48 protein-coding genes and 3 pseudogenes (1 of these 51 running past the window's edge) are annotated in these 57,671 nt (G+C 56.4%); 20 read left to right on the top strand and 31 right to left on the bottom strand.

Going from position 1 to position 57,671, the window contains the following annotated elements; all coding sequences use genetic code 11:
- Both J9892_RS19815 and J9892_RS19810 read right to left on the bottom strand, forming a co-directional pair.
- Nucleotides 1-1,245, bottom strand: partial view of an efflux RND transporter permease subunit gene (locus tag J9892_RS19815; protein ID WP_063941754.1) — the start only. 1,824 nt of this gene lie to the left of the window's left edge; 1,245 of the gene's 3,069 nt are visible here — the first part of the coding sequence; its start codon is at nucleotides 1,243-1,245; the stop codon falls past the left edge of the window.
- On the bottom strand, nucleotides 1,246-2,340 hold the full coding sequence (locus tag J9892_RS19810; RefSeq protein ID WP_063941755.1) for an efflux RND transporter periplasmic adaptor subunit: 1,095 nt from the start codon (nucleotides 2,338-2,340) through the stop codon (nucleotides 1,246-1,248).
- A gap of 373 nt (nucleotides 2,341-2,713) precedes the next feature.
- Between J9892_RS19810 and J9892_RS19805 the strand changes: the two genes are divergently transcribed.
- Nucleotides 2,714-3,649: a ShlB/FhaC/HecB family hemolysin secretion/activation protein gene (locus J9892_RS19805; protein WP_210538755.1), complete on the top strand. Its 936-nt coding sequence runs from the start codon at nucleotides 2,714-2,716 to the stop codon at nucleotides 3,647-3,649.
- A 13-nt stretch (nucleotides 3,650-3,662) separates the two neighbouring features.
- Here J9892_RS19805 and J9892_RS24795 read toward each other — a convergent pair whose 3' ends face one another.
- The 4 genes and pseudogenes from J9892_RS24795 to J9892_RS19790 all read right to left on the bottom strand — a co-directional run bounded on the left by J9892_RS24795 (nucleotide 3,663) and on the right by J9892_RS19790 (nucleotide 6,026).
- Nucleotides 3,663-4,103 carry a Tn7-like element transposition protein TnsE gene (locus tag J9892_RS24795; RefSeq protein ID WP_235697212.1) on the bottom strand — a complete coding sequence of 147 codons (441 nt, stop codon included), beginning with the start codon at nucleotides 4,101-4,103 and terminating at the stop codon, nucleotides 3,663-3,665.
- Between the two features lie 137 nt (nucleotides 4,104-4,240).
- Nucleotides 4,241-4,540, bottom strand: a complete 300-nt coding sequence (locus tag J9892_RS24790) for a hypothetical protein (protein WP_223925204.1) — start codon at nucleotides 4,538-4,540, stop codon at nucleotides 4,241-4,243.
- A gap of 98 nt (nucleotides 4,541-4,638) precedes the next feature.
- Nucleotides 4,639-4,956 (bottom strand): annotated as a pseudogene (locus J9892_RS19795) (helix-turn-helix domain-containing protein); the annotation flags it as partial.
- Between the two features lie 431 nt (nucleotides 4,957-5,387).
- Nucleotides 5,388-6,026 (bottom strand): SOS response-associated peptidase family protein, encoded by a 639-nt coding sequence (locus J9892_RS19790; protein ID WP_182310727.1) that lies wholly within the window; start codon nucleotides 6,024-6,026, stop codon nucleotides 5,388-5,390.
- Between the two features lie 164 nt (nucleotides 6,027-6,190).
- Between J9892_RS19790 and umuD the strand changes: the two genes are divergently transcribed.
- Together umuD and umuC are read left to right on the top strand one after the other, a co-directional pair.
- Nucleotides 6,191-6,610: a translesion error-prone DNA polymerase V autoproteolytic subunit gene (gene umuD / locus J9892_RS19785; protein ID WP_182310726.1), complete on the top strand. Its 420-nt coding sequence runs from the start codon at nucleotides 6,191-6,193 to the stop codon at nucleotides 6,608-6,610.
- A gap of 3 nt (nucleotides 6,611-6,613) precedes the next feature.
- Complete coding sequence (umuC, locus tag J9892_RS19780) at nucleotides 6,614-7,891, top strand: translesion error-prone DNA polymerase V subunit UmuC (protein WP_182310725.1); 1,278 nt, start codon at nucleotides 6,614-6,616, stop codon at nucleotides 7,889-7,891.
- 71 nt (nucleotides 7,892-7,962) lie between these two features.
- Here the strand turns inward: umuC and J9892_RS19775 are convergent, their stop codons facing one another.
- Together J9892_RS19775 and J9892_RS19770 are read right to left on the bottom strand one after the other, a co-directional pair.
- Nucleotides 7,963-10,194 (bottom strand): P-loop NTPase fold protein, encoded by a 2,232-nt coding sequence (locus J9892_RS19775; protein WP_182310724.1) that lies wholly within the window; start codon nucleotides 10,192-10,194, stop codon nucleotides 7,963-7,965.
- A 59-nt stretch (nucleotides 10,195-10,253) separates the two neighbouring features.
- Nucleotides 10,254-10,505: a plasmid stabilization protein gene (locus tag J9892_RS19770; protein WP_139424463.1), complete on the bottom strand. Its 252-nt coding sequence runs from the start codon at nucleotides 10,503-10,505 to the stop codon at nucleotides 10,254-10,256.
- A gap of 272 nt (nucleotides 10,506-10,777) precedes the next feature.
- Between J9892_RS19770 and J9892_RS19765 the strand changes: the two genes are divergently transcribed.
- A complete protein-coding gene (locus J9892_RS19765; protein ID WP_182310723.1) occupies nucleotides 10,778-11,236 on the top strand; it encodes an antitoxin Xre/MbcA/ParS toxin-binding domain-containing protein in 459 nt (152 codons plus the stop codon).
- A gap of 79 nt (nucleotides 11,237-11,315) precedes the next feature.
- Nucleotides 11,316-11,666, top strand: a complete 351-nt coding sequence (locus J9892_RS19760; RefSeq protein ID WP_182310722.1) for a hypothetical protein — start codon at nucleotides 11,316-11,318, stop codon at nucleotides 11,664-11,666.
- 192 nt (nucleotides 11,667-11,858) lie between these two features.
- Here J9892_RS19760 and J9892_RS19755 read toward each other — a convergent pair whose 3' ends face one another.
- From J9892_RS19755 to J9892_RS19735, 6 genes and pseudogenes are all read right to left on the bottom strand, one after another.
- Complete coding sequence (locus tag J9892_RS19755) at nucleotides 11,859-12,146, bottom strand: hypothetical protein (RefSeq protein ID WP_182310721.1); 288 nt, start codon at nucleotides 12,144-12,146, stop codon at nucleotides 11,859-11,861.
- Nucleotides 12,147-12,299: 153 nt separating this feature from the next.
- Nucleotides 12,300-12,473 (bottom strand): annotated as a pseudogene (locus J9892_RS24785) (IS5/IS1182 family transposase); the annotation flags it as partial.
- A gap of 64 nt (nucleotides 12,474-12,537) precedes the next feature.
- Entirely contained in the window at nucleotides 12,538-13,302 is a 765-nt protein-coding gene (gene qatD / locus J9892_RS19750; RefSeq protein ID WP_182310720.1) for a Qat anti-phage system TatD family nuclease QatD, read from the bottom strand.
- Nucleotides 13,302-14,567 (bottom strand): Qat anti-phage system QueC-like protein QatC, encoded by a 1,266-nt coding sequence (qatC, locus tag J9892_RS19745; protein ID WP_182310719.1) that lies wholly within the window; start codon nucleotides 14,565-14,567, stop codon nucleotides 13,302-13,304. Before qatC ends, qatD begins: the two co-directional genes overlap by 1 nt.
- Nucleotides 14,564-15,406 carry a hypothetical protein gene (locus tag J9892_RS19740; RefSeq protein WP_182310718.1) on the bottom strand — a complete coding sequence of 281 codons (843 nt, stop codon included), beginning with the start codon at nucleotides 15,404-15,406 and terminating at the stop codon, nucleotides 14,564-14,566. Before J9892_RS19740 ends, qatC begins: the two co-directional genes overlap by 4 nt.
- Entirely contained in the window at nucleotides 15,406-17,313 is a 1,908-nt protein-coding gene (locus tag J9892_RS19735; protein WP_182310717.1) for a P-loop NTPase fold protein, read from the bottom strand. Before J9892_RS19735 ends, J9892_RS19740 begins: the two co-directional genes overlap by 1 nt.
- A gap of 408 nt (nucleotides 17,314-17,721) precedes the next feature.
- Between J9892_RS19735 and J9892_RS19730 the strand changes: the two are divergent.
- Nucleotides 17,722-17,973, top strand: a pseudogene (locus J9892_RS19730) (IS3 family transposase); the annotation flags it as partial.
- Between the two features lie 142 nt (nucleotides 17,974-18,115).
- Here J9892_RS19730 and J9892_RS19725 read toward each other — a convergent pair.
- A complete protein-coding gene (locus J9892_RS19725; RefSeq protein WP_182310716.1) occupies nucleotides 18,116-21,427 on the bottom strand; it encodes a P-loop NTPase fold protein in 3,312 nt (1,103 codons plus the stop codon).
- Nucleotides 21,428-22,078: 651 nt separating this feature from the next.
- On the opposite strand from J9892_RS19725, the gene J9892_RS19720 reads away from it, so the two are divergent.
- Nucleotides 22,079-24,058 carry a Lon protease family protein gene (locus J9892_RS19720; protein ID WP_102948504.1) on the top strand — a complete coding sequence of 660 codons (1,980 nt, stop codon included), beginning with the start codon at nucleotides 22,079-22,081 and terminating at the stop codon, nucleotides 24,056-24,058.
- 78 nt (nucleotides 24,059-24,136) lie between these two features.
- Nucleotides 24,137-24,697: a 3-hydroxyacyl-[acyl-carrier-protein] dehydratase FabA gene (gene fabA / locus J9892_RS19715; RefSeq protein ID WP_010674758.1), complete on the top strand. Its 561-nt coding sequence runs from the start codon at nucleotides 24,137-24,139 to the stop codon at nucleotides 24,695-24,697.
- Between the two features lie 80 nt (nucleotides 24,698-24,777).
- On the opposite strand, the gene rmf is transcribed toward fabA, so the two are convergent.
- From rmf to J9892_RS19645, 14 genes are all read right to left on the bottom strand, one after another.
- Nucleotides 24,778-24,954, bottom strand: coding sequence for a ribosome modulation factor (gene rmf, locus J9892_RS19710; RefSeq protein ID WP_010674759.1), 177 nt, complete (start codon nucleotides 24,952-24,954; stop codon nucleotides 24,778-24,780).
- Nucleotides 24,955-25,114: 160 nt separating this feature from the next.
- Complete coding sequence (locus tag J9892_RS19705; protein WP_210538754.1) at nucleotides 25,115-26,764, bottom strand: DUF3466 family protein; 1,650 nt, start codon at nucleotides 26,762-26,764, stop codon at nucleotides 25,115-25,117.
- 8 nt (nucleotides 26,765-26,772) lie between these two features.
- On the bottom strand, nucleotides 26,773-28,683 hold the full coding sequence (locus J9892_RS19700; protein ID WP_029314544.1) for an ABC transporter ATP-binding protein: 1,911 nt from the start codon (nucleotides 28,681-28,683) through the stop codon (nucleotides 26,773-26,775).
- A gap of 72 nt (nucleotides 28,684-28,755) precedes the next feature.
- Entirely contained in the window at nucleotides 28,756-28,983 is a 228-nt protein-coding gene (locus tag J9892_RS19695; RefSeq protein WP_102948506.1) for a glutaredoxin family protein, read from the bottom strand.
- Nucleotides 28,983-31,154, bottom strand: a complete 2,172-nt coding sequence (gene rlmKL / locus J9892_RS19690; protein WP_052814621.1) for a bifunctional 23S rRNA (guanine(2069)-N(7))-methyltransferase RlmK/23S rRNA (guanine(2445)-N(2))-methyltransferase RlmL — start codon at nucleotides 31,152-31,154, stop codon at nucleotides 28,983-28,985. Before rlmKL ends, J9892_RS19695 begins: the two co-directional genes overlap by 1 nt.
- A 308-nt stretch (nucleotides 31,155-31,462) precedes the next feature.
- A complete protein-coding gene (locus J9892_RS19685) occupies nucleotides 31,463-31,999 on the bottom strand; it encodes a cell division protein ZapC (protein ID WP_041211431.1) in 537 nt (178 codons plus the stop codon).
- A gap of 85 nt (nucleotides 32,000-32,084) precedes the next feature.
- Nucleotides 32,085-33,095: a quinone-dependent dihydroorotate dehydrogenase gene (pyrD, locus tag J9892_RS19680; protein ID WP_039040791.1), complete on the bottom strand. Its 1,011-nt coding sequence runs from the start codon at nucleotides 33,093-33,095 to the stop codon at nucleotides 32,085-32,087.
- Between the two features lie 47 nt (nucleotides 33,096-33,142).
- A complete protein-coding gene (locus tag J9892_RS19675) occupies nucleotides 33,143-38,005 on the bottom strand; it encodes an NAD-glutamate dehydrogenase (protein WP_210538753.1) in 4,863 nt (1,620 codons plus the stop codon).
- 274 nt (nucleotides 38,006-38,279) lie between these two features.
- A complete protein-coding gene (locus J9892_RS19670) occupies nucleotides 38,280-38,501 on the bottom strand; it encodes a DUF2835 family protein (protein WP_010674767.1) in 222 nt (73 codons plus the stop codon).
- Nucleotides 38,502-38,568: 67 nt separating this feature from the next.
- Nucleotides 38,569-41,193, bottom strand: coding sequence for an aminopeptidase N (pepN, locus tag J9892_RS19665; protein ID WP_052814625.1), 2,625 nt, complete (start codon nucleotides 41,191-41,193; stop codon nucleotides 38,569-38,571).
- 129 nt (nucleotides 41,194-41,322) lie between these two features.
- The gene (prc, locus tag J9892_RS19660) at nucleotides 41,323-43,338 is read right to left on the bottom strand and encodes a carboxy terminal-processing peptidase (RefSeq protein WP_210538752.1); all 2,016 of its coding nucleotides are present in this window, start codon (nucleotides 43,336-43,338) and stop codon (nucleotides 41,323-41,325) included.
- A gap of 8 nt (nucleotides 43,339-43,346) precedes the next feature.
- A complete protein-coding gene (gene proQ / locus J9892_RS19655; protein ID WP_010674770.1) occupies nucleotides 43,347-43,991 on the bottom strand; it encodes an RNA chaperone ProQ in 645 nt (214 codons plus the stop codon).
- A 101-nt stretch (nucleotides 43,992-44,092) separates the two neighbouring features.
- A complete protein-coding gene (locus J9892_RS19650) occupies nucleotides 44,093-44,551 on the bottom strand; it encodes a GAF domain-containing protein (RefSeq protein ID WP_010674771.1) in 459 nt (152 codons plus the stop codon).
- A 108-nt stretch (nucleotides 44,552-44,659) separates the two neighbouring features.
- Nucleotides 44,660-45,118 (bottom strand): hypothetical protein, encoded by a 459-nt coding sequence (locus J9892_RS19645; RefSeq protein ID WP_010674772.1) that lies wholly within the window; start codon nucleotides 45,116-45,118, stop codon nucleotides 44,660-44,662.
- 41 nt (nucleotides 45,119-45,159) lie between these two features.
- Between J9892_RS19645 and J9892_RS19640 the strand changes: the two genes are divergently transcribed.
- The 12 genes from J9892_RS19640 (at nucleotide 45,160) to ttcA (ending at nucleotide 55,564) form a co-directional block, all read left to right on the top strand.
- Nucleotides 45,160-45,423 (top strand): hypothetical protein, encoded by a 264-nt coding sequence (locus tag J9892_RS19640; protein WP_125117269.1) that lies wholly within the window; start codon nucleotides 45,160-45,162, stop codon nucleotides 45,421-45,423.
- Entirely contained in the window at nucleotides 45,398-46,822 is a 1,425-nt protein-coding gene (gene ccoN / locus J9892_RS19635) for a cytochrome-c oxidase, cbb3-type subunit I (RefSeq protein ID WP_010674773.1), read from the top strand. The genes J9892_RS19640 and ccoN overlap by 26 nt, the downstream gene beginning before the upstream one ends.
- An 18-nt stretch (nucleotides 46,823-46,840) precedes the next feature.
- Nucleotides 46,841-47,455, top strand: coding sequence for a cytochrome-c oxidase, cbb3-type subunit II (ccoO, locus tag J9892_RS19630; protein WP_010674774.1), 615 nt, complete (start codon nucleotides 46,841-46,843; stop codon nucleotides 47,453-47,455).
- Between the two features lie 11 nt (nucleotides 47,456-47,466).
- Nucleotides 47,467-47,646, top strand: a complete 180-nt coding sequence (locus tag J9892_RS19625; protein WP_010674775.1) for a CcoQ/FixQ family Cbb3-type cytochrome c oxidase assembly chaperone — start codon at nucleotides 47,467-47,469, stop codon at nucleotides 47,644-47,646.
- Entirely contained in the window at nucleotides 47,646-48,635 is a 990-nt protein-coding gene (ccoP, locus tag J9892_RS19620) for a cytochrome-c oxidase, cbb3-type subunit III (RefSeq protein WP_210538751.1), read from the top strand. Before J9892_RS19625 ends, ccoP begins: the two co-directional genes overlap by 1 nt.
- 113 nt (nucleotides 48,636-48,748) lie before the next feature.
- Complete coding sequence (locus J9892_RS19615) at nucleotides 48,749-49,237, top strand: FixH family protein (protein WP_010674777.1); 489 nt, start codon at nucleotides 48,749-48,751, stop codon at nucleotides 49,235-49,237.
- A gap of 88 nt (nucleotides 49,238-49,325) precedes the next feature.
- A complete protein-coding gene (locus tag J9892_RS19610) occupies nucleotides 49,326-51,722 on the top strand; it encodes a heavy metal translocating P-type ATPase (protein ID WP_210538750.1) in 2,397 nt (798 codons plus the stop codon).
- Nucleotides 51,723-51,804: 82 nt separating this feature from the next.
- A complete protein-coding gene (gene ccoS, locus J9892_RS19605) occupies nucleotides 51,805-52,011 on the top strand; it encodes a cbb3-type cytochrome oxidase assembly protein CcoS (RefSeq protein WP_041211434.1) in 207 nt (68 codons plus the stop codon).
- Complete coding sequence (locus tag J9892_RS19600) at nucleotides 51,995-52,681, top strand: sulfite exporter TauE/SafE family protein (RefSeq protein ID WP_010674780.1); 687 nt, start codon at nucleotides 51,995-51,997, stop codon at nucleotides 52,679-52,681. The genes ccoS and J9892_RS19600 overlap by 17 nt, the downstream gene beginning before the upstream one ends.
- Before the next feature lie 68 nt (nucleotides 52,682-52,749).
- Nucleotides 52,750-53,505 (top strand): FNR family transcription factor, encoded by a 756-nt coding sequence (locus tag J9892_RS19595; RefSeq protein ID WP_010674781.1) that lies wholly within the window; start codon nucleotides 52,750-52,752, stop codon nucleotides 53,503-53,505.
- Nucleotides 53,506-53,640: 135 nt separating this feature from the next.
- Nucleotides 53,641-54,588 carry a universal stress protein UspE gene (uspE, locus tag J9892_RS19590; RefSeq protein WP_161470531.1) on the top strand — a complete coding sequence of 316 codons (948 nt, stop codon included), beginning with the start codon at nucleotides 53,641-53,643 and terminating at the stop codon, nucleotides 54,586-54,588.
- Nucleotides 54,589-54,655: 67 nt separating this feature from the next.
- The gene (gene ttcA, locus J9892_RS19585) at nucleotides 54,656-55,564 is read left to right on the top strand and encodes a tRNA 2-thiocytidine(32) synthetase TtcA (protein ID WP_010674783.1); all 909 of its coding nucleotides are present in this window, start codon (nucleotides 54,656-54,658) and stop codon (nucleotides 55,562-55,564) included.
- Between the two features lie 71 nt (nucleotides 55,565-55,635).
- Here the strand turns inward: ttcA and J9892_RS19580 are convergent, their stop codons facing one another.
- Entirely contained in the window at nucleotides 55,636-56,298 is a 663-nt protein-coding gene (locus tag J9892_RS19580; RefSeq protein ID WP_041211435.1) for a DUF2987 domain-containing protein, read from the bottom strand.
- Nucleotides 56,299-56,358: 60 nt separating this feature from the next.
- Nucleotides 56,359-57,114: a hypothetical protein gene (locus J9892_RS19575; protein ID WP_161470532.1), complete on the bottom strand. Its 756-nt coding sequence runs from the start codon at nucleotides 57,112-57,114 to the stop codon at nucleotides 56,359-56,361.
- Between the last annotated feature and the right edge of the window lie 557 nt (nucleotides 57,115-57,671).

Below are 57,671 nucleotides of genomic sequence, written 5' to 3'. Positions count from 1 at the left end.
GCGGCCGACCAGAATGCCTTCGACAATGACAATGGCGTTGTCCACCAGCATGCCCAGGGCGATCACCAGGGCGCCAAGGGAGATGCGCTGCAGTTCGATGCCCAGCAGGCGCATAAAGATAAAGCTGCCCAGCACCGTCAGGGCCAGGATCAGGCCGATCAGCAGGCCGCTGCGCAGGCCCATAAAGATCAGCAGCACGACGATCACGATGGCCACCGAGGCGACGAAGTTGATCACGAAACCCTGCACCGAGGCCTGCACTTCGGCGGCCTGATCGTAGAACACCTGCAGCTGCATACCGGCGGGGCGCTGGTTGTCCAGCTCGGCCAGACGTGCATTGATCGCCGCGCCCACGTCCACCACGTTGACCTTGGGTGCGAAGGACACGCCCAGGGTCAGGGCCGGCTGGCCGTTCATGCGGTAGAGGTTGCCCGGGGTTTCGCTGAAGCCACGGCTGACCTGGGCGATATCGCCCAAGGTGATCTGCTGCGGGCTGCCCGGATCACTGATGACCAGGCGTTCAAGTTCGCGTACGTCCTGCAGTTCTCCCGTGGGGTGCAGGCGGATCGATTCGCTGCCGGCGAGAATACGCCCGGCGTTGGACACCACGTTCTGCTGGCTGAGCACCTGAGCCAGACGCTGCGGGGCGATGCCCAGGCTGCTCATCTTGCTGCGCGAGATTTCCACCTGCACCTGTTCCTGGCGCACGCCGGCCAGGCTGACCTTGCCCACCCCCGGCAGCAGCACCAGCTCACGGCGCAGGTAGTCGGCGAAATCGCGCAGTTCCTGGGCGCTGTAGCCCTCGCCGGTGAGCAGCAGGAAGAAGCCGAATACATCGCTGAAATCATCCCGCACCTGCGGCGGGTTGACCCCCGGTGGCAGGTTGGGCTGCAAGTCGTTGATCTTGCGCCGCAGTTCATCCCAGATCTGCGGGATCTGCTCGGCCTTGTATTGGCTGTGCAGTTCCAGGCTGATCTGCGACAGCCCGGCACTGGAGATGGAGGTGACCTTCTTGATCGAGGGCAGCTGCTGGATGGCGTTCTCCAGCGGGTAGCTGACCTCTTCTTCCACCTGCTGCGGCGAGGCGCCGGGGTAGCTGGTGATGACCATGGCGTTTTTCAGGGTGAAGGAGGGGTCTTCCAGACGGCCGATGCCGAGAAAAGCCAGTAGCCCACCGATGCCCAGCACCAGGGTGACCAGCCAGCTGGTAACGCGGCGCTGGATAAAGTAGCCGGCGATATCCATTTACAGCCCTCGCTCGCGTACCCAGGGCCTTACCGCCTGGCCTTCCTCCAGCTCGGCGCCACCCACGGCAACGATCTGCTCGCCGGGTTCGATGCCGCTGAGTACTTCGATGCTGTTGCGGCTCAGCTGGCCCACCTCGACCTGGCGGGCCGTCAGACGTAGCACGCCGTCCTGCTCGCGAGCCACCCACACCTGCTTGACCTCGGGGCCGCTGTCGTCCGGACTGAACACCGCCTCCACCGGCACCAGCAGGCGGCTACCCAGGTCACGGCTGACCTGGGCCAAGTCAACCTTGACCGTGGCACTCATCCCCGGTAACAGGTTGAGACCCTCGGGACGCGGCATGGACAGGGTCACCTGATAGGTCAGGGTCTTGGGATCAGGCTGGGTGCTGTGCTCCTTATAGACCGCCTCGAATTCGCGGCCGGGCAGGCTGTCGAGAATCACGCTGGGGTGATAGTCGCGGTTCTCTTCACGGCTGCGCAGGTTGATCAGCAGGTTTTCCGGCATCTGAAACAGCACATCCAGCTGATTGCCGCTCTGCAGGGTGACCACGGGCTGCTTGGCCTGCACCACCTGGAAGTTGTCCACATGGGTGCTGGCCACCACTGCATCGAAGGGCGCGAGAATGCTGGTGTATTCCAGCTCCTGACGGGCCAGGCTGAGCGCTGCGCTGGCCGAATCCAGGGTGGCCTTGCGCTGGTCATACTCAGCGCGGGAGATCATCTGCCGCTCCAGCAACTGGGCAATACGCTTGAACTGGGCGTTGGCCAGGTCATAGCTGGCCTGGCGATCACGCAGGCGTAGGCGCTGGTCGGCGTCATCCAGGCTGGCAATCAGCTGACCGCGTTTCACCGGCTGTCCCTGCAGCACGTTGAGGGTCTTCAGCTGGCCGCCGATACGGAACGACAGCTCGGCCTCCTCGGTGGCCTTCAGGCGCGCGGGGAATTCGCGCAGGCGCGCCCCGGCCGGGTCTTCCACGGTAAAGAGTTTGACCAGGCGCGGGGCCTGTTCTTGGGGGGCTGGTGCCTGGTCGCAGGCACTCAGCAACAGGGCGGCCGGCAGGCACAGAAAAAGCAGGGGACGAAGGTTCAAGGCGGCTATCCCTAATCTGGCGAGATCAATAAAAAGGCAGCCCGTTACGGGCCTGTGGCCGAGAGTTTAGGCGTTAATTGCGGCTTGCGCCATGTAGCTGGCAGCCGCGCCTGGCGATGAAATGCCATTGGCCCTGAACCCTGGCTTAACAGAAGGGAAGCAGTGTTATCCGAGTCATTCTGCTTTGGGGGCCTGTATTTGATGGGCTTGTACGTCCTTTACCTCAGAACCTTTTTGTAGACTTTCTTGGAACAGGTGTTTTTGTCTGGGTGGCGATATGCCCCGATGTGATCTGCTTTGCAGTGGCAAAATGACAGCTGCGCAATAATAAGCACGCTGGCTTTTCCATTATTTGTGCTCACAGGGATGCGACATGTTGGTACCCTCCTGCCGTAGGACGTTGCCGTCGTGCACGCTCGGTCATTGCGGCAAACCTTGGCAACGCCGGGTTGCTAGCCTTTTCAAGTCTATTATCTTTAGCCCCCCAACCTGCCGACAGCAGGTCTGGCCGTTTGCTGCTCTGGCCGTGATGTTCAGCACTGCCCTATCGGCGGTCGAGCCATTGCCAGGGCAAGAACTACTCCGCCAGCAGGAGCGCGAGCGCATCCAGCGTGAGCGTCTCGAACCGTCACCGGATGTACGCTTTGAGCTGCCGCAAGCGCTGTCTGATAGCGACCATCTGCCTGAGCAGGAAGTACCCTGCTTCATCATTCACCAGATTCAGTTGCTTGGTGAGAACGCTTCAGACTTCCAGTGGGCATTGCACGCCGCCAATCCGGAGGCTGATCCCGCGCTGGGCCGCTGCCTTGGGGCTGCCGGTATCAACCTGAGCATGAAGCGTATCCAGAATGCCATTGTCGCCCGTGGTTATGTCACCACCCGCATATTGGCTGAGCCCCAGGATCTGAATGCCGGGACGCTGCGCCTAACACTGGTACCGGGGCGCATCCGCAACATCCGTTTCGCTGAGGACAGCAGTAGCCGAGCCACGCTCTGGAACGCGATGCCGGCCAACCCGGGTGATCTGCTCAACCTGCGTGATATCGAGCAGGCCCTGGAGAACTTCAAGCGTGTCCCTACTTCCGAGGCCGATATTCAGATCGTTCCTGCTGAGGGTGATCACGCCCAGCCTGGCGAAAGCGATGTGCTGATCCACTGGAAGCAGAAGCTGCCACTGCGCTTGAGCCTTTCCCTGGACGATTCCGGCAGTGAGTCGACTGGCAAGTACCAAGGCAATGTGGCGTTGTCGCTCGACCACCTGCTGACCCTTAATGATGACTCAAACGTAGACAGTCATCGTATTGGCTGATGTTTCTATACCGTTAGATTGATGCCATCCAACTATGAAACCTTGCTGCCCAATGCTCTATCGACCCCTCAGGCAACTTGCCCTTATCCATCGATTTGGTCTGCGGATGAGGGATGCCAGAATAGCCATCCTTACCACACAGCTCCTTCAGCCGCTTGCTTGGCCAATGCAGTGATTTCTGGGTTAGCTCTTCTTCCAATAATCTAAGCTGCTCCTGCCACCCCTGCTGAGATGTCAGCCTCAATAATTGGGTTGATAGGGAGCAGATCCCATCTGAGGTATCCACTTCAAGGATATGAAAAATCCGGTTCTGCGACTCTACTTCGACAACAGCTAGGCATCTCGGATTACCATCCAGAAGCAGATGCCGATTGCATCGATAGAGTTTTGGTAATTTGCGCAGTTGCTTGGATCTAATCACGCAACCATGAGTTGTGACCAACTGATCCAGCATTGTCCCAAAACAATCAAACTTGTTGGCGTAGAGGTGAAGATCATCAGTTTCATCCGATTCGGCAGTCCACTCTGCGCAGGGCAGCACACCGCCAACAACTGACTCCTCTGTACTGACATCGGCTGAAGCCAGAGATCCTAACTCTTCATCAGCCTTGCCCTTTCGCCCTCCTGCTTTTTCTCGGCAACCTTGCGTGTATTGAAGGCTTTGGAAAACTCAAAGACTACGGCTGGCGCCCGTAATAACACTGGTGAGGTATCCGCGTTGGCTTCCACACCATCATGCACCGAGTGAATATGAGGTCGTTCACCTACCAAGCGCACCGAGCCTTCCCCCTCCCCACGTACATACTCCCGCAGCTTGGGATGGAAAAACTGGATCTCATCTGGGACAGCAGCCTTGATATTTTTCAGACTGGTAATCTCGTAAACCAGCATACTTCTGGTTTGTTTATCAAACCGGCCCCTGACCTCAAAAGAGACGGATGGCAGAGGCGGGGGAGTAAACTCGAACTCCCATTGCCGATATCCGGAGAGTCATGACGCAGGGGCGATAACCAGTCCTTGAGCTGGGAGAGTCCGCCAGAGTAACCGCGCTCGCGCAGTTCCCTGAGCAGCACCGTCGCCGGGATCCAGTGTGGCTTCGCAGCCTGGATCCGCGCTTGCAGATAGGGTTTGAAGGGGTCGAGCTTGGTTGGGCGGGCAGGCCGGTTGGGATAGATTGGCAGGCCCGGGTTGCGCAGATACTTGCGCACCGTATTACGGGACACCCGCAGTTGCTGGGCGATAGCCCGGATGCTCATGCCCTGACGGGCCAACACTCTGATTTCCACTGATAACTCCTGGGTCAACATGGGTGCGGCTCAAAAGCCACGATCTTGGCCCAGGTGGGTCAACTTTACTCCGGCGTTAGTGGGTCATTTTTACATCGGCGGTGACAGCGGGCTCCGGGGTGTTCCGGTATACCACCCACTTCCAGATGCGGGTTGAGTTGAAAGAGGATTTTGCCGTACCGTTGTCGCTGCAGCGTTAGCTGATGAACAAAATCGCCGAGTTCTCGATGCTGGGGAAAGTGCGAACAAGTATCCCACGAACAAAAAATGAAAATTTTAGTCATTTAATATCAATGGGTTACCAGTAAATGCTCTCGTGCCATATGACTTATTCGCACCTTCCCTAACATTCTGTTTTTACTGCTAAAATCATGTCTAGTTGGATACTGTGCAAATATCCAAAATCAAGATTTTTCAGGTGTTTCTTGGTGGAAGCAATATTCTAGAACTTGTCAGCCTTGGCGTCTGATTGGCATCGGCATTCCCTCCAATAACTCGTTGGCCTGCTGTATCAGGTAGGTTCGCGCCAGCTCAGGCTCCCGGCATCCCAGCCAAGTGTCATAATCCTGCCTTGGCACGATGACCAGACTGCGCTTCTCGTCCCCAGGCTTGTGCATCTTTCGCAACAGCGGGTGCGAGTCGGCGTTGATCGTGAGCAGGGAGAAGCTGAAGGTGTAGCCCTGCACTTCCTGCCACGCTCGCCAGATGCCGGCTACCGCAAAGGGCGCGCCGTCGGCCATGCAGATCCGCCAGCGCTCAGCCTTGCCGCTCTCGTAGCAGGGCTCGAAGAAACCGCTCATCGGCACTAGGCAGAGATGGCCCTGCTGCCATGCCCGCCGGTAAGTCGGCTTCTCACCCACCGTTTCAACCCTGGCATTCATGGTCGCATAGTGCTTACTGCCGGGCTGCACCTTCCTCTTCGACACCAGCCCATAGCTGGCGATCAGAGCCTGCCGGTGACCATCGTGCAGGGTCAGGATCGGAGCCTGATAGTCCTGCCAGACCTCTTCCTTCCAGTCGTAACCCGGGTCATCGACACCGAAATATTCCACCAGGACTGCTTTGGTCGTCGGGATGTAGTTGATACACACGGTCAACCCCTCTTTGGCTCATATTGGCCATGTTCATCTGGCCAGCCACAACAAAGCATAATCCGCCACGACACTGGTCGCACCGCCAAGACCCGTTCGCCAACCGATGATCTTTCCAAGTTCACCGTATAGAATTACTGTGTTTTTATACAGTGAAGATAACCATGATTAGCCACAACACCGACGCACCGATTACCGAGCTCCCTCTATTCCTCACCCCTGCCGTGTGCGGGTTCCCCTCCCCGGCTCGGGACTATGTGGAACAGACCATCGACCTAAACCAACTTTGTGTCCCCCATCCCGCGGCTACCTACTACGTGCGCGCCAAAGGGGACAGTATGCAGGGAGCCGGTATCCACGACGACGATCTGCTGGTTGTCGATCGCAGCATACGGGCCGTTCACGGCGCCGTCGTTATCGCTTCGGTTGATGGAGAATTCACTGTGAAGAAGCTGCAGCTTGAACCCTCGGTGGCGTTGCTTCCTGATAACCCAGCCTACCGGCCCATCCATTTCCGTGAGGGGCAGGAGCTGGAGATCTTCGGCGTCGTCACCTTCGTGGTACACAAGACCAAGCTGGGGTAGACCATGCCAAATGCCATTGCACTGGTCGATGTGAACAACTTCTACGCCTCCTGTGAGCGCCTGTTTCGACCTGATCTGAAGGGAGTGCCTATCGTGGTACTCTCCAACAACGATGGCTGTGTTGTGTCTCGCAGCCCAGAGGCCAAACGGTTGGAGATCAAGATGGGGGCGCCCTACTTCCAGATCTGCGAGGTCTACGAGGCGCAGGGCGGCACCTGGTTCAGCTCCAATTACGCCCTCTATGGCGACATGTCGAACCGAGTTATGACGACTCTGGAAGGCATGGCACCAACTGTGGAGGTCTACAGTATCGATGAGGCCTTTGTCGAACTAAGTGAGTCCTGGGCTGGTGACCTGACGGAGTATGGCCGCCAGATCCGCCAGCGGGTGCAGCAGTGGACCGGCCTCACCGTTGGGGTGGGCATCGGGCCCACCAAGACCCTAGCTAAGCTCGCCAACTACGCCGCCAAGAAGTGGCAAACAGCCACCGGGGGCGTAGTCGACCTGCGTGATGAAACACGACGAGCCAAGTTGATGGCGGCCACCCCGGTCGATGAGGTCTGGGGGATCGGCCGCCAACTCACCACCAAGCTGACGGCCCAGGGCATCAATACCGTAGCTGATCTGGCCGCAGCCGACCCCAAAAGCCTGCGCAGCCGGTATGGGATTGTCGTCGAGCGTACCGTTCAAGAACTGCGGGGGATCCCCTGCGCCGAGCTCGAGCCAATCGCTCAGACCAAGCAGCAGATCATCTGTTCGCGCTCGTTCGGTGAGCGCATCACACAGATCGGGCCCATGCGGCAGGCGCTGGCCGGTTATATGGAGCGAGCTGCCGAAAAGCTGCGGGCCGAGGGACAGCTGTGCCGCCATGTAACCCTGTTTATTCGCAGCAGCCCCTTCTCGGAGCAAGAGACCTACTACAGCAACCAGATCGCCACCCGGTTGTCGATGCCCACCGCCGACACTCGCGAGCTGCTCGCCCAGATCGAGCCCCTGCTGCGCCGCATCTGGCGGGATGACGTCCGGTATATGAAAGGCGGCGTCATGCTTGCCGACTTCATCCCCGTCGGCATGCAGCAAGGTGACCTGTTCGCCGACCAGCAGCAGACTCCTCGCAGCGAGGCACTGATGCAGGTAATCGACAAGATTAATCAGGGACGGTTGGGAAAGGTCTACTTCGCGGCCCGAGGTCGAGATACCAAAGAATGGATGATGAAGCGGGAGCAACTCAGCCCTCGCTATACAACTTACATTAGTGAGATCCCGGTGGCGAAATCATAAGTTCTTATTTTTCATTAGGTTACTATACAACCATGGATTTATTCGATAAAGAGTTAGCAGCATGAAAGATGTCAGAACGATTTACTGAGTGCGATAGCTGCGCTGACTTCTTCTGACTGTTCATAAAAAAGTCCTTCGCCTTTTATCACCTCAAGCCTTTTTAGGAGCTGCTCCTCACCTCCGAATAGGTGGCATATATTTTTAATGTTAAGTGCTAGATAGTGCCCGGATGCGCTGGAAATAATGTGGGAACGAAGGCTCAACAATAATTTCAGGAAAGCTTCATCACTGATACAGTGTTGAGTAATCCAGGTGACTAGTGACTCGGAGCCTGCAATATCCTGCCACGCCCAGACAACCCACCCTAGATCATCCGCTTGTGGAAGCACCGATTGCAACTCAACACCGTTCAGTCGATCACAAAATTGCCGACGAACACTGCCCAGTTCTTCATTTGTCAGTATACGATCGTGTTCCGGCTCGGCTCGGTCCCCGGCTAGTCCATTCTGCCACAATAAATCGCGGATAAAGTTTGCTATCCAGACCCAAGATGCTCCTGTTATCGTCAGTGAAAGCAGGGTTTCTATCGTTGCAGCACGATCATTATCAAGCATCTTTTTCAAAAGCCGATTAGCAACGCTGTTTACATCAAGATCATAACGGGAAAACCAGCGATTCCTCTGTCGGTAACGGTTGTTTATTTCGTCACCAGCACTAAAGAAAAATGCCAGTAAACCAGCACATTCAGCTGCGGTATGTCGACTTATCATCGGCCATGTCAGTTGGCTCAAAATATGCTCAAACCAAGTGCGTGATGAAACACCATTACTGTTTATCCGACTTAATAACTCCTCCGTCAGCAGTGAATCAGGTTGTTTTATAGCGGCCATACGAAACAGCTCATCGAAATAGTCCGGCGACAGGACATTCTGTGGTGAAGAAAATGCAAAGTAATAACGCCAGTAAGCGCCACTGCCGAGACGTCGGTTTGCTGTCATCACAGCCTTATCTTCATCACCTGCCTGACCAAACAGTTTCAGATTGTCGGCATGATATCCGCTTATACCCGGTACCCAGTGACTCAGCGAGGCTGCAGATTTAGCCTCAGTGGATCGAAAAACAGAGAGATATTCATGAAGCTTCTGCAACAGTAACTCTTGCTCTGCTTCACTTACGCGGCCATCATCTGACTCCACAACTGCCCGCTCTGTCAGGTACTCTTCGATCCAATCGTAAAGACCATTATTGGTTGTCCGAATCAGTTGTAGAAAGCACAGATCCGGCAAATAGACATAATCACGTATCCCCCCATAGCGGAAGGATATTCCGTTCAGGGCCAGCTGCACCTCGCGGGGAGTTTTCAGGCTTGCGCCATAAATATCTGTTATCCGGCTCAGTTCGTCGAACATCTCCCCACCAATCTTCTCTCCGTTAACTGATTCGAATAACCTAACGGCACCGGACAAGAATTCTCGACGCAAGTCGAAGGATTCTGGACGGGGAAGGCTAAAGGATATCTGCACAATTTTCTGTAAGTATAAATCTCCATCAGGTACGCCAAGACCGAGCTTAATGGCTTGCGCCAGAACAGCCTTGTCATAGCACAGCAGATAGCGAAAACGGGGAAAATCCGCGACCGATTTGACTAGTCGTATCACCTCAATCGCCTGAGCAGGCTCAAGGCGGTCAAGATCGTCGAGTAAGACAATGAAACTGAGATCAAGAGCCGCAATCTTTTCGGAAATTTCGGTGCGTAACTCGGCAGTTGTCTTTTTCCTTCCACTCAGGTCTGCTTCAGAAAGCGCCTTTAGCGCGCCACTGGCATTGGGAATCCCTGGAAAAAGAGCCGCAGTTTCAGCTATGGGAGCGAGATGTCTGGCTGTCGCCTGGGTATATTGCAGAACCGTTTTTGCTGTCGATGTCAGGGATTTTTTCCGCTGAAGACTGCGACGCTGGCTCATGGAAATACGACTCTCTTCTTCACTGGCAATGATGGCTGCTACCGGGATCAGAAGAGACTCAACCGGACTGTTACCTCCCCCGTCGAGCCAAGGGGAAATGGTCAGTACATGGGTTCTGTCTTCCAGTCTTTCTTCCAAAGCGACACGCAGTAGGTTGAGCAGACTAGTTTTCCCTGATCCCCAGGCTCCCTCGATACCAATCACGGCACTACCTTCACGTCCAATCCCATCTATGGCGTGAGCCAGCTGCTGCGCAACATAGCTGAAACCGTAACGATCCTCATGAGAATTTACTACGGACCTGTCCAGAATCAACGCTCCAGTGGAGGGGTTCTTATTCATAGCTACACGTCTCCATTGAAGCAGCACAATCGACAGTGACAATTTGCATAAACTCAAGGTTATAGGTCATCTAGCGAAACATTTACTCTGTTTAGTGAAGCGATACGTTCATCTGCTATACGGTTAAGCTCGGCATCTTCGGCCAGCTCAACATAGTATGCAAAGAGCTCGGGGGGCACACAGTAGAAGACAGGCACATTGCGATTGAAGATAGCAACAGCAGAGCCTTTACCCCCCTTAAGTGTGCCCATCGGATTACGTTTCAGTTCGGTGATGCTGGCCACAGTATCGGAGAGGATCTGGTAGCTCATGGTCAAGTCCTGGTAGTTTTGGCACTCTGATAATGGGGTAACGACTGTACCACCTACAGTACACGTTTACTGCCTCAGTTGCCCCACCATGCGCTTATATGCCCTCCCCCCCGCCTTCGACCGTGAGTACGGTTCCATCAGAAGGGAAAGGGCTAACTTTGAATGGCTCGCGCAGTCCCACCATGCCATTAGAGGCATGTAGCTCTACAAAGTAGATCACACACCAGCTACAATGCCCATACTGTCATGATTGTGTTATCCATGAGGCCGTGATGAATGTAGGAACTCCTTACAAGCCACTTCAGAATCGTGTTGGAAAACCTGATGGCCTCTTGGACACCTTGTTCTTGCCTCAACAACCTTTTGATGCACATTGGAAAATGCTATCTGGATTCTCATTTGACATTGTTACGCAACTTTCTATATTGATACAGGTAGATGAAGTTACAATTTGCCAATTGGCCAACATTAGCTATGTGACCGATACCAAGAATAGAAAGCAGGGTAAGGTATTCTCTACAGAACAAAGCATAAGATTGTACGTATTCATTAAGACCCTGGATGCGGCCTTACAACTTTTTGATGGAGATGTCTCAGCTGCACTTCAGTGGCTAAAGTTACCTTCCAAAGCCTTAGGTGGCGAATCTCCAATACAAATGTTGAGCACCCCTCCAGGAACGGAGGCTGTTATGGATCTTATCGGTCGAATTGAACATGGAGTTATTACTTGAGAGGTATGAATCGAGCCTTCTCCCAGTCACATCATAAAAAAACAACCAAACTAACCTTAAAATGGGAATGAAATATAAAGTGAACAAAAATACTGTGAGGATAAATAAAAAGGAAGCTGCTAAATCAGGTGAGCAAATACCCTTTGATTATGCCAATTTAGTCGTACGATTTAAACTCGCTAAATCAGAAGAAACCCTTGATATCATGTATAAAGGTTCTCTATTCAAGGCAGAGAAACTGCTGACGGGCAAGCCCCTAATAGCGGCTTATATTGCAATAGAGCGAGCTCTTGATCGTTGTCAGCAAGACTTTGACAATTCGCATTTTGGTCTCACTCGTAAAATAAATTACACACTAAAGACCCAAGACTCAGCCAAAAAATATGACCCTGAAAAAGAGATGAGCCGTCTTTTATCTGATATTAGTTAATCAGGGTTCTTAAAGAACCTTGTTTTCTGATCGTAAGATCAACATAAACCCCTTCCCTGCCTGTGGACGATTTTACAAAGGCATCTTACGAGAAGCATATGGAGGGGAGATCATTCCATTAATAACACATCCCATAGGAAAAAAAGAGCAGGGCCTAGTTGAGGATGATTGGCCGATGACAGGGGCTCAGCGTTAGATAATCTCCTGATTTCCTTCAACTCGTCCAAAGGTATCAGGATCTGCGGGCTGATAGTCCTCTGTGAACATGTTTTGCAACCGATGATCTTGCCTCAAATTCGCCAACGCCTGGAAAAAACAGTCTTCACAGAGATGCACTTGATAGCGTTCACCATCGTGACGCACCGAGCTGTGCCCCCAGTGGGCTTCCAATGTGCCGAACGAAGTTGTCGTACTGCAACCACAGACATCACAGAGAATATCGACGACCAGTGTGGTGGGGGCAATGGCTTCCACTTTCATGGCAATACTCCTTGTTTTGAACCCTTACAGTACCGTGAATCGATGGCGGCCATCAGGGTTTGGAGGCCTCATGAAGCACCCTTCCCCTACTAGGGATCATTTTATCACTACACTACTCAGCCAACGTTGAAAGGTGTTGTAGAGCGAATCCTATGGGTCAAAACGTTCTGCCAGATCTCGGCAAAGTGCATCGATATGGAGCATCCAGAGAATGCCATCGGGCACCTCACGTGGTTCGCGAGTAGGACATCCGAATATGCGGTGATGTGAAAACAGGGACTCGACACGCCTCCATTGAGCATCGTTCAACTGATAGCGACGGGACACTGCATAGTGTCTTAAGCTGTTGAGAAGATATGAGATTATATCTTCATCACGTTAAGAACACAGCCTAGCCGTTGCACTCCGTCATAGCATCAAGAGGATACATGATCAGACTTAAGAGCTGCCTCGAATTGAATTCGAGGCTGAGCTTAGCCTCATCCACCGGCACACCCCACGCTTGAGCCAGCAACTCGGCTGTTAGATCTGAGCTCCACGGCATAACAGTCGTCCCATTGACCTTAGCGAACGGCCCGTCACTTTCCGGAACCACGCGATCCCGAGGCAGCTTTTTAGCCAGTGCTTTTCCAGATGCTGAGTTGAAAGCTGCAGGCCCAATGCTAAACCAGCATCCGATATCGGAAGCTACCTTGAGCTCTGCCGCTGTTCCGGTAAACCAGTGAAGCACGGCTGTGCCAAAGCCCGGGTGAGCACTAAGGATCGATAACACCTCCCTAACGGCCTGGCGCGAGTGAATGCTCAACACTCTTCCACCCACGCTCGCGCATTGCGATACAACGGCTGCGAATACTTTGCACTGAGTTTCATAGCTGTGCTGGAAACGCTTGGAACCATCCAGCCCCACTTCCCCGACGGCGCACACATGCTTAATTTGCTCAAGTAGATTGTCAAGTTCGCAATAACGGTCATGTACGATTTCTGGATGCAGACCGGGAGTGATCAGGAGATTCGTATACCCGCCCAAAACCCTGCTGGTTGCAGCGAATGCCCGCGGGCTTGTTGTGACCAACCAGGTGAACTCGTTTTTCTCCACCGCCAGGGAGCACACATCCCGCGCGTTCGGGTAGAGGTCGAGATGACAGTGAAAATCCATCAAAGCAGTCCGTCTCCGGCCAGCAGGGCCTCCAACTCATGAATGCCATTGGTAAGTACAGATCGATACTGAAGTCGTTCAGGAACCGATGCAAAAGCAAGTGATGCCCCCAGGAACTTGTCGATACCCTTCTCTCTCGCCGTTAGCACCGCCAATGCTACTGCCATCGGGTCGTCAGGCCCGCTGGACTTGTCGCTACCGAGTAAGCTTGGAAACACATACTGGGTCGTATCAGCCCGTGCTGTCCAAGCGGCAAAGGCGGCCCGGCGAATCATGCAGGGGACACATCGCCCACAATGAGTTCGATTGTAGGTGCGAAACCGCCCACAACTTGTCGTATCAGAGGCTAGCTGAAACAGCCTCGCCTGATCCAAACACTCATTCATCATTTGCCCTTTGGTCTTGAACCGATAGGGTAATTCCAGTTGCACGGCAACGCCAATTCCGTCCAGAACGTGTTGCAGTCTACTGATGAACAACGGGTGCGTGGTGCGGGTACTCAGGCTCGACACTCGCCCCGGGACAAGCGGCGGGTTAACACAGATGAAGCCGTTCTCTGGAATGAATATTGTAGGGCGCACAGCATCCAGCCGGGAAGCAGCTAACACGGCAAAGGCATAGAATGCCAGTGATCGGCCACGAGTTGACGGCTCACGGGGGCCTTTGAAGCTAATGCCATGACTCCACTGATAGTGAGCATCGGCACCACCGAGAAGGCTTGCATAGTGGCGCTGACGCTCAGAATCCTCGTGAGCAAGCTGAGAAACGAAAAGCGGACGGCGCCCTTGAGCAACCAAATCTAGCCCACCGATTAGACTATCTAAGCCGCCGGAGAGCAGAGAAACACAATCTTGATCCTTGGCGGCGAACCGCCCCTGTGGGGGAGGCAGTCCTTCGTCGGTAAAGATCAACGTCCAGTAATCGCCAGTCAAAACCTTCAGCAATTGCTCCAGTTCTGACTTCCATGGTTGCCAACGCATAGGTTCATACAGCCCGACACTCAGCTCAATCGTTCTCGTCCACCCATCCGCGCTAGTATTTCTCATGGCGCAGAGATCAGTCGCGCACACAGCCAAACAGAACTGAACGAAGTCCCACGTGGCAGGACTTGGGCGAAATCCCTTGCGCTTCAAGGAGCCGTGCCAGCTCTTTGCGATAGTGCCAACACCATCGCGTTTAGCACCTTTGAAGTAGGTGAATGCCCGTTCGCCTTCGGCGAGTTCAGCAGGGAGACGGGCCACGCTGCTACAAATGATCTTAATCATTCTGCAAATACCTCTAACGCAGTTTGAAGCACTGTTTGGGCAAGTGTTTGAGGATCAATTCTCTGCCCCGTAAGACCTTCCATGATTCGCTGCACCTCTCCGTGAACCCATTCCTTGATATCCTTTCGAAACACTTGGATCTCGACCGGCGAGTACTTGAGCTTTTCATAGGTCTGGCCCAACTGCAGATCTATTCGGTTACAGACCTCATTACCAATCGTGAACCCGATGACAGCTGTGATTTGCTGATCATTGAGCTGGAAGATATCCACGTTGGGCTCCTGCTCGTACAACTGCGCTAATGCATCGGCAGCTGCGTTTCTCAACGACTCGTCATCAACGCTACCGGTCTCAGGCATGACCTCTTTGATGACTTCAAGCGCGAGATCGCTGGCTGAGAGATTCAGGCCGCGAATCCTCTGAATCCAATCAACGACGTGAGGATCGGTACCGGTCCTAACTGCTTCGAGGAACGAGCCCAGGCGCCCCGCACCTTGGGCAACCCCACGTAAAGTGCTATTCGCACGCCCTGCCCCGCCCATACCTTTGTTGATCATGCTACTGGTAGCACCACGCAAAGCTTCACGACCACTTCCGGAAAGGTATTTGCCCATTTTCGAGCGAGCCGGCATAAATCTACGATCTGGCGCCACGTCCTGCTCCTGAGCGGGCTCTAAGGCAGCACGACCGTCTTCAGGCACGTCCTGAGGAACACCTTCATCATCATCCGGATCACCATCTGGTGTACCGGCACCACCGGCAAATTCAACTTGATCTAACCATTCTGGATCGAATGGAGAACCTGCTTTACCACCACCACTTGATGTCGAAGTACCCATCAGACGTCACTCCTTAACGCAGCCTCAATGGCCCTCTTTGTGCTCCCATGAATGGCTGAATCTTCTACCCATAATTTCAGCACTTCTTTAGCCCAAGGTTGGGTGGCTAATGTCGGCATAATTCCAGGCCCGAGAGCATTAATTGGGGCAAGGCTTAAAAGTCCTGCTGCACGCTTACCGAGCGACGGGTGAACTCTACAAGGCTCGATCAAGATGATCATTTCGACGGTAGCTTTCCATGTCCGTGATGATGCATTCCCCTGCCAGGCCTTCACCATCGCCAGCTCCGCTTGGTCGCTATCGACGGCTGCGATAGCTCTCGTAAGGGGTTCATTCGCGCTAGTAGCAACCTTCAATACATCTCGAAGCTCGCGCGCAGCGGGGGTCATGTTGTCGTCACCAAAATCGCGTGTCGCGGTGTCCCTACTGAGATGGAGTAAGGGACGTAAGTCAGCAGCTCCTAGCGGCGGAGCTAACTGCAACCACTCGTTGATGAAAGGGTCGTCCGCGAAGGGTTTAGCCAATGCACCACCATCGCGAGCGACCACCTCAGCTTGCAAAAGGGCAGCCACTTGACCGTCATTTTCGGAACTGACCATTGATGACAATGTGTTGGCCAGATCCTCCTTGTAACGTTCCAGCAAATGCCATTTTGCCAAGGCCGGAATATCCAAGGTGATGCCTTGAGGCTGCGCCAATGATTCACGCAGGTACACCGTGTTAAGAAACCGCTTCATTAGCCTTGGATTCGCGCTGATGCTGGTCGACTTGAACATGAGGGTTGCCAATCCTTGAGCCAGATCCATGAGCTCCTGGAGGCGCGTGTCGGTACCCACGAGTTCGTGCAGAAATACAGAGGTGATCGTTTCTCCGAGCCAACTTCTCGACAGACGTCGGGGGATCTCCAGCTTTGCTTGGTCGAATTTGTCTTGAGGGAATGTCCCAGCTCTAACCTCACGCTCCAGCAAGAGGAGAACCAGATATGCCTTAGCCTCGTTCACACCAATACGAGGTACATGAAGTGGCACCTGGATCAACTTGTCGAAATAGTTTGTGGCAATATTGCTCGTGATGCCGGTGCCCTCAAAATGCTTCTTCACCGCGCCGTGGATGAAGTCGTTATCTGCCGCGATCACGAAGGCTGTACGCTTGAGAAACAAGAGCAGACGGATGGATTCGAGGGTAGAAATAGCGGTTTCCGGCAGGCACCGATCCAAGTCGTCAACAAATACCACCAAGGTGATGCTAAGCTCTTCCAGTATTTTTTCGAGTGCTAGTCTAAACTCATGAATTTCGTTAGGTAGCGACAGAGGCTTCGCAGGGTTCAACAAGCCATCAGCCTTTAAATCCCACGACTCCTCTTCTTTGCCATCCTTGGGGTCTTCTACTGCTTTGGAGTCATCCCCTTCGGCACTCCAAAGGCCTGAAACCTTTCCAATGGCTTTTCCGATCGCACCAACGGGCACACCCGTTGTGATCGTAATCGCTGCTTCACCTCCAATCTGAGCCAACCGCAGGAGGTTGATTCTCTTCAAGAGATCGAGGCCTTTCTTATGCAGCGGTTCATTGCCCTTGGCTAGCTTCAGAATTTCATCGCCTACAATCTGCAACAAAGCACTGCGAGCGCTTTCAAAGTCTTGGTACAGCCATGGATTAAAAGTGATGACAACGTATTGGTGCTCAGATAACGGCATCTGGTTGCCAGCTATTCCTGACTGTGGCGGGGCTAAGGGGGTTTCTAGGCGGGCTGCAATCATCTTGACTAAGGATGATTTTCCTGCCCCCCAACCACCTGACACACCGATAGAAATCGGCTCACCACGGCTCTGCCGCAAAAGGCTGGCACACGCATCAGCTACCACACCAAAGTTGAGGTAGTCGATGGTTGTTTCGTTGTCATGCCACATAGTTTGAAGTCCGTTTCGTTTTTCGTGAAGAATGTGTTGGATAAGTTACAGCCTCCGACTACGAGAGGCGGTAAAAATCTGAGAAAGGCGATTAATGTGTTCATACGATTAAAGACTGCCCTTGCCAACGGGGATACAAAAAAGAGAGTCTAAAGTAACTTACAGCCAAGGCTCATAAAAGCCAAAGCCTATAATTTGGTATAACAGCAATCCAAGTTTTCCAAACTCAGTTTAAATTGCAATCATAACTAGAGCAGTAGATGTCGAGAACGTAGCAATTTTCACAAAGTATACAACGATAGCGCAAGAGTCAATTGTTACCAAAATCACAGTTTACATAAAATAATCTTTCATGATTATTAGATGCGCATGAAGTCTGCCAACCGTATCAAGCAACTAATACTCTTTGACTGGCAGCGCTTCTGCCGGGAGCAACCAGGCACCTAGTATGAGCCGATGTGACAACTGTTGTGATAATGTGGTAGCTGAATAGTTCTTCAATTCACCGAAAAAAGAGCACATCATAAAACGGATCTACAAATCCGCGATCTGGCCCGTGCCGATATCTTCGATTACATTGAAACGTTCTATAACAGGGGCCGGCGCCACAGCCATCTTGGTGACGTCAGTCCGGAGAATTTCGAAAGGGCCTCATCGTGAGGGCAGGATGTGTCCACTGTCGTGGGGTCAGTCCAAATTTATAATGCAAAAATTATAGCATCTCTCACCTTTGTGAATTGATAGGCTTTGTGTAATAAACTGAATAGCCCCAATTCCAAATGAAATGGGGCTTTAAAAAATATTACTGTGCAATAGCTAGTTTGATATCATCATCGCCAGCACTTTCTTTTTTATCGCCGAGGCGAATATTGATTTCTGTTAACAATCGTGTTTTTTGATCACTATCGATAGAAGAAAGCGTATTCCCAAGAGCTTCTAGATCCTCCAAAAGCCAAGTGTCAATGCACCAACCAGATTCTAAAACTGGTTGATTCATTAACCACTGCAAAGCCTCCGCATTGTCGTTGGCAGCTGCATGTTCAATTAAATCAATCACCTCTTGTGCCATCTCATGCCCATTAATGCTAGGCATCGTTATGGCGTTCGAGAAATAGTGAATTGACCTATAACGCTGCTCATGCGTCGTAGTTTGTTTGAGGAATGCAACATTCAAACTTCTAGTTACAGCCCCTTTCTTTTGTGGTTCTAATAGTGTTGTAAGTTGAGTGACGAGAAATTGATTGTAGTTATCATTTGTATACGGGATATCCTTCAAGGCATTTACAAGTGCCTGTTGGTGATTGAGTATAAGTCCCTTGTCAGTCATATAATCAACCATTCGCTTTGTTACCATATGTGCTTCTTTGATTCTCTTTAACCAGTCAGCTTGTGTGATCTCTTCGCTATCAAAGTGGTCCCGCAAAATTTTTAATAACTCAGCTTGCTCATAATTGATAACGTCATCTACAAACTCTAATGACCAATCTTGAGGTGAAATGTTTTTTATATGTACATGCCAGGTTCCAACCCAGTTAACATGCTCCTCGTTAGTGATGGTAAGCTTATTCTTATTTATGAAGGAATAGTCATCATTAATCAGTGACTTAACTGCAGCACTCTGTATGCGCTCATTTTTAATCATAGTTTCAACATGAGGTAACATTATATTCATAATCTCATGTTGTTTGCACCATTGCATTATCTGGTCATATTTCGACGCACTTAAATAATTAACAATATAATCTTTATACAATGGATGGTCACCAATTATGGTACTAACACATTGAAAGGCCATTATCGAAGAATCATGACGAGCAGCATGGTTTCTAAAAGTTCCATACTCTACAGGCGAGAATGCGTGCATTACAGCAACAATTGCGCAAGCAGCTAGCTTAGTAATATTTTCTTTTTCTGCTGTGTTGTTATGAATTATATCGCTCAGTTCCGCAACAAGACTCTGGGCAAATGCTTGCTTGTTTGTGTTATGCCAATATTTAGTAAATGGTATCGCTTCCACGTTTTGCGAAATATTAGTGATCTTGTTGTTATCGAGTAGATCTTCAATTTTGATGCTCTGCAATATTCCAACGCGATATCTCTTAAGCAAAACCGTAAAAATAGAAGGCTCATCCTCAATATATTCGTGTCTTGAGCAAGCCTCTTTAACGATGGAAATAAATGAGACTTCATTAATCAGGGCTTCAACATCCCAGTCATTTATATCACGTGCTATAGGATAAAGTGCATTAACGATGAAGTTCGGATTTAGATTTTCAACAAAATATGGCTTTATCTTTGTGATAGTAGAGTAGGCGTAGCAATCCATGATGGTACGTTGTAATTCATTTAATGAGACTGGTGATTTACCTAGTGTTGGAGAATCCAAATTGGAAAGCAAATCCCAAATGTCTTTGATGCTATTGGTCACCGACTCTTGCCTTGTACTTATTGGCGTTAAGTTAATTTTTATTCCTTTCTTTGTAAGGTGCAAGTAACTAGTGACAAGCTCCTTATCATATTCATAAGAAGTATGAGTTTGGCTGCCTTTTAATTCGTGATTGATATCGCTTAAATATTCATTAACCAACTCTAGTCCTGTATCTTCATCCAAAAGCGCCGCGGCAATTTTCACCAACTCGGTTGAGTCCGTCTTTTCAATTTGCTGTTTAAAGAAAACATCGAAGCCAAGTAATGGCTTAAGTGTAACCAAAGTCGAAGTATCGTGAGTATTAACTGCAACTCTAATTGGCTCTGCAATGAGCTCGCTCTCTGCTATTTGGAATGATGTTTGATAGTGCAGAGCAGCAATTTGTTTTAACCAATCATGTTTTTCACCACTATATTTTTTTAATACTCTATGGGTTGCAGATAGCTTTCTTATAGCGTCTTTAAACGTTTCATCATCCTCTTTTTGGGAAAAAAGCTCATCTGGATTGCTCAATAGGTCCTGAACTAGGACGCCGCTGTCTCGTACCACTAATATGTAGGCTGCGCAGCATGCTCCATTGAGGAATTCGTTGCCTTCAGGGCAACTATCAATTTTGGCGCCAATCCGATTCACTAAACTCTTAAGGAAGCGAGGGGTAACCTTGTTAATCCAGATATCAATTAGCGACTTCACGCCATCTCTACCATCGATGTCAGGAAGCGTCTCAGACCAATACGCATCAAATTGCTCCCTCCATCCAGTGGTAACGATAGGAGGAGCTGAAAATGGAACAGGGATTCGTTTAGAAATAAACTCACGTCCAGATTGACTCTCGTCAACTGCACTTTTTTCTAGGGCTTTCGCTAAGTGCTCTTCAGAGTATGGTAGTAGAATACGAAAACGCTCATTCCCTAATGAGGTCAAGATTTCTATGTCACTCCACAGTTCGCGAGCTATATCAGGTGCTATACGATCAATGTTGTCGATCACGAGTAACAACGTTTTTCCCGTAGGAATAATCTCTGCAAAAATAGAAAATGCTTCCCTCAATTCTATTGAGCCGACTTCTCTATTAATGTCTATTATTTCGGTAATGACATCTTTACTGTTACGCTTAACCAAGTCACCTAAATTTATATTTGACTTGGACAAATAAATGTAACCCCAAGCTAATGCAGGTGAAACTAAGAGTAGCCACGACACAATACCAGACGTTATGCTTAAGTTGTCTTTCCCACCTATTAAATCAAATAGAAATGTTAGACCAGGCCGTAATTGCAAAGCTGAAACTGCTAGCAAGAAACCAAATATAATGGCAATTAATGAAATATGACTCTGGGTGTCTTTTGTGTATTCGAGACGTTGACCTAATGCTTTTTCAACTGCTTCCTGTAATAATTTAAGTTGAATCTTATTTTTTTTATCAAAAATGTTCTTTAGTTCAGTTTCAATAGTTTTAATTAGCGCTGGTTTAAGATTTTTATGGTATTGATCTGCATCAAAGGTCACGATATGGAAACCGCTGGCTTCAATTTGTTGTTTTAAAATATTGATGACAGTGCTTTTACCAGCCCCCAGATTACCCTCAATCCCAATGATATGCTGGCTACTATCGCTGCGTAATACCGTTGCAATTGCATCGGCGACTTGTTTATGCCCTTGTCCGCTGAAGAGATCAGTATCCACAGGCTTTTCGTTCTGATAACGTCTGCTCGCATCCATTTAAGCTTAATACCCTAACGGTGAACATTATTGTATTCAGTAGCATACCATGGTCCTGTTGCTCAAATCGAGGGCGTATCTGCGGCTGGACTGACTTAATAGCCTCTGGTTCCCTAAATAACTGCTCCCAATAGTCGCTCACTAGAGGAAGAGAACTCAGTCCAGTCTGAATCGCCCCGGCTTCTCTAGACACTTATTGCTCTACAGGCCTAGAACACAGGCCTTCATTCCCCCACTACCAGCTCTCCCACAGGTTTACGCCACACTAATACTTATCTTTAGCCTCTCGATAGGACTGCTATACAGCGGAGCATCACACTGACCTTCCTAGCAATAGGATGCTTAAAAATTTTTTTTTGTATTAAGTTATGTATTTCGACTGAGATTTTAGGCTAAAAACACGCTGCAACTAGTGAGTACATGAATCATGTTGAATTGATTTCAAATGCAATTAATTATAAGTAATTGTAATTATGGATTTTATACCCACACACGCTAACATGTAGTTGATATCTAGTAGATATTAGTTAAATGATATATCTTGGTGTTCTGTCACCCTCAACCGAACTGTGTATAATGGTGGCAATTGATCCTATCCCCGACCGGATGTCTTAAGTGGCTGAATTAACATCAGAACAATTAAAACCCGCTTTCTCGATTGAGCAGTTCCCCACACTTGGCGAACTCGACCCCATGCCGTTTGCCGCCCTGCAACCCAGAGCGATTTCGGGTATCAAACGGCTGGCCAGTTTTGATGGTGACTGCCCGGTCATGATCCTCAACGGTTTCCCCGGTGCAGATTACGAGAATGTCTGCCAGACCCTGATCGCCTCTTCGAATGGCAAGGATGGCGACCTGTTCGATCTCTGTTATACCGAGAATCTCAACAACCCTTTCAAGCCCATCTGGCTGCGCCTGCAACCGGGCTCGGGTTTCGAGTTCTGCGAAATGGTCGGTGAGCTGCTCAAGCTGATGAGCCACCATCTCGACGCCGAGCGGCTGGTCACCCGGATCATCCGCAAACAGAACAACGACCCCAAGATCGTGGATTTCCTCTCCGATCTGGCCGCCCATGTCGCCCAGGGCCTCGAGTTCCAGCACCCGGTGCTAATCAACCTGCTGATCCATCATGAGGATCAGCAAGCCCCTGTCGTCTACGGCCGTGACCTGAACTGGGATACCTTGTTCGGCTCCATCAACTATCAGACGGAACAAGGCTCCGTTTACGCCAACCAGCACCTTTTGGAACCTGGTCTGCTGCGGGAAGCCAACGGTGGTTACCTGATACTTCAGCTCGATGAGCTGCTGGATCAGCCTCATCTCTGGTTCAAGCTCAAAAACGCCATGCAAAAAGGCGAGCTGGACTGGAATGCCTATCAGGAAGGCAAGACGCTGACGCCGTTCTTCACCCCGGAAGCGACCCCCATCCGGTTCAAGTTGATCCTGGTCGGTGACAGGCTGGACGTGGCGGAATTCCAGATGCTGGACAGGGACATGGCGGAGCGCATCTTCCTGCGTGCCGATCTGGTCTCCGAAGTGAACATCGAGGAAGATCTCCCCGCCTTCCTGCAATATCTCGCCTGGCTGCGAGCGCGCTGGGCGCTGCTGGATTTCACGCCAAGTGCCCTCCTCGCCCTCTGTCGCCATGCCAGCCGCCTGTGTGACCACCAGGAGTGGCTATCCCTCTCCGAGGTACAGCTCGGCGCCATCATGCGCATGGCCGACAGCCTGGCCCGCGAGCTGGAAGCGACCTGCGTCACTGACGAACATATCCTGCTCGCCCTGGAAGAGCAGGATTACCGCCTCAACTATCTGGTGGAGCAATCGGATCAGGGTGTCATCGACGGCCAGATCCTGCTGCAGACCGACGGTGAAGAGGTTGGCCAGATCAACGGCCTTTCCGTCATCCAGGTGGCCGGCCATCCCTATGACTTCGGGGAGCCGGTACGCCTCACCGCGACCGTCCACCTCGGGGATGGCGATGTGGCTGACATCGAGCGCAAGGCGGAGCTCGCCGGTCACATTCACGCCAAGGCCATGATGATCATCCACGGCTACCTCTCCAACAAGTTCGGTGCAGAGAACCCCTCGCCGCTCTCGGCCAACCTGGTGTTCGAGCAGTCATACCACGAGATCGATGGTGACAGCGCCTCCCTGACCGGCCTGTGTGCCCTCCTCTCCGCCCTCGCCCGCCAGCCCATCTATCAGCACTTCGCCGTGACCGGTGCGGTCGACCAGTTCGGCAATGTGCAGGCCGTTGGCGGCGTGAACGAGAAGATTGAGGGCTTCTTCCGGGTGTGCAAGATCCACGGTCTCACCGGCAAGCAAGGCATTCTGCTGCCCGGCACCAACGCCCAGCAGCTCAACCTCTCTGATGAAGTGATCGCGGCAGTAGAGGCCGGCCAGTTCCACATCCACCCGGTGGATCACGTGGAAGAGGCTATCGAGCTGCTCACCGGCTGCGTTGCTGGCGAACCGGACATGCCGGATACCCTGTTTGGTCGCATCCAGGAGAGACTTGACGAACTCAATGGCACGGCAACCAAGAGTGGCGGCCTGCTGCGCAGCCTGCTGGATCGGCTGCTTGGCCGTTAAATGAAGTGATCGGAGTTGTTTAGCGAACAGCTGTAAGCTAAATTGGCCCGGCTTTGACCCATATGAAGGATAAACAGCGTGACCCTAGATAACGACACCACTGATCCCCGCCTCTCCCTGTGCGAACAAGGCAAAGAGTCCTTTACCCGTGAAGAGCTGCTTGCCTGCAGCCGTGGCGAATTATTTGGTGAAGGTAACAGCCAGCTGCCCGCCCCCAACATGCTGATGATGGATCGCATCGTCAAGATCAACGACCATGGCGGCGAGCACGGCAAGGGTGAAATCCTGGCTGAACTCGATATTACGCCGGATCTCTGGTTCTTCGACTGCCACTTCCCCGGCGATCCCGTCATGCCCGGCTGCCTGGGCCTGGATGCCATGTGGCAACTGGTCGGCTTCTTCCTGGGCTGGAAAGGGGGTCCTGGCAAAGGACGTGCGCTGGGTGTCGGTGAAGTCAAGTTCACCGGCCAGATCCTGCCGACGGCCAAGAAGGTCACCTACAAGATCACCTTCAAGCGCGTCATCAACCGCAAACTGGTCATGGGCATTGCCGATGGCGTCGTGGAAGTGGATGGTCGCCCCATCTACAGCGCCACCGATCTGAAAGTGGGCCTGTTCAAAGACACCACCGCATTCTGATCCTGCTCCTGGGTGAGCAGAGACAACGTAAAGGGGCCACGATGGCCCCTTTCCTTTTGTAATGAGTGATGAAGTATCGGTTACTTCATGAAGAGGCCTGAGCCTCGCCCTTCCATGGCATCGCGCCAACCACCAAGCCAATGGCCCCTTGCATCCAGGCACTGGTACGGACACGCTTCTTTCTGTTTGCCGACTACGCCAGCCTGATAACCACGAGCGCGAGCTCTCTCCAGACGGTCCCGTTTCTGTCTCTTCATCATCTACGACCCTCTTCGTGGAACAAAAAAAGCGACCAGTTTTTCACCGGTCGCCTTCATTTTTACCCCAGGGGGGAGGCAGGGTCAAACAAAAAATTCCATGCTATTCAGGGGTTGTGACACAAGATACTGAACTGCATTAATTTTTGATGACACTTATTTATCGCTGATAGCGACGCAGCCAGGCAAAGGGCAGCGCCAGCAGAGTCAACCAGAACAGGCTGCCGCCACCGCCCTCGCCACCATCCTGACCGGTCTGGTTGTTGACCGGCGCATTGCTGACCACATAGCTGGCCGGGGCATTGCCCTGATAATCCGCCACGGCCGGCGTCAGTTTGACGGCGACCACGGTGGCGTTGGCGCGTTTGTTGAGGTCGCTCTCGCTGTCATAGCGATACGCCGTCGCGGCAATGGTGCCGTCGCTGCTGATGCCGCTGGCGTAAGCGATGTGATAGTACTTGCCGTTCTGGGCACACTGCTTGTTGCCGGCGTCATCCTTGCCACAGATGAGATCGTTCAGATACCAGCTGTTGGCCGGGGCGGCCGCGTTCAGCAGGAAGGCTTCCTGCATGCGGTTGGTGCCATTGACCACCGGTTGGGTCTGATGGCGGGAGTCGCGCCAGCCAACCACCATGTTGTGCTCGTTGATGGCGGCCGCTTCCGAGCCTGCCCCCGAGACCGGCTTGTCTTGAAGAGGAAGGCTGGCCGCCGTACCCGGCTTGCTCAGGTTGAACAGGAACATCTCCACCGGGCGGTTCTGACCCTTGTTGATGCGATAGCGCTGGTTGCCGATCACGTAGCCGTTGTCGTTGACGGCCACGGCCCAGCTGTGTTGCAGCTTGGCATCGTCCTTGCCAGGCTCGCCATCCGGCAGCGGGATGATCTTGGTGGTGCCCACGGTGCCGGCAGCCGTATCCAGGGTCCAGTAGCTGGCGAGGTTGCGGCCATCCAGATCACCGGTGCCCACCTCGCCGGTAGAGCTGTAGCCCACGCCGTAGAGGGTGCCGTTGTACTTGGCCACGCCCAGTGCAGAAGCGGTTTGCAGCACCTCGTCACGCTGATGGCCATAGGTGCCGGCCTGCATCAGCTTGTTGAACCCGCCCGAGCTGTTGAGCAGCCAGAAACTCGCCTGGGTATCGACCCCGGGGCAGTAGCGGAAGTGACCGTACTGGCTGTCATTGCCCGTCTCGAAACACCACTTGTAGAAATCACCGCCCACCTTGTGGCGATACTTGTCGCTGGCCGCGGTACCGGTCACCAGATACTGACCGTTGTCCAGCTTCTTGATGGAGGTGGGTACGCTCAGGCCGTGGGTGCTGGCCGCATCCTTGAGCTCGACCGGGTTGCCGTCATTGACCACGGCAAAGGCGGTGCGCAGCTTGCCATTCATCTTGTAACCGACCCGATCCTCCGGAACATCCCCGAGGGCCGTCACCAGGCCATCGACCTCGGAGCTGGTCACGTAGCCCAGGTTGCTGCGTTGATCCACCTTGTCCAGGAAGTCGCGACGCCACTGGTAGGCAAAGCCCGAGTTGTCGCTCCAGAAGGAGTTGCAGACCGAGTTGGAGAGCATGCAACCCTGCTCGAAACGGAAACGATCCACCAGGAAGTCGGCAAACCGCACGGTGGAGAAGTATTCCGCCATGTTGTTCTTGGTGTTGAGCCCGATGAGGCCGTTGGCATCGCCGCTGATCCCGCTGGCATAGCCTTTGACTTCGTCATCGACGATGGTGAAAAAGGAGCTTTGTGCCGCCTGCGCGTTGAGGCTGGCGCCGACCAGGATGGCCAGCATGGATAATTGCTTTTTCATCTACTTCCTTAGTCTTGATGTTTCAACGCTTCCAACTCCTCCCAACGGGAGAAGGCGTGTTCCAATGCGGCCTCTGCCGCATTCAATGCATCCAGTTTGGGCTGGGTCTGCTCTGCTGGCAGGGAGAAGAAACCGGGGTGGTTAATCTCGGCCTGCAGGGCATCGAGTTCCATTTCCAACTGTTCCAGCCGGGCTGGCAGATTATCCAGCTCCAGTTGCAACTTGTAAGAGAGTTTTCGTGTTTTTTTCGCAGGCTCCGCTGCCGACGCGACAGGCTCTGCCACCTTGACCGGGGCCGGCTTGGCCGTCTGTTGGGCGGCCTGCAGGGCTCGTGTGGCCATCATGTCGGCGTAGCCCCCGACATAATCGCTGATCCGACCATCCCCTTCAAACAGCCAGCAGCCGGTCACGGTATTGTCGATGAAACGGCGATCGTGGCTGACCAGCAGCAGGGTCCCCGGGTAATCGGTGAGCAGCTCTTCCAGCAATTCCAGCGTTTCGACATCCAGGTCGTTGGTTGGTTCATCCAGAATCAACAAGTTACTGGGCTTGAGGAAGAGTTTGGCCAACAGTAGACGGTTTTTCTCGCCCCCTGACAAGGCCTTGACCGGGGTGCGCGCCCGCTTGGGCTCGAACAGGAAGTCCTGCAGGTAGCCGAGGATGTGGCGGGAGCGGCCGCGAACCATCACCTCCTGCTTGCCCTCCCCCACGTTGTCCACCACCGTCTTCTCGGGGTCGAGCTGCTCACGATATTGATCGAAGTAGGCCACTTCCAGGTTGGTCCCCTGGCGCACCGAGCCACGGCTCGCCTCGAGCTGACCCATCAGCAGCTTGATCAGGGTCGACTTGCCGCAGCCGTTGGGGCCCACCAGAGCAATCTTGTCCCCGCGCAGCACCTGCAGATCCAGTCCCTGGAACAGGGTGCGATCACCAAAGTCCAGCCCCAGCCCCTCGGTCTCGAACACCAGCTTGCCGGAGCGGCCCGCCTCGTCCAGTTGCAGCTTGGCCTTGCCCTGCAGTTCCCGGCGCTGGGTGCGCTCCATGCGCATCGCCTTGAGGGCCCGCACCCGTCCCTCGTTGCGGGTACGACGCGCCTTGATCCCCTGGCGCACCCATACCTCTTCCTGGGCCAGCTTGCGGTCAAACTCGGCGTTTTTCAGCTCCTCGACCCGCAGCCACTCCTCCTTGCCTTGCAGATATTCGTCATAGTTACCGGGCCAGGAGGTGATCACGCCGCGATCGAGATCGATGATCCGGGTCGCCAGCTTGTGGATGAACTCCCGGTCGTGGGAGATGAAGACGATGGCGCCGCGAAAATCCTTGAGGAACTCTTCCAGCCAGTTGATGGCATCGATGTCCAGGTGGTTGGTCGGCTCGTCCAGCAGCAACAGATCCGGGTCACACGCCAGGGCGCGGGCCAGAGCCACCTTGCGCAGCCAGCCGCCAGACAGACTGTCGAGCGTCACATCAGGGTCGAGATCAAGCAGGGTCAGCACCTGATTGATGCGGGTCTCGTACTGCCAGCCGTTCTGATAGTCGAGCTGCTCCTGCAACTGGCTCATGGTGCGAATGTTGGCATCGGAAGGGTCGTGCGCCAGGGCGTGGGAGACATGGTGGTACTGCTTGAGCAGCTCCCCTACCCCGGCCAGCCCTTCTGCGGCGTAATCGAACACGGTGATCTCGCTCGAGGCGGGCGGATCCTGCTCGAGGCGGGTCACTTTCAAATCTTGTTGCAACACCAGACGGCCGTCGTCCAGCGGCAGTTCGCTGGCAATCACCTTCATCAGGGTAGACTTGCCCGCCCCGTTGCGACCCACCAGACAGAGGCGCTCGCCCCGCTCTATGGTGAGCTCGGCATGGTCGAGCAGCGGAAAATCACTGAACGACAGGGACGCGCCGTGCAATGTCAAAAGAGCCATGTTTGTTCCTTGTTGCTTATGAAAAAACGGGCGGCAGCGTGAGTCTGCCCCCGTTTTGTCGTCAAATCCTGCTCACCCCTGTACCAGCCAGCCTTGCAGCTCCCCCAGGGTAAAAGGCCAGCCCAGCTCCCGGCCGGCACTGTCTTGCAGCACCGGGATGCGCACCCGGTAAGCCTCGAGCCAGGCCTCCTCCTCCAGGATGTCGCAACGGCGGGTCTGCGCGGCCATCCCGGCCTGTTCCACCAGCGTCCACGCCTGTTCGCACAGGTGGCAGCCGTCGGTGTGAAACAGGGTCAGCATCAGCCTTGTGCCTCGGCGTGGGTGATGATCCAGCAGTTGTGGATATGCTGGTTGCGCTCGAAGTCCTTGGGCCGGGTCTTGTTCGTGATGTTCTGCGCCTTGAGACCGATGGCGTCAAGGCCGGCCAAGTCCATCTTGAAGTGGCGCTTGTTGTTGGAGAAGACCAGGGTGCCGTCCGCCGCGAGCAGGCGCTTGAGGTGCTGCATCAACAGCAGGTGATCCCGCTGCACGTCGAAGCTCTCGTCCATCCGCTTGGAGTTGGAGAAGGTGGGCGGATCGATGAAGATGAGGTCGTACTGTTCGTCCGCCTCGGAGAGCCACTTCAGGCAGTCCGCCTGCACGAACTTGTGCTCGCGGCCCACCAGCGAGTTGAGGCGCATGTTGTCCTGGGCCCAGTTGAGGTAGGTGCGCGACATGTCCACCGTGGTGGTTTCGCGGGCGCCGCCGAGCCCCGCGTGCACGGTGGCACTGCCGGTGTAGGCGAAGAGGTTCAGGAAGCGCTTGCCCCGAGCCATCTGGCCCAGCATGCGGCGGGTCTGGCGATGGTCGAGGAAGAGGCCGGTGTCCAGATAGTCGTAGAGGTTGACCCAGAGGCGTGCACCGTACTCCTGAACCTCCATCCGGTGCTGCTCTTCGGAGAGCTTCTGGTACTGCTGTTTGCCTTCCTGGCGCTCGCGCACCTTCAGGATCACCTTCTCGCCGTCCATGCCGGTCACCTTGATGGCGGCCTGCACCATGTCCAGCAGACGCTGGCGGGTCTTCTGGGCGGGAATGTCCTTGGGCGCCGCGTACTCCTGTACCACCAGATAATCCTGATAGCGGTCGATGGCAGCGTTGTACTCCGGCAAGTCCGCGTCATAGAGGCGGTAGCAATCGAGGTTCTCCTTGCTCGCCCATTTCTCGAGGGTCTTCAGATTCTTGCGCAGACGGTTGGCAAAGTCCTGGGCCACCTCTTTCTGGGAAGCGACGGCATCGAGGGCGATCTGATAGTTGCGCAGCTGGCACTCGAGGGCGCCGTTGAACAGGCGATACTGCTTGTCGGCACGCAAGCGCAGGCAGCTCAGGAGTTCGGGAGAGGCGGAGAGAATGGTGACCTTCCACCCCTGGAAGCCGCGGCGCAGGGCATCGCCAAGGGCCTGATGCACTTCCAGCAACGCCGGGAATTCACCGAGACGCTCGCCATAGGGCGGGTTGGAGATGAGCATGCCGACCTGACGGCTCTCTCCTTCCACAGCCGGCATCGGCAGCGGATTTTCCAGCTTGGTGACATCGGCCTGCTTGAAGGTAATGAGATGGGCCACGCCGGCGGCCTTGGCGTTGTCACGGGCCTTCATCAGGACTCGGGTATCCGCATCGCAACCGAACAGTTTCACCTCGCAGCGCTGCATGCCGCGCTTGGCACGCACCTGGGCTTCCATCATCAGACTCTGCCACAGTTCACCATCGTGTTGCAGCCAGCGATCGAAACCGAAGCGCTCACGGCGCAGCGCAGGCGCCATGTCGGCAGCGATGAAGGCCGCTTCAATCAGCAGGGTACCGGAGCCGCACATGGGGTCCATCATGGGCTCGCCAGCCCAGCCGCTGCGGGCAATCATGGCCGCAGCCAGGTTCTCTTTGAGGGGCGCCTCGCCGGTGCCCTGGCGATAGAAGCGCTGGTGCAGCGCCGGTCCTGACAAGTCCAGCGTGATATTGGCCTTGCCTTTGCCAAGGTGCGCCATGATGCGAATGTCCGGAGACTTCTTGTCCACATCCGGGCGCACGTGGCCGCGCTTGGTGAAGCGATCGACGATGGCGTCCTTGATCTTCAGGGCGCCGTACTGGGTATTGCGAATGGAGGCGTTGGTACCGGTAAAGTCCACCGCGATGGTGGCGGTACCGGAGAAGTGCTCCTCCCAGGGAATGGTATGAGCCCCGAGGTAGAGGTCCAGATCGTCGTTCATCTGGAACTCGGAGAGCACCAGCACGATACGGGAGGCAAAGCGGCTCCACAGACAGGCCTTGTAGCCGATGGCCAGTTCGCCCTTGAAGTGGACGCCGGCCACGGTCTCACGGACCTGCTCCGCACCCAGATTGGTCAGCTCGACGGCCAGCAGGTTTTCCAGCCCCTTGGGGCAGGTTGCAAAAAATTCTTTCATCACGCTCACGGGGATGCCATAAAAATAGTGCCGCATTATACCTTATCGGCCCGCGCTCGGCACTCGAACCTTGGACAAAGGCGCCATATAAACGGCAAGAGGCGCGGCAGACTCTCCCCTCCCCCCTTGCGGGCGACAGGATCCCGCTCTTGGCTGGCAGCTGTCTACCATCACATTCGTAAAGAATTCGAAAATCTTGCCCGGACCAGGCAGAAAATGGTCGTGACGACCAGACGAAGGAAAAAGACAAATAATGGAACAAGAGAGAGACTGTGCGCTTAAATATCAGACCAATATAGCAGGCCTATAACAGACTTATTCGTCGCCATATAACGGCCCCATCGTCAGCCCACTTCCCGATATTGTGTCTGTGCCCGGACTCTGGCTTGCATCCGGTTATTCATCACCTTGATCACGGCAAAGCGCGGCAGCGTCTTGCTGTTGGTCAGCACCAGTTCGTCGGTCAGGTTCAGGCAAACGCTCGCCTGATCGCCGGCTTCGATGACCATGAATTCCCCCCGACCGTGGGGAGTATCCATCCACACCAGGGATCCCATCTCTGGAATAACATGAGCCTGCTGTTCATGAAAGAACCAGCTTTGCGGCATCAGGGGTTTATAAAAACGGCTGACGGCGATGGCATTGAGGACCAGCTGGACCTGGTGGGGCGTACTCCAGTCGAGTTCAGCGGCCTTGTCCATCAACTGGTAATAGAGGGCGGCATCATCCACACAAAAAGGCTGGGTGGTGAAAGAACAGGGAACAAGTTGTCGACCTTTATATTCGGTGGCAAATATCATGCGATCGGACAAATCCAGCATCAGGCGATCATCCTGAGCGTCATAATGCCACTGCCAATTGTCATTGGGTTGAATACACATGGTGGTGCCCTTATCTAAGCCGTCCCTCGACTTTATTCCATGTCGAGAATTTGAGCAACGTTAAATAAGGGCAACCGGTTATTTTTTAAATATGGGTAACGATCTCTTTGACCAGACTCGGCCCTTTATAAATAAAGCCGCTGTAAATCTGGACAAGACTGGCACCCGCTGCCAGTTTTTCCCGAGCCGCCATGGCGCTGTCGATACCACCTACACCGATAATGGGCAGGGCGCCGTCGAGGGCCTTGGCCAGGTGGCGAATCACCTCGGTGCTCTTGTGCTGGAGCGGACGACCGCTGAGCCCGCCAGCCTCTGCGGCATGGGGCATGTCATATATCATCTCCCGCTCCAGAGTGGTATTGGTGGCGATGACACCGTCAATACGGTTCTTGATCAAAGAGGCGGCTACCTGATCTATTTCATCGAGTGACAGATCCGGGGCAATTTTCACGGCCAGCGGCACATACTTTTTATATTTCTCGGCCAGCTCCTGTTGACGCTGTTTCAATGCGGCCAGCAGTTCATCCAGTGCATCGCCATATTGCAATTGACGCAGACCCGGGGTGTTTGGCGAGGAAATATTGACCGCAATATAACCGGCGTGGTCATACACCTTGTCCATGCAGAGAAGGTAATCATCCTTGCCCTGCTCGATGGGGGTGTCCTTGTTCTTGCCGATATTGATGCCGATCACTCCCTGATATTTGGCCTCTTTCACCTTGGCCACTAGGTGATCGACTCCCTTGTTGTTGAATCCCATGCGATTGATGATCCCCTCGGCCGGGATCACCCGGAAGAGACGAGGCTTGTCATTGCCGCTCTGGGGTCTGGGGGTCACGGTACCGACCTCGATGAAACCGAACCCCATGGCGCCGAAGGCATCGATGCACTCCCCGTCTTTATCCAGACCGGCGGCCAACCCCACCGGATTGGCAAAATTAAGCCCCATGACGGTGACGGGGCGTTTGGGCAGAGAATGGCGGAAGAAACAATCAAGCGGGGTACCGAGAAGGCGGGGCAAATATTTGATGGAGAGATCGTGAGCCTGCTCCGGATTGAGTTTGAACAGGAAATGCCTGGCGAGTGGGTACAGCATGCTTGCTCCTTAAAAAAAGCCCCGGCAACTGGCCGGGGCTTTTGGGGTTATGCCGAGGTTCGGCAATTCAACTGGAGCAGGTTCAACTCTCGCAAGGCCACCGAGAACTTGGCGAACTCGTGCGTGCTCGTGGTCTTGAAGTCGGCCAACATGTGGGTCCAACGGGACAAGAGTTGCTCATGCTCCGAAATCCAGTCGGCCAGTATGGTAGCGCATTCCCCCTGCTCTTTGCACCCTTCCAGTACCACGGAGGTGAGGCTGCGTTGCTGCCAGTCCAGATCTTCGCGGAAGGAGGCCCGCGCCATCGCCTGCCAGTGGTTGCCCACCGGCTGATGGTTGATCTGTTCGAGGAACCAGTGCAGATCCAGCTTGGCACCCAGGCGGTAGTAGACGTTGGCAACCCGCAGGATGTCGGTCTTGTGCTCCGCGGCAATCTGCGCCAGATCCAGGCAGGAGAAGAGGCTGCTCATGTGGGCCACGCGACGGGCGATGGCCTCCGGCACCTGTTTCTCCACCAGGGCGGCGACCGCCTGGCTGTGTTCGGCCACTTCGCTTTCGTCCATTACCTCATAAAGGTGCTGACTCAGGGTCTCGAAGGCCGGGCGGAAGAAGGCGATGTTCTCGCCGATGCTCCAGCTGCGGTTGCGGGCACGCAGGAACCAGCGGGTGGCGCGGCGTACAATGCGGCGGCTGTAGAACATCAGCTCGAGCTGGGTGTTGGCATCCACCTGGTTGTCACACCCTTCGATGTCGCGCCACAGGGTATTGAGGCCGAACACCTCGCGGGCCATGGCGAAGCAGCAGGCCACTTCGGCCACCGAGGCACCGGTCTCGTCCTTCATCCGGCTGGCGAAGTTGAGCCCCATGTCGTTGACCAGCATGTTGGCCACCCGGGTCGCGATGATTTCGCCGCGCAGCGGATGCTGGGCAAGGGCCGCACCGAACTGCTGCTGCAGCTGGGTCGGGAAGCTGGTGACCAGCATGTTGGCCAGGAAGGGCTCGTCGGTCACTTCCGGGCAGTTGAGCTGCTCTTTGAGCACCATCTTGCCGTAGGCCACCAGCACCGCCAGCTCGGGACGGGTCAGCCCCTGCCCCGCCGCCATCCGCTCGGAGAGCTCCTCGTCGGTGGGGAGGAACTCGAGGCCGCGGTCCAGCTTGCCTTCCCGCTCCAGCCCCTGGATGAAGCGCTGCTGCTCTTTGAGCTGCTCGGCGCCACGGAACGCCGTGACCGAGATGGACTGGGACTGGCGATAGGCGTTGGTGATGACCACCTGCGCCACCGCATCCGTCATCTCGTAGAGCATCTGGTTGCGCTGCTTGAGGGTCAGATCCCCGGCGGCCACCAGCTGGTTCAGCAGGATCTTGATGTTCACCTCGTTGTCGGAGCAGTCCACGCCGCCCACGTTGTCGGTGAAGTCGGTGTTGATGCGACCACCCTGGCTCGCGTACTCCACCCGGCCGAGCTGGGTGAAGCCCAGGTTGCCACCCTCGCCCACGATGCGGGCACGCAGATCGCGACCGTTGACTCGCAGCACGTCGTTGCTGCGATCCCCGACGTCGGCGTCGCTCTCGCGGGCACTCTTCACATAAGTGCCGATGCCGCCGTTCCAGAGCAGGTCCACGTTCAGACAGAGCAGGGCCTTGATCAGCTCGTTCGGCGCCATGCTGGCCTTGTCAGTGCCGAGCAGGGTCTGCATCTCGGGGCTCAGCTTGATGGACTTGGCCGAGCGCAGGAAGATGCCGCCCCCCTTGGAGATGAGCTCACGGTTGTAGTCATCCCAGCTCGAGCCCGGCAGCTCGAACAGGCGCTTGCGCTCGACGAAGCTCCTGGCCGCATCCGGGGTCGGGTCGACGAAGATGTGCATGTGGTTGAAGGCGCCCACCAGCTGGATGTGCTCGGAGAGCAGCATGCCGTTGCCGAACACGTCGCCGGCCATGTCCCCAATACCCACGCAGGTGAAGTCGGTGGTCTGGCAGTTGATGCCAATCTCACGGAAGTGGCGCTTGACCGATTCCCAGGCGCCGCGGGCGGTGATGCCCATCTTTTTGTGGTCATAGCCCACCGAGCCGCCGGAGGCAAACGCATCGCCGAGCCAGTGGCCGTATTCGAGGCTTATCTCGTTGGCGATGTCGGAGAAGGTGGCGGTGCCCTTGTCGGCCGCCACTACCAGGTAGTAGTCATCCTCGTCGTGACGCACCACGGATTTTGGCGGGATCACCTCGCCGCCGATGATGTTGTCGGTCACATCGAGCAGGCCGCGGATGAACAGACGGTAGCAGGCCTTGCCCTCCTCCTGGATGACGGCACGGGGGGCGCCTGCCGGCATCTGCTTGCAATAGAAGCCGCCCTTGGCGCCCACCGGCACAATGACGGTGTTCTTCACCTGCTGGGCTTTCACCAGACCCAGCACTTCGGTGCGGAAGTCCTCCTTGCGATCGGACCAGCGCAGGCCGCCACGGGCCACCTTGCCCCAGCGCAGGTGTACCCCTTCCACTCGCGGGGAGTAGACGAAGATCTCGAACTTCGGCAGCGGCAGCGGCATGTCGGTGATGCTGGAGGGGGCCAGCTTGAAGGAGATGTAGGGCTTGATGTTGCCCGCCTTGTCCAGCTGGTAGTAGTTGGTGCGCAGGGTGGCGTCGATCATCTCCACATAGCGGCGAATGATGCGATCGTCATCCAGGTTGGCGACCTGATCCAGCTTGGCGGCGAGCTGCTCATGCAGCTTGGCGGATGCCTTAGCATCTTGCGATGGCACCTTGGCGTCCTGCTTGCCGGCCGGATCCAGACGCTGTTCGAACAGAGTGAACAGCAGCTCTGCGATATCCGGATAACGGGTCAGGGTCTCCTCGATATAGGACTGACTGAAGGAGACGCCGGTCTGGCGCATGTATTTGGCATAGGCCCGCAGCACGGATACCTGACGACCGGTGAGGCCGGCCCCCAGCACCAGACGGTTGAAGCCGTCATCTTCCAGGGTCTTGTTCCAGATGGCGGCGAAGGCCTGCTGGAAGCGCTGCTGGCTCTGCTCCAGATCGAACGGTTGCTCGCCCCGCAGCAGCATGGAGAAATCGAGGATCCAGAACACCTCGCCGGTGGGGGTCCGTACCTGATACGGGGTCTCGCCGATGACGCGCAGTCCCATGTTTTCCAGCATGGGCAGGACGTCGGAGAGGTGGATGGGTTCGCTTCGGTGGAACAGCTTGAGGCGTACCCGGCGATCGTTCTCCTCCTCCTGGGCGCGGTAGAACAGCATGCCAAGCGGCTCGGCCTCGCTCAATCCATCCAGGGCCATGATGTCCGCGACGGCAGAGCCCGGCAGCACATCTTCCTTGTAGGCACGGGGGAAGGCGGTGCTGAAACGGCGGCGCAGCTCGTTACCGCGGGCCTCGCCATAGTGGGAAAGCAGCACGGAATCCAGGCGGTCATCCCAGCTGCGGGCCGCTTCAATCAGGTTGTTCTGTACTTCGTTCACATCCACATCCACGTTGTTGTTGTTGACCCGCACTATGTAGTGGGTCCGTGCCAGCACGCCCTCGGTGAAGTAGACGTTGAACTCCACATCGATGCTGCTGCCAAAATATTTCTGCAAAATCTGCTGGGTCTTGACCCGCAGCGCCGTGTTGTAGCGCTCCTTGGTGACATAGACCATGCAGGAGAAGAAGCGGCCGTAGACGTCGCGGCGCACGAACAGGCGCAGCATGTCCCGCTCCTGCATCTCCAGCACGCCGAGACCGGTGGCCAGCAGCTCCTCTTCACGGGCCTGGATCAGCTCGTCGCGCGGGTAGGTTTCCAGCACGTTCAGCAGCGCCTTGTAGGCATGAGAGCCCGATTCAAAGCCGGAGGCGGCCATGATGCGCTCGAGGCGGTGGCTGATGAGGGGGATCTGGGTCGCACTGGTGTTGTAGATGGAGGAGGCATATAGGCCGATGAAGCGATCCTCTCCCACCACCTTGCCGTGCTCGTCGAAGCGCTTGATGCCGATGTAATCCACATAGGCCGGACGATGCACCCGGGACTTGCTGTTGGACTTGGTGAGGATCAGCAAGTCGGAACTGAGGGCCGCGTGACGGGCGCTGGCGGGCATGGTGCCGAGGCGCTGGCCTTCGTCCTTGATGGAGTTCTTCATCAGCCCCAGGCTGGACTCGGGCTGCGGCAGGATCTCGTGATCCCCCTCCACCGCCTTGACGTCGTAGCGACGATAACCCATCAGGGTGAAGTTGTGGGCGGCCACCCATTTGAGGAAGGCGACGCAGGAGTCCACCTCGGCCTGGCTGACCGGGTTCTTGCGTTTGGGCAGCTCCTCGATGATCTCGTTCAGGCGCGTCAGCATGGGCTGCCAGTCTCCCACCGCCAGGGCCACTTCCCGCGCGACCGAGTTGAGCTCGGCAGTCAGGGCGTCCATCTCCTCTTCACCGGTCAGGTGATCGATTTCGATGAGAAAGGCGGTTTCCACCGAGGTCTGCTCTGCGGTGTTGTCCAGATCCAGGATGGCGCCAATCTTGCCGCCTTCGCCGCGGATCAGGTGCAGCGGCTGGTGAAGCATCATGTGGGCGGTGATATTGAGACGCTTGAGCGCCATGCGGATGGAGTCCACCAGGAAGGGGGAATCCTGCAGGATGATCTCGACGATGGTATGAGGAGACTGCCATCCGTGGCGGGTCAGCTCGGGGTTGTAGACCCGGATATAGGGCTCGATGCCGGTACGGTGGTTGAGGGCATTCCACAGACTGAGGGCGGCGCCATAGAGATCGCTGTCATTGCGGTCATGCAGATCAGTGCTGGCCATGTTGCCGTAGAACTTGGCAACGAAACATTCGACCAGGGAGGCACTGTTTTTCGGCAATTTCTGGTGGATCAGACTGAGAACGTTTTCGAGCAGAACGGAGGTAGGGGCGTCTTTCAATGCCATTGCTAGTTTCCTTATCGGACGACATCACAGACACGGCGACATCCACCCAGGATGCGCGCCGGTACAGAGTTGCAGCGAAGTGTAATGGCTTGGATCAACGAAGGCGAGCAAAGGTGATAACGGGATGTTAAAAACAAGGGGCAGATCACGGCTTGGGTTGTGATAAATTTTGCCAAGTTGGCAAAATTCAGAAAATCGCACTGGATGCCGCGCCATTTACCGGATAGATAGTGACTTAAAGCAGATATTTACCCGGATTGATGTTCAAGTTTTGTTAATTTATGCGTTCCAGGGAAATGAAGCGATGATCGTCCTGGGTTTTCAGTCGAAAGTAGCCGTGAACGCCGCTCTCCGACACAAAACGCCGGATTTTCTCCAACCCCAGCTCCAGGGTCAGACCCTGCTCGGTACGTACCACCAGGCGGTTCACCTGCCCCTGGTACATCAACATGATCTCGTCGCGGCCAAGGGAGAGCCGAAAAGTGTATTGCCTCATGTCACCTCCTGGTCATCCATGAAAAACGGGCAGGAGAGCCAGACTCCCCTGCCCGCCGTCGTGACGCTTATTGTGCCAGCGCCTTGCTCACCTTCTCGAACAGATCCCGCGCCAGCCCGTCCAGGTTGGCCAGGCGGGTCAGCTCGGCGCGAACCAGCGCCTTGCGCCCCTCATCGAGCCGCTTGAACTGGATAAGCGGGGTGATGAGGCGGGACGCCACCTGGGGATTGACCTCGTTGAGCTCGATCAAGAGATCGGTCAGGAAGCGATAGCCGCTGCCATCGGCGGCGTGGAACTGCACCTGGTTGTTCATGGCGAAGCTGCCGATGAGCGCCCGCAGCCGGTTCGGGTTGCGGATGCTGAAGGTCGGGTGCGCCATCGCCTGCTTCACGTCATCGAGCACATCCTTGGCCGGCTTGGCGCCCACCAGCCGCAGCCAGTTGTCCAGTACCAGGCCATCATGGGCCCACTTGCCTTCGAAGTCGGCCAAAAGCGCGGCGCGGCACGGCAGCAGATGGCTGTTGGCCACCTGGAGTGCAGCCAGGGTGTCGGTCATGTTGTCGGCGGCCCCGTACTGCTCGCGCACCAGGGTATCGGCCTTCGCGGCATCCAGCGCCGCCAGATAACCCAGCACCACGCCCTTAAGGGCCCGTTTGGCCATGTCGGCATGGACCACCTGATAAGCCGGCAGACGCAGGCTCTCGTAGCACGCCAGCAGGCGGTCGCCGAAGGCGTGGGCCAATGCGGTCTGGATCCCGTTGCGCACCTGGTGGATGGCGTCGATATCGGCCACCTCGAACAGCTCGGCCAGGGTCGCCTCTCCCGGCAGGGCCAGGATCTCTGCCTTGAGGGCGGGATCCAGTGCAGCCTCGTCCAGAATGGCAACAAAGGCCGCCAGCAGGGTGTGGGAGAGTTCAACCCTCTGCCCGTGCTGGACCCGCGCCACCCCGTCGATCACCGCCTTGTTGATCAGCATCTGCGCCGCATCCCAGCGGGCAAACTCGTTGCGGGCATGGCGCATCAGGAAGGCCAGGGCCTCGTCGCTATAGTCATAGTGCAGCTTGACCGGGGCGGAGAAGTCCCGCAGCAGGGAGGGTACCGGTCTGACCGGCACCCGATCGAATTCGAAAGTCTGCTGTGCTTCCAGCACGTCCAGCACATTGCCGATGGCCTTGCCCTGGTATTGCAGCGGGATGACGGCACCCTGTGCATCGTAGAGCTCGATGTCGAGGGGGATATGCAGCGGCAGCTTTTGTGGCTGATCCTGGGTCGGCGGGGTGTGCTGGCTCACGTGCAGACGATAAACACCACTCGTGGCATCGTACTCGTCGGTCACGGTGAGCTCGGGGGTGCCGGACTGGCTGTACCAGCGGCGGAAGCGAACGAGATCCACCCCGGAGGCATCCTCCATCGCCTGCACGAAGTCGTCGCAGGTGGCGGCAGAGCCGTCGTGACGCTCGAAGTAGAGGCGCATGCCCGCCAGGAAGGCGTCCTCCCCCAGCAGGGTGTGCATCATGCGGATCACTTCAGAGCCCTTCTCGTAGACGGTCAGGGTGTAGAAGTTGTTCATCTCGATCACCACATCCGGGCGGATGGGGTGGGCCATGGGGCCGGCATCTTCGGCAAACTGCGGACCGCGCACGGTGCGCACGTTGTTGATCCGGTTGACGCCGCGCGACCCCAGATCGGAGGAGAACTCCTGATCCCGGAACACCGTCAGCCCCTCTTTGAGGCTTAACTGGAACCAGTCGCGGCAGGTGACGCGGTTGCCGGTCCAGTTGTGGAAATATTCGTGACCGATCACCCGCTCGATGCCGTGGTAGTCCGCATCGGTGGCAGTGGCCGGGTTGGCCAGCACGAACTTGGAGTTGAAGATGTTGAGCCCCTTGTTCTCCATGGCCCCCATGTTGAAGAAGTCCACCGCCACGATCATGTAGATGTCGAGATCGTATTCGAGGCCAAAGCGCTGTTCATCCCAGCGCATGGAGTGGATGAGGCTCTCCATGGCGAAACCGGTGCGGTCCAGGTTGCCCTTGTCCACGAAGATTTCCAGCGCCACATCGCGACCACTCCGGGTGGTGTAGTGATTGCGCTCCACATCGAAGTCCCCCGCCACCAAGGCGAAGAGGTAGCTCGGCTTGGGGAAGGGATCCTGCCACTGCACGAAGTGGCGACCGTCGTCCAGATCGCCGCTCGCGACCTTGTTGCCGTTGGAGAGCAGATAGGGGTACTTGGCCTTGTCGGCGGTGATACGGGTACTGTAACGGGCCAGGATGTCTGGCCTGTCCATGTAATAGGTGATACGACGAAAGCCCTCAGCCTCGCACTGGGTGCAATAGGCATCGCCGGATTTGTAGAGCCCCTCCAGCGCCGTGTTGGCGGCGGGATCTATGTTGGTGACCACGGTCAGCACGCACTCGGCCGGCAGGTTGAACAGGGTCAGGCTGCTCTCTCCCTGCTCGTATTGCTGATAGGGCACGCCATCCACACTGACGCTGACAAGGTCAAGCCCCTCGCCGTCCAGCACCAGGGGTTCGTTGTGATCGCCGCTGCGACGCAAACGGGAGATGGCGGTGACCCGGGTCAGGGGCTCTTGCAACTGAAAATCGAGATCCAGACTGTCACACCAATAGAGGGGAGCCTGGTAATCCTGGCGATATTTGGCCGTCATGGCCTGAGGTTGTTCAGTCATTATTGTGTGCTTCCACGCTTTGTTATTGACGTGTCAGAGGCTGTCACAAGGCTCGGACAGGGTCAAATAGTTTGCATTCAGGCAAAAGAAAGGGCGACCAGAGTCGCCCTTGTCATTTCGTTGCCAGCATCAGCTATTCTTGCTGAGGGTGGCCAGATCCGCCGTGATGTTGGCCGCTTCCACCTGGTATTCGTCAGGTGCCTCGAAATCGGTCGGCAGTTCATCCAGGCTCTTCACCGTCGGCTTGCCAAGACGGGTCAGCCGCTCATTGGCTCGCGCCAGCGCCTTCTCGTCCTGTTTGGCCTGTTCAGCCAGCCGCTCGGCTTCGTTCAGGGAGACCGACTTCTTGTCCTTGTCCGCCTGATACTCCTTGATGTCCTGCAGCACATAGGCAAATTCCGGATCCTTGGTGATCCGTGCCTCGTGGGCCGCTTTCAGCTTGGGCAGCAGGCTGGAGAAGTCCCCCAGTCGCTCGTAGCTGGCCGAGGCAATCTTGTCCCAGGGCAAGGCGTTGAACTCGCGGCTCTCCCCCGTCTCCCCCGGCGCTACCGCAGTCGGGAAGGCGATATCGGGTGCAACTCCCTTGTTCTGGGTGCTGCCGCCATCGATACGGTAGAACTTGGCGATGGTGTACTGCACGTGACCCAGCGGCTGCTCGTAGAAGTCATAGACCTTGGCGAGGCTGCGATGCTGCTGCACCGTCCCCTTGCCGAACGAGTTTTCGCCGAGGATCAGCGCACGACCATAGTCCTGCATGGCGGCAGCGAAGATCTCGGAGGCCGAGGCGCTGTAGCGGTCGATCATCACCGACATGGGGCCACCGTAGTAGACATTGCCGTCGTCGTCGCCATTGACGGTGATGCGACCCATGTGATCACGGATCTGCACCACGGGGCCGCTGGCAAAGAAGAGACCGCTCAGGGCGGAAGCTTCCGTCAGGGCACCGCCACCGTTGCCGCGCAGATCGACGATGAGGCCGTCGATCTTCTGCTTGTTGAGGCTGGAGATCTCCTTGATCACGTCGTCGTGCAGGTTGACGTAGAAGCTCGGGATCTCGAGCACGCCGATCTTCTTGCCCTCGGCGGTGATCACCTTGGACTTGGCGGCTCTGTCTTCCAGACGCACCTTGTCACGCACCAGCTCCACCAGCTCGGTCTTGGCGGTCGCGCCCTTGCCGCGCTGGATCTCCAGCTTCACCTTGCTGCCCTTGGGCCCCTTGATGAGCTCGACCACGTCGTCAAGACGCCAGCCAATGACATCCACGATCTTACCGTCGTCCTGCCCCACACCGGTGATCTTGTCATCGGGTTTCAGGTGATTGGACTTGGCCGCCGGGCCGCCTGGCACCAGGGAGCGGATGACGGTAAAGTCATCTTCCGCCTGCAGCACGGCCCCAATCCCTTCCAGCGAGAGGTTCATCTCGGTGTTGAACCGATCGGCGCTGCGCGGAGACAGATAGCTGGTGTGCGGTTCGATGGCGCGGGCGAAGGAGTTCATGAAGAGCTGGAACACGTCCTCGCTCTCGGTCTGGGACATCCGCTTGATGGCGTTGTTGTAACGCTTGCCAAGCAGCTCCTTGATCTCGGGCCACTCCTTGCCGCTGAGCTTGAGGCTCAGGGCATCGAACTTGACCCGCTGACGCCACAGCTCGTTGAGCTCGGCTTCATCCTTGGGCCAGGGAGCCCCTTCCCGATCGAAGACGTAATTGTCTTTCTGGGTAAAATCGAAGGGAGTGTCGAGCAGTTTGAGGGCGTATTCGAACCGCTCGTACCGCCGCTGCTGACTCAGGTTGAACATCTCGTAGGCCGGAGCCAGTCGCCCTCGCTCGAGGTCGGTGTCAAAACCGGTACGATATTTCTCAAAACGGCTGATGTCAGAGGCCAGAAACAGGTTGCGGCTGTAGTCCAGATTCTCCAGATACTTGTCAAAGATCACGGAGGAAAAGGCGTCGTCCAGCTTGAACTGTTTGTAGTGGGAGCGGGTAAACAGATTGGCAATTCGCTTGCTGGCCGTAGCATGTTGGCTCTCTTGAGCCAACACAGGCAAATCACTTTCCTTGAGCACCGGCTCGATGGCCTGTGCGATCCCGGCAAGCGCCAGGCTACAGGCAACGAGTGAAAAACGAATCACGCCATGCTTCAACATTCGTCTCCTTAGAGAACCAGATGCTCGAACTTGACCCGCAACATCATGCCGGTCTGCAATTGAACCTGTACGTCATCCTTGGTCACTTCCTTGATGGTCGCAGGCACAGGGGACTTGCCCAGCACGACGCGCACGCCCTGCTCGACTTTCAGGGTAGCGGCATCCACTTTCACCAGCGGCGCATCGGCGACCGGTGCAGCCTTGGGAGCAGGGGCGGACTTGGGCTTGTCGGAGCGGGGAGCGTCAGCCTTGCGCGGCGCGTTGCGACGCGGCTGCTTGGGCTTGTCTTCCTTCTCCTTGGTGTTGGTGCGGCGGCTGGCAAAGACACGTTCCTTGCTCTCCTTGAGCGCCTGTTTGGCATGCTCGATGTGCTCTTCGGTGAGCAGCTCGCCCGGGTTGCCGTCCAGATCGACACGGGCCTGGCCAGCCTTGAGGCCATGCAGGTAACGCCAGCTGGAGGTGTATTGACGCAGAGCAGAGCGCAGCATGGTCTTGGAGACTCTCTCGTCATCAGCAAGACGCGCGGCCAGATCCTGGAAGATGCCAATCTTGAGTGGCTTGGCCTCTCCTTCAGCGATGAAGCAGGCCGGGAATTTCTCGACCAGGTAGGCGACGATCTCTTTACTGTTCTTCAGCTTTTCAGTGTTTTCCATGTATAACCTTGGCTTTCATATAGACGCACGGGCATGCCCGAACACAACAAAGGCCCCATTATAGAGAGCTTGGGACCTTTTGCGAACCATCTAGCAATGACTTAGAGCATGCTTTCCAAAATTTGCACCGTTTCTTCGAGGCCAATCCGGTCCTGCTCGTCAAAGCGGTTAAAGATTGGACTGTCGATGTCCAGCACCCCGATGATCTCCCCGCCACGGCGCAGCGGGATCACGATTTCCGAGTTGCTGGCACCGTCGCACGCAATGTGCCCCGCGAACTGGTGCACGTCGTCCACCAGCTGGGTCTTGCCCTCGGCAACCGCAGTGCCACAGACGCCGCGCCCGACCGGGATGCGCACACAGGCCGGCTTGCCCTGGAACGGGCCGAGCACCAGGGTCTCGCCCTGCAGCAGGTAGAAACCAACCCAGTTGATGTCAGCAAGTTCCTGATTGAGCAGGGCAGACAGGTTTGCCAGGGTGGCGATCATGTCGGGTTCGCCCTCTAGCAATGCCTGGGCCTGCTGGTTGAGCGTGCGATAAAATGCTTGTTTTTCAATCATGATTAAATGAACTTCACTCTTTGATAATCAATGCAAGGTACCGTCCTGCCTGAAAATTTCAAATCAATTTTCATTTATCCCCCCTCCTGGGGCCCGATGAGAGTCCGTTCAACGTGCCGCGCCCAACGTCAGTTGATGGCGCTGGCCATTGCTCCACTCGATGGTCAAGAGCCAGTCCATCGCCTCTGCCGTACAACTTCCCACCTGGGTCACCCCTCGCCACCCCGCATCGCTGGCTTCAAACAGCACGGGGATGAGCCCCATGAACATCTCCTTGCCCTCGAGCCAGGCCTTGACCGGCGTAATGGCCGGCACACCCCCTTGAAGGCGCAGGACAAAGTCATGTTCAGGGCGGATCGGCAAGCCATCGATGCTGACCGTCAGCGGGCGATCCCCGACGATGAGGCGGCAGGGGCTGTGGGACAGATCACAAATCTGAACATTGGAGCCCTCTGCATGGTCGCTTCCTGTGCCTGAAAACCAGGTTCGATAGGCCATCAGGGAGAGCAAAATGACCAGCACCATGGACAGGTGGACGATTTTGCGTGAAGTGAGTCTCTCTTTCATGAAAAAACAGCTCTGTAAGGTACGTAGAAAATGTAATTTTCGTGATCTGGCTCAAGGTAAAAACTGGCGGACATGAGACCCGCTGGAGCCAAATATATCACTGTTTGTACTGTTATTTTACCGGTCATTTCAGTATCATTCTCAATGGATTTTCATTTAACCACCTTTTGCTTTTCCTTTTATTAACAGATGTTAACGAGGGGATTTTGCAAAACCGGGGTGAAAATGGCCCAGGACACCGGGCAACACTAACAACAGCATCGGAAGCGGAATACAACGATGAGCCATACAACAAACCACCCTGAGTACAACTACACCGTTGTGCGCCAGTTCACCGTCATGACGATTGTCTGGGGTATCGTCGGCATGTCGGTGGGTGTATTGATTGCAGCCCAGTTGATCTGGCCTGCCCTCAACTTCGACACCCCCTGGCTGACGTACAGCCGTCTGCGTCCCCTGCATACCAATGCGGTCATCTTTGCATTTGGTTGCAGCGCCCTGATGGCCACCTCCTTCTACGTGGTGCAACGCACCTGTCAGGTCCGGCTGTTTGGTGGTCCCCTCGCCTCCTTCGTGTTCTGGGGCTGGCAGGCGATCATTCTGTCTGCAGCCATCTCGCTGCCGCTGGGGTACACCACCTCCAAAGAGTACGCCGAGCTGGAGTGGCCCATCGACATCGCCATCGCCGTGGTCTGGGTGAGCTATGCCATCGTCTTCTTCGGCACCTTGGTCAAGCGCACCACCTCCCACATCTATGTGGCGAACTGGTTCTTCGGTGCCTTCATCATCACGGTGGCCGTACTGCACATCGTCAACAACATGGAAGTGCCGCTCTCCGGCATGAAGTCCTACTCCATGTACTCCGGTGCCATGGATGCCATGGTGCAGTGGTGGTATGGCCACAACGCAGTGGGCTTCCTGCTGACAGCGGGCTTCCTTGGCATGATGTACTATTTCGTGCCCAAGCAGGCGGGTCGCCCCGTCTACTCCTACCGCCTCTCCATCGTGCACTTCTGGGCGCTGATCTCCCTCTATATCTGGGCCGGTCCGCACCACCTGCACTATACCGCCCTGCCTGACTGGGCCCAGTCGCTGGGCATGGTGATGTCCCTCATCCTGTTCGTGCCCTCCTGGGGCGGCATGATCAACGGCATCATGACCCTCTCGGGTGCCTGGCACAAGCTGCGTTATGACCCCATCCTGCGCTTCCTGATCGTCTCCCTGTCGTTCTACGGCATGTCGACCTTCGAAGGCCCCATGATGGCGATCAAGACCGTCAACGCCCTCTCCCACTACACCGACTGGACTATCGGTCACGTTCACTCCGGTGCCCTGGGCTGGGTTGCCATGGTGTCCATCGGTGCCGTCTACCACCTGATCCCGAACCTGTTCGGGCAGGGGCGCATGTACAGCATCAAGCTCATCAACGTCCACTTCTGGCTGGCCACCGTGGGCACCGTGCTCTATATCGTCGCCATGTGGATTTCCGGTGTGATGCAGGGCCTGATGTGGCGTGCGGTCAACGACGACGGCACCCTGACCTACAGCTTCGTGGAGGCGCTGCAAGCTTCCTATCCCTTCTACTTCGTGCGCTTCCTGGGTGGCTGCTTCTTCGTCACCGGCATGCTGCTGATGGCCTACAACGCCTATCGCACCGTCACTGCGCCCAAGGGTTCTCTGGAACCCGTCGCACAGCCAGCCTGATTTGAAGGGGTTTAAAGCATGAGCAACAACAACCGTCACGAGATTTTTGAAAAAAGCGTCCCCATGCTGGTGATTGGCATCATCTTCGCCATCAGCCTGGGGGGCCTGGTGGAAATCACCCCCCTGTTCTTCCAGAAGCAGACCAACGAGCCGGTGGAGGGCCTCAAGCCCTACACCGCCCTGCAGATGGAAGGACGCGACATCTACATCCGCGAAGGCTGCACCGTCTGCCACAGCCAGATGATCCGCCCGTTCCGCGCCGAGACCGAACGCTACGGCCACTACTCGGTTGCCGGCGAGAGCGTCTGGGAGCACCCCTTCCTGTGGGGCTCCAAGCGTACCGGCCCGGATCTGGCCCGGGTCGGCGGCCGCTACTCCGATGACTGGCATCGCGCCCACCTCATCAACCCGCGTGACGTGGTGCCCGAGTCCAACATGCCGGCCTTCCCCTGGCTCGAGACCAATGTGCTGAGCGGCGAGTTGACTGGCAAGAAGCTGGCTCTGTTCCGGGATCACTTCGGCGTGCCCTATACCGATGCCGACATCGCTGGCGCCGGTGAGGCCGTCAAGGGCAAGACCGAGCTGGATGCGCTGATCGCCTATCTGCAATCACTGGGCCATGCCCTGAAATAAGGAGTCGGGATATGGATTACGGCACATTTCGCGGCCTGTACACCCTGCTGCTGATGGTCATCATGATTGGCATCATCGTCTGGGCCTACAGCAAGCGCCGCAAGGCTTCTTTCGACGAGGCCGCCAACCTGGTTTTTGCCGATGACGAGCAACCCAGTGCTGATAACAAGAACGCAGGAGCGAAGCAATAATGAGCACTCTGTTTAGCATTTTTGTGACCGTCATAAGCCTTGGCACCATTCTCGGCTGCTTCCTGCTGCTGGCTTGGTGCATGAAGGACAAGATGGGAGCCGAAGAGGGCAAACCCATGGGTCACACCTTCGACGGCATCGAGGAGATCAACAATCCCCTGCCGAAGTGGTGGTCCTATATGTTCCTCTTCTTCATCGTCACCGGGCTCATCTACCTGCTCGCCTTCCCGGGCCTTGGCAACTTCAAGGGTCTGCTGGGCTGGCAGAGCTCCAACCAGGATGTGCGTTCCCTGGCCGAGTCCAAGGCGGCGGCCGAGTCTGCCAAGGCCGAAGGACGCGCGGTGGAATACGACCGGGAACTCGCCAAGGCCGACGAGATCTTCGGCGCCAAGTTCCGCGAGCTGACCTATCAGGCTGACGGCAAGAGCTACAAGGAGATCACCGAGATCGCCAAGGATCCGGAAGCCCTGAAGGTGGGTCAGCGCCTGTTCCTGCAAAACTGTTCCCAGTGTCATGGCTCCGATGCCCGCGGTGGTCGCGGTTTCCCAAACCTGACCGACAGCGAATGGCAGTGGGGCGGCGCACCCGACCAGATCAAGACCACCATCATGGGCGGTCGTCAGGGGATCATGGCCGCCTGGGGCGAGATCCTGGGTCAGGACGGGGTGAAAGAGGTTGCCTCCTATGTGCTGAGCCTCTCCGGTCGTAAGGTTGATCTGGTGGAAGCCAAGAAAGGGGAAGCACGCTTTGCCATGTGCGCCGCCTGCCACGGTCCGGATGCCAAGGGCGGCATCGCCTTCGGCGCACCGGATCTCACCAACAACATCTGGCTCTATGGCGGCTCCCGTCAGGTGGTCGAACAGACCATCACCCACGGGCGCCACGGCGTGATGCCGGCCTGGAAGGACATTCTGGGGGAAGACAAGGTACATCTGCTCGCTTCCTACGTTTACAGCTTGTCCCACAACGATCGGCAAAATCAGCAGTAACATGTGATAAGCACGTGATTAATCAGCAAAAAGCCTCGACTCTTCGAGGCTTTTTGCTATCTTGTGTTGGCTGAATTACCGCCATTTCGTTAACCATTTGTTTCGGTAGCATCATGACTCAACCCTGGTATCGCCAATTCTGGCCCTGGTTCATCATCGCCCTCCCCTGCGCCGCCGTGGTAGGCAGCATCGCCACCGCCATCATTGCCAGCAAGGATGGGGTCAACCTGGTGGCGGAGGACTACTACAAGCAGGGCAAGGAGATTAACCAGGATCTCAGCAAGTTCGATCGCGCCGAGGCGCTCGGCATCCGTATCGCCCTCAATGTCAGCGACAAGGAGCTGACGTTAAATCCACTGTCCGGGGATTTCCCCCTCGGGCAGGCACTGCACCTCTCCCTGTTTCATCCCACGTTGGCGGGCCTGGACAGCGAACATCTGCTGACGGCCGATGGCAAGGGAGTCTATCGCCTGATGCTCGACAAGCCCCTCACCGGCAAGTGGCACGTGCGGGTCGATGCCTTCAACCATGAATGGCGCCTCCAGGAGACGGCACAACTGCCGACTCAGGCAGCGATTGAGCTCGATCCCAAGGGACGTTGAATCACGAAGGCAGGGTGATCGGCACGCCGGTCAGCCGCCCTTCTCCCCGACCCGGCCTGCAGGGCTGCATCAAAGAGGGATGATCACCATGACCGGCTGTTTTCACTGTGGTGAACCGGTTCCCACTGGCAGTAACTTTACTCTCGAGATCAAAGGCATCGCTCAGCCGATGTGTTGCCCTGGCTGTCAGGCCGTGGCACAGACCATTCTCGAATGCGGCCTCGCCAGTTATTACGAACACCGCACCGCTCCCGGCATCAAGGGGGAACTGGTGCCCGAAGAGCTCGCCGCCCTCACCCACTACGATCTGGCGGAGGTGCAGCAGGAGTTCGTCACCGACACCGGTACAGGTCGCGAAACTACGCGCGAGATCCAACTGACGGTGGAAGGTTTGACCTGCGCCGCCTGTGCCTGGCTCATCGAGCGGCACCTGATGACCCTGCGCGGTCTGCGTTACATCAACGTCAATACCACCACCCATCGCGCCCGCATCAAGTGGGATCCGGCCCAGCTCTCTTTGAGCGACATTCTCAAGGGCTTTGCCAGGGTCGGCTATCGCGCCTATCCCTTCCAGACTCATCAGCAGGAAGCGCTCTACGCCAAAGAGGTGCGCAGCTACATGTTCCGCATGGCGCTGGCCGGCCTTGGCTCCATGCAGGTGATGATGTGCGCCGTGGCACTCTACATGGACCTCTTCATCAGCGTGGAAGAGGAGTTCATGATCTACTTCAAGTGGATAAGCCTTCTGCTCTCCACCCCCATCATGATCTACTCGGCCCAGCCTTTTTACGTGGGGGCATGGCGCAGCCTGAAGCAGGGGCACCTCTCCATGGATGTTTCGGTGTCGCTGGCACTGATCGGCGCCTTCGTCGCCTCCATCTGGGCCACGGTCTTCAACACGGGTGAGGTCTATTACGACTCCATCACCATGTTCGTCTTTTTCCTGCTGTTGGGCCGTCTGCTGGAACTGCGAGCGAGGCGCAAGGCGTCGGAGTCGAGCTCCAACCTGGCGCGCCTGGTACCCATCATGGCAACCCGCATCGATGATGACGGCGAGCACGAGGTGGCCGCCAAGACGCTGCGAGTCGGAGACAGGGTGCGGGTACTCGCGGGGGCCACCCTGCCGGCAGACGGCATCGTCACCCTGGGCCAGGCCAGCCTCAACGAATCCATGCTGACTGGCGAACAGTTGCCTCTGCTCAAACAGGCCGGAGATCCCGTCTATGCAGGCACCATCAACACCGATGCCCCCCTGGAGATCCGGGTCAGCCATTCCATTGAAGAGTCGCGTCTGGCCCAGATCATGCGCCTGCAGGATCATGCTCTGGACGACAAGCCCGCCATCGCCCAACTGGCGGACGTGCTGTCGCGCCACTTTATCCTGGTGCTCCTGATCATTGCGTCCGCGGTCTGGACCTTCTGGCATTTTCATCAGCCCGAGCGGGCCTTCTGGGTCACCCTGGCGGTGCTGGTGGCGACCTGTCCCTGCGCCCTCTCGCTGGCCACCCCGACCGCACTGACCTCGGCCACTGCCAACCTGACCCGCAGCGGCATCCTGCTGCGCCGCGGCCACGTGCTGGACATTCTGACCCGGGCCAACCGCATCGTGATGGACAAGACGGGAACCCTGACCACGGGCAACATCAGCCTGGTGAGCACCCAGCCCCTCGGCGAGCTCGACGCAGCCCGCTGCCTCGCACTCGCCCATGCCCTGGAGACCTACTCCGAGCACCCCATCGCCCGTGCGTTTCGAAGCAAACCACTGGCGGACGGGGTGCCGCTCGCCGCCAGCGACGTCACCCCCGTCATCGGCCACGGCGTGCAGGGAGTAATTGAGGGCAAGCATTACCGCATCGGCAGTGCACGCTGGCTCGAACTGGCGCAAGAAGAGAATGCCGCTCAAGGGCTGACCATCTATCTGGCCGATGAACACGGACTGCTGGCCCGTTTCATCCTGGCCGACACGCTGCGCCCCGATGCCGGTGCACTGATCCAGGCCTTCAAGGAGGCAGGCCTGCAAACCACCATTCTCACCGGCGACGGTTCGGACCAGGCGGACATGCTGGCCCGCGAGCTGGGGGTCGATGAGCTGGTAAAAGGGGTCACCCCGGACGGCAAGCTGGCCTATCTCAAGGCCCGGGAAGCGGCCGGGGATATCAGCATCATGGTGGGAGATGGCATCAACGACGCCCCTGTGCTGGCCGGCGCCCACGCGTCCTTTGCCATGGCGGGGGGCACGGATCTGGCCAAGAACAGTGCCGACGCCATCCTGCTGGCCGACGATCTCTCCCGTCTGCTGGCCGCCCGGGCCCTGGCCCTGCGCACTCGCAAGATCATCAAGGAGAACTTTGCCTGGTCCATCGGCTACAACCTGCTTGTGCTGCCGCTGGCTGCAAGTGGCTGGCTCCCCCCTTATCTGGCGGCTGCTGGCATGTCCCTGAGCTCCCTCATCGTGGTCACCAACTCCATGCGGCTCAACCGGTGAGCAGCCATCTGGCATCCTCCCGGGTGGCGGCACCTCTTGCCTCGCCGGGTTATCATCCCCCTTTCACCACAGGGTCCGCGCCATGAACATTATCTTCGTCCTCATCCCCATCGCCATCCTGTTCGTTGTCATTGCCGGCGCCGTCTTCTTCTGGGCCATCCGCTCCGAGCAGTTCGAGGATCTCGACAGGCAGGGCTCCAACATCCTGTTTGACGAGGAGCAGCGCCCCTTGCCCCCCTCTGAACAACAAGCAGAACAGGAAAACAGGCCCCATGACCAGCAGCCTTGACCTCATGGGCGCCCTGCTGGTCGGGCTTGCCGGTGCCGGCCACTGTATCGGCATGTGTGGCGGCGTGTCCGCAGCGCTCTCCATGGCCATACCTGCCGAGAAGCAGCATTTTTGGGGCAGGCTCGGTTATCTGCTCAACTACAACCTGGGGCGCATCCTGAGCTATGTGCTGGCGGGCGCGCTGGTGGGCGGCTTGCTCGCCACCACCACGGAGATAGGCGCTGGCAAACACGCCCTGGCAGGGCTTCGCCTCATCGCCGCCCTGCTGATGATAGCGCTCGGCCTCTACTTGGCTGGCTGGTGGCATGGCGTCTTGCTGCTCGAGCGCATCGGTGCGAAGTTCTGGCCTCTCATCAAGCCGCTGGCAGGCAGGTTTCTCCCGTTTACATCAGCCAGGCAGGCCCTCCCCTTTGGTATGATATGGGGCTGGCTCCCTTGCGGCCTCGTCTACTCCATGCTGACCTGGAGCGCTGCCGCAGGCTCCGCGAGTGGCGGGGCACTCATCATGCTCTTTTTCGGCCTCGGCACCCTGCCGACCCTGTTTGCGCTAGGGGGGCTGGCAGACCGATTGCGCTACTGGCTCACCCTGCGCAGCCTGCGCCTTGGGGGCGCCTTGCTGCTTATTGCCTACGGGATCCACACCCTCTGGATCGGGATGGCGTCCTTTTGAAACCCTATCCAAAACGGATGAGATGGTGGTAAACTTGTTTGATATAAATCAATTATTCATTTGAGCCTATGATCCCGGACAAGAAACCTGGCAGACGTATTCAGAGCGGTGGCTGTGCAATTCATTGCCAGGATTGCAGCATCAGCCAGCTCTGCATCCCCTTCACCCTGAACGATAACGAGCTCGATCAGCTCGACAGCATCATCGAGCGCAAAAAGCCGTTCCAGAAGGGTGAAGAGTTGTTCAAGGCCGGCGATGAGCTCAAGTCGCTCTATGCCATACGTTCCGGGACCATCAAGTCATACACCATCACCGAACAGGGTGACGAACAGATCACCGCCTTCCACCTCGCCGGTGATCTGGTCGGTTTCGACGCCATCCACAAGCAGGCCCACCCCTCCTTCGCCCAGGCGCTGGAAACCGCCATGGTGTGCGAAATACCGTTCGATGTGCTCGACGACCTCTCTGGCAAGATGCCCAAACTGCGCCAGCAGATCATGCGGCTGATGAGCAACGAGATCATGGGCGACCAGGAGATGATACTGCTGCTCTCCAAAAAGAACGCCGAAGAGCGCCTCGCTGCCTTCCTGCACAATCTCTCGGTTCGTTTCTCCGAGCGCGGCTTCTCCGCCAAGGAGTTCCGCCTCTCCATGACCCGTGGAGACATCGGCAACTACCTCGGTCTCACCGTCGAGACCATCAGCCGCCTGCTGGGCCGTTTCCAGAAATCCGGTCTCATCAGCGTCAAAGGCAAATACATTACTGTACTGGACAACGTTGCCTTGGGCGTCATGGCCGGAGCCACTCGTCCTCCCTGCGGTTAATCCCCGTTTATTCCTTTTTTGCCGGATCGGATCACCCTGAAATTTGATCCGGCACACCTTGCCGTCTCCCCCCTTGGACTAAGCTGTAATAGCTAAAGAGTTGCCATCATTGGCCTTTTTACCAAGGAGGAGAACATGGTCAAGTACCGAAACATTCTGGTGGTGATCAATCCCGAGGAGGAGCGCCAGATCGCGCTCGAGCGCGCGGTCAAGGTCGCCGAGCTGGATGAGGGCGCCCAGCTGACCCTGCTCCTGACGATTTACGACTTCTCTTACGAGATGACCGCCATGCTCTCGGCAGACGAGCGGGAAGAGATGCGCCATGGTGTCATCGCCCAGCGTCGGGAGTGGCTCGACGAGATCCTAACTCCCTATCGGGCCAGAGGGCTGGAATGCGAAGTGAAAGTGCTTTGGCACAACCGTCCCTTCGAGTGCGTCATTCAGGAAGTGCTGGAACAGCGTCACGATCTGGTCGTCAAGGCGACTCACAAACACTCCTTCCTGCAAACCTTCATCTTCACCCCCACCGACTGGCACCTGCTGCGCAAATGCCCCTGTCCGGTTCTGCTGGTAAAAGAAGGGCACTGTCAACGGGGGGGCAACCTGATTGCCGCCATCAACTGCTCGAGCGATGACAAGGAGCAGAAGGTGCTTAACGAGCGGATCACCCGCGAGGGGATCGCCATCGCCGAGCTGCTTGGTGCCAGTCTCTATCTGGTCAACACCTACCCGGGCACCCCGGTCAATGTCGCCATCGAACTGCCAGAGTTCGATCCCAACGCCTACAACGATGCCATTCGCAAACACCATGAAGATCTGCTGCGGGAACATGCCGATCAATTCGGCATCAACCACATGTGGACCAAGGTGGCGGAAGGCTTGCCGGAGGAGGTGCTGCCGGACATGGCGGACGATCTGAATGCCACCCTGATGATCATGGGATGCGTCGGCCGTACCGGCCTCTCTGCCGCCCTGCTTGGCAACACCGCCGAGCACGTGGTGGACAGGCTCAACTGCGACATTCTCATCCTCAAACCCGACGATTACAGCTGCCCTGTGGATGACAGGCGTCATCCTGCATAAGCGTTTCTTGCCCTCCCCCGGGACATGGCTATAATAAGCCGCTTATTTTTGTCCCGGGTTTGAGGCCATGCTAGAAGAGCTTAACGCCAAAGAGAAATACAGTTTCAACAAGCTGCAGAAACGTCTGCGGCGCAACGTGGGCCAGGCCATCGCCGACTTCAACATGATTGAAGAGGGTGACAAGATCATGGTCTGCCTGTCTGGCGGCAAGGACAGCTTTGCCATGCTCGACATCCTGATGAGCCTGAAGGCCAGCGCCCCCATCCATTTCGATCTGGTGGCCGTCAACCTGGATCAGAAGCAACCCGGCTTCCCCGAGCACGTGCTGCCCGAATACCTGAGCACTCTCGGCATCGACTTCAAGATCGTGGAAGAAGATACCTATTCCATCGTCAAGGAGAAGGTACCGGAGGGCAAGACTACCTGCGCGCTCTGCTCCCGCCTGCGCCGCGGCATTCTGTATCGCACCGCCCAGGAGCTGGGCTGTACCAAGATCGCCCTTGGCCATCACCGTGACGACATCCTCGAGACCCTGTTCCTCAACATGTTTTACGGTGGCAAGCTCAAATCCATGCCCCCCAAGCTGGTGAGCGACGATGGCAAGAACGTGGTGATCCGCCCCCTGGCCTACTGCAAGGAGAAAGATCTGGTGCGCTATGCCGAGGTCAAGGCCTTCCCCATCATCCCCTGCAACCTGTGCGGCTCCCAGGAGAACCTGCAGCGCCAGGCCATCAAGCAGATGATGCAGGAGTGGGATCGCCGCTTCCCAGGCCGTCTCGAGACCATGTTCACCGCCATTCAGGACGTGATCCCGAGCCACCTGCTCGATCACCAGCTGTTTGACTTCAAGAGCATCAATCGCGACTCCGGCATCATCGACGGTGGCGACAAGGCATTTGATCCGCCCGAGCTGCCCAAGGCGCCGCTGCTGGACATCGACGAGATGGACATGCTGGACGTGATTGAGGTGCGCTAAGCCCCGTCACCCACAAAAAAGGAGCGCCAGGCGCTCCTTTTTTCATTCTGGCAATCTGCGGACTCGGGTCGCTACTCCTTGTGTAGCCAGGGGGTCAGGCGCAGGATCTCCCCTTGCAGTTGCAGCTTGCCCTGGGCAAACCCCTTCAGCTGCGCATTGCTGAGCAGCAGTTGCCCCTGCTGCCAGGAGACGGCCTCCTGACGGGCACCCTCCACAAGGTAGGCTGTGCCTGCGGGCGCCACCATGGAGATTCGCACCCCTTCCATCTTGGGCAGGAAATACTGGCCGACCATGCCGGCCATCTTGTCGAGCAATCGCTGCATCTGCTGCTGACGCGAGACAAGTTCGGCCAGCGGCACCTCGGGTGTGGCGGGGGCGTCAGCCATCACCTGTACCGACAGATCACAGGCGGCGTGGGCCTCGGTGAGCCCCACCACCACGATCGCCTTGTCGAGGTTGAGATCATCGTCATAGGGCAGACGCAGTTCGCCATCCACCGTGACCTCGGCGGGCACATCCCTGTCCGGGGTCGAGACCCGTGCCGAGGTGAGCCCGCAGCGCCGACCGTTCTGTTGACTGGCCAGATAAAAGCCCAGTCTGGCGTGGCCAAATTCCCCCTTGGCGAAGGTCTTCATCTGGCTGTAGAAGGTGCCGTAGTCGAGTTCAAGGGACGGCTCAGCCTGTCCCAGCATGGGCATCAGCAGGAGCGCCGCCATCCCGTATCGCTTGTTCATATGCCATCCTTTTGCATCATGCTCCGGGCGGGTCGACACCGGCTGACCCCTGGTATTCCATTATGCGTTGAAATGATCCGGGCCCTGCCCGTCGTTGCCACTGGCAACCTCGGTCACTTCGACTGCCACCCCACACAGATCCCGGTAGAGAATGCCCTTGCAGTTGAAGTAGAGCGGCGCCACCCAGATAAGTCCCAGCCCCATGGGGATGAGCGCCAGGAAGAAGAGTGCCAGCATGACCCCGTGCAGCAGCACTATGCTGGGCCAGCCCCGGGCAAAGAGCTTGAGGGAGACCAGAATGGCCTGAGCCGGGGAAAGACCGCGCTCCAGCACCAGAGGTACGGTAAACACCAGCCCCATGCCCACCAGGGCGGAAGGGATGAAGGCCAGCATCACAGGCACACCCAGCAGCTCGAACAGGGGTCCAAACAGGCTGGTGATGAGGCTGCCGAGCAGACTCAGGCTGCCCAGGCGCAGGAAGTGGCGGAAGAAGTCGAACACCTGGCTCGGCCGGGCGCGTACCCCCACCGACTGCTGCAACCCCAGCATGTCGAGGGAGGAGGTCATGGGTGACATGATCACCGTGGCCAGCAGGCTCAGGATCAGGGCCATATCCATATCCCCTCCTTCACGGGCGACATAGGGCGTCAGCAAGGTATTGCTCAGCAGGATCCAGATTGCCATGACCCCGGCGATGGCCAGCGCCAATCCGAAACCGGTGCGACGAGTCTGTTGCCACCCCTCTTTCAACACCCCTTGCAGGTCCAGACGATATCCCTGGCTGAGGGACTGTTCGAGGGTTCCACCGATCCGCATTCTATTACTCAATTGACTGTCCAACATTCACTGACGACTGATCCAAGGTGGCACATTATAGCGGTTTGAACCGGCATGCGTAGCCGTTTTTCCTGTTATCTTCCGTTCAGAAAGCCATTGATACCAAAGGCCTTGCAGCCCTACTTGATGAAGTTCCCCTCACCCTTGCAATGCTGTTCAGATAAGCACTTTTTTGACTGATTATTCATAAATTGGATTTGAGTTGAGGGGGCAAGGCTGTGTCCAGTCGATCTTCCTCCAGCCTTTATCCAGCGGGGCTTGCAATAGAAAGAGGGAGGCATCATGCCTCCCTCGCTTTTTTGTCCTGATACTACGTGGACTGGAACTCAAATTCTCTTAAGTGAACAGCATTGCCCTCACCCTTGGCCCCTCTGTCCAACGGGAGTAGGATGTTGACATCCTCCCCCACCTTAGCGCTTCGCGTCACAGGAGGGGGATTCCCATTACTGGGTGATAGCTGCTCGCGCAGTACCGGGTTCCTGCTTCATCGGGCGGCCTGATTGCACCACGCCTCCACAGGCTAAAACGGCGTGTCC

This window comes from Aeromonas sp. Prich7-2 (assembly GCF_017939255.1).
Taxonomy (GTDB): domain Bacteria; phylum Pseudomonadota; class Gammaproteobacteria; order Enterobacterales; family Aeromonadaceae; genus Aeromonas; species Aeromonas caviae.
Note: the sequence above shows the minus strand (reverse complement) of the source record. Positions and strands in the feature narration are given on the sequence as shown.

What these genes read in the sequence shown, in the direction of transcription:
- J9892_RS19805 (WP_210538755.1), top strand. Translation starts at nt 2,714, where the DNA reads ATGTTGGTACCCTCCTGCCGTAGGACGTTGCCGTCGTGCACGCTCGGT.
- J9892_RS24795 (WP_235697212.1), bottom strand. Translation starts at nt 4,103, where the DNA reads ATGCTGGATCAGTTGGTCACAACTCATGGTTGCGTGATTAGATCCAAG.
- J9892_RS24790 (WP_223925204.1), bottom strand. Translation starts at nt 4,540, where the DNA reads ATGCTGGTTTACGAGATTACCAGTCTGAAAAATATCAAGGCTGCTGTC.
- umuD (WP_182310726.1), top strand. Translation starts at nt 6,191, where the DNA reads ATGATTAGCCACAACACCGACGCACCGATTACCGAGCTCCCTCTATTC.
- umuC (WP_182310725.1), top strand. Translation starts at nt 6,614, where the DNA reads ATGCCAAATGCCATTGCACTGGTCGATGTGAACAACTTCTACGCCTCC.
- J9892_RS19775 (WP_182310724.1), bottom strand. Translation starts at nt 10,194, where the DNA reads ATGAATAAGAACCCCTCCACTGGAGCGTTGATTCTGGACAGGTCCGTA.
- J9892_RS19770 (WP_139424463.1), bottom strand. Translation starts at nt 10,505, where the DNA reads ATGAGCTACCAGATCCTCTCCGATACTGTGGCCAGCATCACCGAACTG.
- J9892_RS19765 (WP_182310723.1), top strand. Translation starts at nt 10,778, where the DNA reads ATGAATGTAGGAACTCCTTACAAGCCACTTCAGAATCGTGTTGGAAAA.
- J9892_RS19755 (WP_182310721.1), bottom strand. Translation starts at nt 12,146, where the DNA reads ATGAAAGTGGAAGCCATTGCCCCCACCACACTGGTCGTCGATATTCTC.
- qatD (WP_182310720.1), bottom strand. Translation starts at nt 13,302, where the DNA reads ATGGATTTTCACTGTCATCTCGACCTCTACCCGAACGCGCGGGATGTG.
- qatC (WP_182310719.1), bottom strand. Translation starts at nt 14,567, where the DNA reads ATGATTAAGATCATTTGTAGCAGCGTGGCCCGTCTCCCTGCTGAACTC.
- J9892_RS19740 (WP_182310718.1), bottom strand. Translation starts at nt 15,406, where the DNA reads ATGGGTACTTCGACATCAAGTGGTGGTGGTAAAGCAGGTTCTCCATTC.
- J9892_RS19735 (WP_182310717.1), bottom strand. Translation starts at nt 17,313, where the DNA reads ATGTGGCATGACAACGAAACAACCATCGACTACCTCAACTTTGGTGTG.
- rmf (WP_010674759.1), bottom strand. Translation starts at nt 24,954, where the DNA reads ATGAAGAGACAGAAACGGGACCGTCTGGAGAGAGCTCGCGCTCGTGGT.
- J9892_RS19705 (WP_210538754.1), bottom strand. Translation starts at nt 26,764, where the DNA reads ATGAAAAAGCAATTATCCATGCTGGCCATCCTGGTCGGCGCCAGCCTC.
- J9892_RS19700 (WP_029314544.1), bottom strand. Translation starts at nt 28,683, where the DNA reads ATGGCTCTTTTGACATTGCACGGCGCGTCCCTGTCGTTCAGTGATTTT.
- J9892_RS19695 (WP_102948506.1), bottom strand. Translation starts at nt 28,983, where the DNA reads ATGCTGACCCTGTTTCACACCGACGGCTGCCACCTGTGCGAACAGGCG.
- rlmKL (WP_052814621.1), bottom strand. Translation starts at nt 31,154, where the DNA reads ATGCGGCACTATTTTTATGGCATCCCCGTGAGCGTGATGAAAGAATTT.
- J9892_RS19685 (WP_041211431.1), bottom strand. Translation starts at nt 31,999, where the DNA reads ATGTGTATTCAACCCAATGACAATTGGCAGTGGCATTATGACGCTCAG.
- pyrD (WP_039040791.1), bottom strand. Translation starts at nt 33,095, where the DNA reads ATGCTGTACCCACTCGCCAGGCATTTCCTGTTCAAACTCAATCCGGAG.
- J9892_RS19675 (WP_210538753.1), bottom strand. Translation starts at nt 38,005, where the DNA reads ATGGCATTGAAAGACGCCCCTACCTCCGTTCTGCTCGAAAACGTTCTC.
- J9892_RS19670 (WP_010674767.1), bottom strand. Translation starts at nt 38,501, where the DNA reads ATGAGGCAATACACTTTTCGGCTCTCCCTTGGCCGCGACGAGATCATG.
- pepN (WP_052814625.1), bottom strand. Translation starts at nt 41,193, where the DNA reads ATGACTGAACAACCTCAGGCCATGACGGCCAAATATCGCCAGGATTAC.
- prc (WP_210538752.1), bottom strand. Translation starts at nt 43,338, where the DNA reads ATGTTGAAGCATGGCGTGATTCGTTTTTCACTCGTTGCCTGTAGCCTG.
- proQ (WP_010674770.1), bottom strand. Translation starts at nt 43,991, where the DNA reads ATGGAAAACACTGAAAAGCTGAAGAACAGTAAAGAGATCGTCGCCTAC.
- J9892_RS19650 (WP_010674771.1), bottom strand. Translation starts at nt 44,551, where the DNA reads ATGATTGAAAAACAAGCATTTTATCGCACGCTCAACCAGCAGGCCCAG.
- J9892_RS19645 (WP_010674772.1), bottom strand. Translation starts at nt 45,118, where the DNA reads ATGAAAGAGAGACTCACTTCACGCAAAATCGTCCACCTGTCCATGGTG.
- ccoN (WP_010674773.1), top strand. Translation starts at nt 45,398, where the DNA reads ATGAGCCATACAACAAACCACCCTGAGTACAACTACACCGTTGTGCGC.
- ccoO (WP_010674774.1), top strand. Translation starts at nt 46,841, where the DNA reads ATGAGCAACAACAACCGTCACGAGATTTTTGAAAAAAGCGTCCCCATG.
- J9892_RS19625 (WP_010674775.1), top strand. Translation starts at nt 47,467, where the DNA reads ATGGATTACGGCACATTTCGCGGCCTGTACACCCTGCTGCTGATGGTC.
- ccoP (WP_210538751.1), top strand. Translation starts at nt 47,646, where the DNA reads ATGAGCACTCTGTTTAGCATTTTTGTGACCGTCATAAGCCTTGGCACC.
- J9892_RS19615 (WP_010674777.1), top strand. Translation starts at nt 48,749, where the DNA reads ATGACTCAACCCTGGTATCGCCAATTCTGGCCCTGGTTCATCATCGCC.
- J9892_RS19610 (WP_210538750.1), top strand. Translation starts at nt 49,326, where the DNA reads ATGACCGGCTGTTTTCACTGTGGTGAACCGGTTCCCACTGGCAGTAAC.
- ccoS (WP_041211434.1), top strand. Translation starts at nt 51,805, where the DNA reads ATGAACATTATCTTCGTCCTCATCCCCATCGCCATCCTGTTCGTTGTC.
- J9892_RS19600 (WP_010674780.1), top strand. Translation starts at nt 51,995, where the DNA reads ATGACCAGCAGCCTTGACCTCATGGGCGCCCTGCTGGTCGGGCTTGCC.
- J9892_RS19595 (WP_010674781.1), top strand. Translation starts at nt 52,750, where the DNA reads ATGATCCCGGACAAGAAACCTGGCAGACGTATTCAGAGCGGTGGCTGT.
- uspE (WP_161470531.1), top strand. Translation starts at nt 53,641, where the DNA reads ATGGTCAAGTACCGAAACATTCTGGTGGTGATCAATCCCGAGGAGGAG.
- ttcA (WP_010674783.1), top strand. Translation starts at nt 54,656, where the DNA reads ATGCTAGAAGAGCTTAACGCCAAAGAGAAATACAGTTTCAACAAGCTG.
- J9892_RS19580 (WP_041211435.1), bottom strand. Translation starts at nt 56,298, where the DNA reads ATGAACAAGCGATACGGGATGGCGGCGCTCCTGCTGATGCCCATGCTG.
- J9892_RS19575 (WP_161470532.1), bottom strand. Translation starts at nt 57,114, where the DNA reads ATGCGGATCGGTGGAACCCTCGAACAGTCCCTCAGCCAGGGATATCGT.